The sequence below is a fragment of the Streptomyces sp. NPDC008092 genome, from assembly GCF_042957285.1.
Lineage (GTDB): Bacteria > Actinomycetota > Actinomycetes > Streptomycetales > Streptomycetaceae > Streptomyces.
In genome coordinates this window covers 915,876-962,246 of sequence record NZ_JBIBHY010000002.1, presented here as the reverse complement: position 1 = coordinate 962,246, position 46,371 = coordinate 915,876, and the positions used below count along the sequence as shown (strand labels likewise).

Sequence of the window (46,371 nt, the reverse complement as noted above, 5' to 3'; positions counted from 1 at the left end):
TGGTGCTGGTCATGAGGGGGTGGTTCTCCTGTCGTGCCCTCTCAGGCTAACCCGACAAAGCGGGATGTCTCACCCGAGGCTGACAGAGAGGGGGCGGCGAGACCACCGAGGTCGCCTACCGGATCGAGCCTCATGCGGCAGGAGCGCGCTTCACCTACGACCACACAGGCTTCACAGGAACCGGCGGGTTCTTCATGGCCCAGATCCTGGGCCGCGTCCGGCGCAAGATGCTGCGCGTCGGTTTGCCGGCGGTCCTCGACGACATCGACGAAGCAGGCAGGCTCCGCCCCGGCAGCCGCCTCGGGCACCAGGCCTGACCGCCAGCCTGTGCCGCCCCCTGACTCGACATCTCCCTCCTGTCTTCGCAGGTCAGACGAGCGTCGAGCGTTACTGGCTGGGAGACGTAAGGTCGGTCTCGTCAACGCAGGTCGTCAGCCGCGCACCGGCCGCGGGAGCCCAGAAGCAGGCTGCGAGGTAGCAGCCGACCCCCGAGCAGTACTGCGCAGGCACCGACGGTCAGCAGCCCGCCGACGAGGAAGGCGCCTCGCACCCCGGCGAGCGGTAGGACCAGTGCCCCGAGTGCGGCGCCGGCCGCAATGCCGGCGTTGTAGGCGCCGGAGTTGGCCGCGAGGGCGATATCCGTGCGGCCCGGCGCGCAGTGCAGCATCTCGTTCTGGGCGACCATGAACACCGGCCCGAGCGCGCCGCCCATCAGGATCAGGAACATCACCGCTGTCACCGGGTGAGCGCCGACCGAGTACAGGCCGAGCATGCCCACTGCCTGCGTGGTCACGGCCGTGAGCAGTGTCAGCTGCGGGAATCGGTCCAGCAACGCCCCTGTGATGGTCACCCCGGCCAGACAGGCGACGCCGAAGACCACGAGCAGGGCACTGACCGTGCTCGGCGAGAACCGGCTCACGTTGCCCAGGAACTTCACGATGTAGGTGTATCCCGCGAACGCCCCGGTGGCGGACAGGGTCCCGGCAGCCAGCACCGTCGCGAACCGCCGCACGTCGGGACTGGCCGCGTAGGCCGCGGGCTCTTCTTCCGGGCGCGAGGTCGGCAGCAGAGCGGCGATCGTCACCAGAGAGACGAGCCCCAGAGCCGCCGGCATGGCGACGGGTACCTGCCAGTCACTCTGTCGGCCCAGCCAGGTCCCGGCAGGAACGCCGAGTACGAGGGCGAGCGAACCGGCGACGGACAGGGCCGCGACCACACGTCCGCGGACCTCGTGTGTGAACAGGCCCACCGCGACTGGCCCCATCACGGCCCAGAACAGCGCCTGGGCGAGCGCGGTCAACAGCCGTGCCGCAAGGAGCAACCAGTAGGAGGTGGCCAGTGCCGCAACGACACTGGACAGGACCAGCGCGGTCAGTAGTCCTGTGAGCACGTGACGTCGAGGCATAGTCCTTGTGACGTGGGCAAGAGGCAGAGACGCCAGAGCCACTGTCACGCCGTAGCCGGTGACCAGGAGGCCGACCTCTGACACTGACACCCGAAGGCTTCCGGAGATGAGTTCCAGCAGGCCGACCGGCAGGTTCTCCGCCGTGTTGAACGTGAAGGCGGCCAGCATCAGGGCCAAGAGCACCGCCGACCTGTGCCATGGAGCCGGCTGCCGCGTGAACTCATGGACCCTGCCCGCCGTCGTCCGTTGCTCCTGTTCAGCGGCCACGTCCATGGAACTACCTCACCGGGCACGCCGCTCCCGCCGCAACCGAATTCATCTGCGACAGCGGCGCTCAAATGATCAAGTGCGGCTTTCAAAGAGGGTTTTGTCCGGCGAACTTGTTTGGTCCGAGGTTCAGGTGTCGCGTCGGTTCGCAGCAGGTCATGACCGAGCCTCGCTGGCACCGGGAAGAGCGCCCTCGACGACGCCCGTAACACCTGGCCCACCGCGACGCCGAGTGGACCGAAGCCGGTGTCCGGCCCCGGCTGCCGGCCCGCTGGTCCGGCGTGGACCATCTGGCGGGCCTGACCTCCAGGTGCCCCACGTCTGTCTACAGACGGTCGGCGGTTTCACCCCTCGTGGTGCGCGCTCTTGTCCTGGTTGTCGCCTGTCCGCGCCAGAGTGGCGCTTGCGACAACGTCGAAAAGGTGGCCGGCGCGGTGCGCGAGCGCGGGTTGATCACCGGCCCAGGCAAGCATGGCAATCAGCGCGAACAGGTCGTCGCCATCGATGTCGCTCCGCGCCACACCTGCGTTCTGAGCCCGGGTCAGCAGCCGGGCACCGGCCGCGCGCAGCGTGGCGCACGAAGCATGCAGTGCGGATTCGGCGTCGTCGATGGCGGCCGCCATGAGCACCGTCACCCCGCGGTACTCGGTTGTCCACGCAACGCAGTCGCGGACCCACGAGACGAGAGCGTCTCCGACCGCGTTCGACAGCTCCAGCTCACTCGCCCTGGCCGTCAGCTCGTCGAAACTCGTGTGGAGCAGAGCCTCCAGCAGCGCCTCGCGCGTCGGGAAGTGCCGCAGCAGCGTCGCGAGCCCGACATCGGCCCGGCGCGCGACGTCGCGCATCGACACGTCGATGCCGTGCTCGGCCACGGCGGTGCCCGCCACGGCGAGCAGGTGGTCGCGATTCCTCTTGGCGTCGGCCCGCATCGGTCCCCTCGTTTGACTAAACGGTTCACTGATCCATATATTCGGATCAGTGCTCCACTTATATGGATCGCTGATCCGGAAAAGCGTATCCCGCGATGCGGGCAGGAGGAGAACGATGCCGACCCAGACGATGAGGGCGATCCGGCTGCACGAGTTCGGCGGCCCCGAGGTGTTGCGTCACGAGGAGGTGGCGGTTCCCGAACCGGCGCCGGGCGAGGTACTCGTCCGCGTGCACGCGGTCGGTCTCAACCCGCCCGACTGGTACGTGCGCGAGGGCATGCCCGGCATCCCTCCCGAGTTCAGGCCCCCGTTCGACCTGCCCCTGATTCCGGGGACCGACATCTCCGGCGTCGTGGAAGCCACCGCCGCCGACGTCCATGGCTTCACGGCCGGGGACGAGGTGGTCGGCCTGCTGCGCTTCCCCGTCGTGATGCAGAGCGGTGCGTATGCCGAGTACGTCACCGCACCGGCGGCCGACCTCGCCCACAAGCCGACCACCGCCGACCATGCGCACGCCGCCGGACTGCCCATGTCGGGGCTGACGGCCTGGCAGTACCTGATCGAGGTCGGGCACGATCACCCCTCCCCGTTCCAGGAGGACAGGCACCGCCCCGCGGCACTGAACAGCAACACCACGGTGCTCGTCAACGGCGCCGCCGGCGGCGTAGGCCACCTCGCCGTGCAGCTGGCCAAGTGGAAGGGCGCCCACGTCATCGCCGTGGCCTCCGGCACCCACGAGACCTTCCTGCGTGAGCTCGGAGCCGACGAGTTCATCGACTACACCAAGGAACGCCCCGAGGACACCGTCCGGGACATCGACCTGGTCCTGGACGCCGTCGGAGGCCCCACCAGCCGACGATTCCTGCCCACCCTCAGGCGCGGCGGCGCCCTCTACCCGGTGTACTTCGGGGAGTTCGACGAGGAGGAGAACGCGAGACTGGGTGTCACCGTCACCGGCACGCAGGTACGCGCGAACGGCGCGCAACTCGCCGAGCTGGGGCGCCTGCTCGACGCGGGGACGGTCCGCGTCGCGATCGACAGCACGTTCGCGCTCGCCGACGCCCAGGCCGCTCACGAGCGCGCCGCTCAGGGGCACATCCGGGGCAAGATCGTGCTCACGGTTGCCTAGAGGGTGTTTTCCCATCCCAGGACACGACGATCCGCCGTCCGACCACGAACGGCAACGGCGCACGGCATCACCAGCTCACCGCAGAAGAGCCACACCCAATCGAGACCACCAGCGCGCTCGGCACATGGAACACGCGCTGCCACGCCGTCCCGTACCGCTCCCAGCGGCCCGGCCTCACCGATAGCGGCCGCGACTGGGCGAACAGCCCCTGCGCAGTGCGGGATCCTGGGATGAGCCTCAACTCGGTCCTCTCCAGGACCAGTTTCCATCGCTCGAACGGACCGGGAGCGCAGGGCTTCGGTCATCATGCGTCAGACGCGGAGACGCCGTCCCGACACCGCGTGCCCCGCCCTACGGTCCGTGTATCGGACGGGACGTGACAGCCGGTCCCGTCGCAACCGACACCTGCAGGGGAGGCGCCACTATGGCGACCGTGGAAGTATCGCTGAAGGAAATGATGGCCGGGGTGGAGGGGTCACTGGGAGCCGCAGTCGTCGACTACACCAGCGGTATGGCCCTCGGGACACTGGGCGGCGGCAAGGGCCTCGACATGACGATCGCCGCGGCCGGGAACACGGACGTCATCCGGGCCAAGGTACGCACGATGGACGAGTTGGGCCTCAAGAGCCGGATCGAGGACATCCTCATCACCCTCGACAGGCAATATCACCTCATCCGCCTGATCGCCGGCCGCAGCGGGAACGGCCTGTTCCTCTATCTGGTGCTCGACAAGGAGCGCTCGAACCTGGCCATGGCCCGTCACCAACTCAAGCGCGTAGAGCAGCAGTTGGAGGTCTAGAGCAGGTCCAGAGTGCGGGACTTCGTGCGCCCATGATGTGAAGACTTCTTCAAGTGACCACATCAGCATGATCCCAACTCATGTCTGCACACGACCCCGGATGGCAACGATCGGCCGTACAGGGCCAGTGCGGCGGTGTCGCAAGGCGCCGCCGCACCGCGGCGCCACCACCCGTCCCGGCAGAGAGCGAGCGGTCATGCAAGTCCCCCTCTACCAGGCCAAGGCGGACTTCTTCCGCATGCTCGGGCACCCGGTCCGGATCAGGGTCCTGGAACTGCTCCAGCACGGGCCCGTCCCGGTACGGGATCTGCTCGCCGACATCGAGATCGAGCCGTCCAGCCTCTCCCAGCAACTGGCCGTCCTGCGCCGGTCCGGCATCGTGGTCTCCACCCGGGAGGGCTCCACCGTCCGCTACGCACTGGCCGGCGGAGACGTCGCCGAACTCCTGCGCGCGGCCCGCCGTATCCTCACCGAACTCCTCGACGGACAGAACGTCCTCCTCGCCGAACTGCGCCAGGCCGACGCCTCCGCCCCGCCGATGTCCACGAGCAGCCGCGGCTGACCGGTGTTGCACACATGGCCGGCGGGCCGGCGGGACCCGGCCGCGCGCCGGCCGGTCCGCAGCCCTGCCTCGGCGGCCGCGCAAGCACCACCGTGGACGCGCCGGCACTGCTCACACGTTCGGAACCACCCGGTTGGAGCAGATTCACCGAAGAACGCGAGTCGTCCGCCGGTGCGCCTGCGGGGCCGAACGGCGCGAGTTCCGCCTCGGCGGACAGCCGGCAGTCGTCTGAATCCTGCAGTGCCCTCGTGAGACGGGTCGGCTGTGGCTCGCTCGGCCTATAATTGAAGAGTTCTTCAATTGGCTAGTTGCATTGACAGGCAGATGATCTACGGTGCGGAGGTCGGGGTGGACACAGTCGTTGAGGCGTTGCTGGCGCGGGTGCGGGCGGCACGGGCCGCTCTGGCGGCCGCCCGGGAGGCCGAGGACCCCTATGCCGTCGCGGTGGCGCAGGACGAGCTGGATGACGCGGTGAGGTTCGCCCGCCGGCACGGGCTCGACGTCGGGGCGACAGAACCGGACGAGGGGTGATCGGGATGCCGGTACCGCTGTACGAGGCGAAGGCGGAGTTCTTCCGGATGCTCGGGCATCCGGTGCGGATCAGGGTGCTGGAGCTGCTTCAGGACGGGCCGAAGCCGGTGCGCGACCTGCTGGCCGCCATCGAGATCGAGCCGTCGAACCTGTCACAGCAGCTGGCGGTGTTGCGCCGCTCCGGGATCGTCACCGCCACCCGTAACGGCTCCACCGTTGTGTACGAGCTGGCGGGCGGGGACGTGGCCGACCTGCTGGCCGCGGCACGCCGGATCCTGTCCGTGCTGCTGGCGGGCCAGCAGGAGCTGCTGGAAGAGCTGCGTTCGACGGACGCAGCCCGGTGAAGGGCGGGTACTCGTTCCGTCCGTGGCGCAGACACCAGCCCGCGGGGGCGACGGAGCACGGGCCGTCGCCGGTGCGATGGCACATCGTCTCGGTCCCGGTGGGGCCGGAGGCGGTGCGGGTGGCCCGTGAGGCGGTGGCCGGCCGATTCCGTGAGGTGGGTGTCGCGCCGGGCTCCGCGTTCGCCGACGCGGTGCTGCTGGTGGTCAGCGAGCTGGTCGTGAACGTGCTGCGCCACGCACCCGGGTCTCCGGTCGCGGACGTGGGGATAACGGTCGAGGCAGGGCATCTGGTCGTCAGCGTCGCTGACGCCGATCCGTGCCTGCCCGACCTCGAACCGTGTGCGATGGGTGCTGGACTGCAACTGGTGACCGAGCTCGCCGGCGAGTACGACGGCGACGTCAGCGCGGCCCCGGCCATCGACCATGACGGCAAGGTGCTCCTCGTCACGTTCCGTGTGCCGTCGCAGGTCAGGTGAACGTGGTTGTCGCAGGAGACGGAGAAGAGAACGTGAGTGATGCAGCCGAGGCGGCCGAGCAGCCGGCGGACACGACGCGCAAGAAGAAGGACAAGGACCGCGAGTGGCAGATCGAGCGCGGTGTCGCGATCCGGGCGGGCTTCTACATCTTCGGTACCCATCTGTTCGCCGGGTTCGTGTGGCTGCTCTTCTACCTCGGCGAACACGCCCCCAAGTAATCACGGCACCAGGGTGCCGGGCACCCCGAGACACGCCGCATCGTCCTCCGGCCTGGGACCGAACGGCCCTGTGCAACCGCTGGGGCATCGGTGAGGCTGTGGACCGGCCCGGCCGGTGGACGGCCGATTCCCTGCCGCGGGCGGCTGTCCCATATGCCTTCTCCTCGGCGGACCACCCTGGGCACGACTTGAAGATTTCTTCCATTGCCGTTGCTGTGAGCGATATGGATGAGGGAGAAGGGACTGCCGAGGTTGATTGCTGTTGTGGGGCATGAGGATCTCGCGCCCTGGACCCTGGCCCTGCTGGAGGAAGAGCTGTGCGCGCGACTGGCCCGGTGTGCCGAGGCCGGGCGGACGGGCCTGGTCCGGGTCGGGCAGGGCCTGCCGGTGGCGTTCGGACGAGCCGCGAAACAGGCCGGTCTGGCGCTGGTGACCGTGGTGCCCACGCTGCATCGGGTGCCCGCGCTGCTGCGGGAGCGGGACCGGCGGGCGGCCGGGGAGTTGCTGCTGCTGTCCGAGCAGGTACGGCTGCTTGAGTACGACCCGGCGGACCGAGACGCCTGTGTGCGTGCCGACGAGCGGCTGCTGCGGGCCTGCGCCCGGGTCCTGGCGATCTGGGACGGTAGCGCATCCAACGGCCATGACACCACCGCTCACCTGGTGGCCTATGCGCGCAGCCACGGCATCGACGTCGAGGTGCTGTGGCCCGACGGTGCCGAGCGGGTACGGGACAGAGCGGGAGACGATCCGTCATGACGGCCGGTGCACCGCCGAGCGCCCGCATGGTTGAGCCGGGCCGGGAGGAGGCACTGGAACTGCTGGCCGAGGCCCCGCTGGGACGCGGTGTTCCCCCACCGGGCTGCTGGCGGCGATCCGCCCGGTCGACCATCTCGTGGAGCCGCATGGCGACGTCGTCATCCGCACGCACACCGGCGCCGCCAGCCCCGTCACCGATCCGGCAGAGTCGGCCCGCTACCTGACGCCGCTCACGCCCTGGGGCGACGCGGGTTCCTGACCGGTCACAGGTCGTTACCCGCGTAGGACAGGTTGAAGCTCTTGTTGGTCAGCGGGAAGTCCGGGACGATCGTGTCGCTCAGGGCGACCGGCAGGGCGGGCCAGTTGAAGAAGGACGGGTCGACGGGCTTTACCCGGGTGAGAGTGCCGTCGGCGGTGAGTTCGACGCGGGTGGCGATGGTGCCGCGCCAGCCCTCGACCAGTCCCACGCCGGTTCCGGGGCCGGCGCCGGGCAGCGGGCGGGGTGCCAGCACGGCGGCGGGGGCGTGGAGTCCGTCGGTGAAGTGCTCGACCAGGGCGAGTGAGACCTCGATCTCCTGGGCGCGGACGAGGAAGCGGGCCAGGACGTCGCCGGTGACGTGGACGGGGACGTCGAGTTGTGGACCGTAGGGGGTGAAGGGGTGTGCCACGCGGGCGTCGTCGGCGATGCCGCTGGCGCGCGCGACGTAGCCGAGGCAGCCGATCTCACGGGCGGCGGGTGTGGGCAGGACAGCGGTGGCGGTGAAGCGGTCGCGGACCGTGGAGTGGCCGAGGGCGAGGTCGGTGATCTCGCGGATGTCCTCGCGGATCGTGTTCAGCCGGGCCGGATCGGGCAGGGTGCGCAGGACTGCGCCGCCCGGGAGGACGCCGCCGCGCAGCAGCCGGTGTCCGGTGACGTCCTTGTTGAGGCGCAGGAGGTGTTCGCGGATGCGCTGAGCCTGGGCGTTGAGGATGCCGTGCCCGACGTCGTTGCAGAGCATGCCGAGATCGGCGACGTGGTTGTGGATGCGCTCCAGTTCGAGCAGAAGGGCGCGGGCTCGCCGTGCTTGTTCCGGGACCTCGGCGCCAGTGGCCTCTTCGACGGCCAGGCAGTACGCGAGAGCATGGCCGACGGCCGTGTCGCCGCTGATGCGCTCGGCGAGCGGGAGGCCGGCGGCCGTCGAGCGGCCCTGGAAGAGTTTCTCGATGCCTTTGTGGACGAACCAGAGGCGGGCCTTGAGCTTGAGGATGGTTTCGCCGACCACGGAGAACCGGAAGTGGCCGGGTTCGATCAGTCCAGCGTGAACCGGGCCGACGGGGATCTCGTAGACGCCGTCGCCCTCGACTTCCAGGAACGGGTAGGGGCCTTCCTGTTCACCGAAGGCCGGCGGTGGTCCGGCGTCGGGGCGCATGGGATACCAGCCGCGCGGCCAGTGGAAGTGACGGACGAGGCGGCGGGGCAGGGGGTGGTCCTCGGGGACGATGCCGAACAGGTCACGCATCTCGCGTTCGAACCGGCCTGCGGGGAAGGAGAGAGGGGCGAGTGAGGGGACCTCGGGCCGGCCGGGGGCGAGGCGGACGTGGAGCTCGGTCCGTGTGTCGGGGAGGCCTGACGCGAACAGGTACACCACCCGCGGTCCGCCCTCGTCGTGGTGGGCGGCGACCAGGGCGAGCCGGTGGCCTGCGTCGAGCAGCTCTTGTGCGCGCCGCGGCAGGTCCGTGGCTTCGATCTCGTGGATGCTGCGCAACGCTTCAGCCTCCGATCGCCTGGGCGGCGGCGTGCAGCAGGTCGGTGAGCGGGCCGGTGGCCACACCCAGGGCGGCGCAGGCGGCCAGCCCCAGCGACAGGGGCCACACGGCGCCCGGACTTGGCTCGGCCGGAGTTCCCGGTCCGAGCAGCATGCGGGCGGTGCGGACCGTGAGCGCGGCGAAAGCGGCCAGGACGAGCAGCAGGGCCCCCGCGGTGACCCAGCCCAGGACCGGACCGGAGGCGAAACCGGCCCGGGCGATGCCGAGTTCGGAGGCGAACAGGCTGAAGGGCGGGAAGGCCATCAGTGCCACCACGGCGAGGCCGTAGGCTCCTGCGAGTGGCGGCGCCTGGGCGATGAGGCCGCGGACGCGTCCGATCCGTGCGGTGCCGGTCAGCTGGAGGATCTGGCCGGAGGCGCAGAAGGCGACGGACTTGGCGAGCCCGTGGCCGGCGATGTGGAGCAGTGCGGCGGCCAGTGCAAGGGGGCTGCCGATCGCCGTGGCCAGGGCGATCAGGCTCATGTGTTCCATGCTGGAGTAGGCCAGCATCCGCTTGTAGTCCTGCTGGGCGAGCAGCAGGCCGGCCGCGAGGCCGAGGGTGAGCAGCGCGATGGCGGCGAGCAGAACCCGGGTGAAGTCGGCGCCGAGAGCGGCATCCGCGATGACCCGGTAGCGCAGGATCGCGGTGAAAGCCACGGAGAGCAGGACCCCGGACATCAGCGCGGAGACCGGCGCGGGGGCCTGGCTGTGGGCGTCGGGCAGCCAGGCGTGCAGAGGGACCAGGCCGGCCTTGGCGCCGAAGCCGAGGATGATGAGGGTGATGCCGAGGCGGGCGACCGCCGGGTCGAGGCGGTCGGCGCGGGCGACGAGGGTGGGCCAGTCAAGTGCCCACGCCTCTGGGATGCCGGCCTGCCGGGCGGCGTAGTAGATCAGCACGGTGCCGAGGAAGGCGAGCGCGATGCCGGCCGAGCAGATCACGACGTACTTCCAGGCGGCCTCCACCGAGGTGCGGGTGCGGCGGTGTCCGACGAGGAAGGCGGTGACGATGGTGGTGGCCTCGACGGCGACCCAGAGCACGCCGAGGTTCGCGGTCACCACGGCCAGGCACATGGCTGCCAGGAATGCCTGGATCAGGGCGTGGTAGCGACGTACGGTCCGCCTGCTCGCCCGCCCGGCGTCCCGTTCGCCGCGCAGATAGGCGGGAGCGCTGCCACAGGCGATGACGGCGACGGTGCCGATGACCAGGAGCATCCAGGCGGTGAGCGCGTCACCGCGCAGTAGTCCGGAGTACGCGGTGCGCGGGCCGTCGGCGATGACATCGACCGCGAGCAGGCCGCCGCAGGTGAGGATCACGGCCGGTGAGACAAGAGCGACCCGGTCGCTCGGATACCGCTTGGGCCTCGCCGTAGTGGGCGGGGCTTCCGGCTGCACCAGAACGGAGCCCTGTGCCGATGCCCGCTTTCGGGCCTGGGTGAGCGCCGCGGCGAATGCTGCGGCGGGCGGGCGGGCGCGGGCTCCGCTCAGTGTGTATGCCCCGGCAACCAGCAGTGGCGCGGCGGCGGGTGCCGTGAGCAGCAGGGCGGATGCGGTGGGGCTCATCAGTCGTGCAGCTCCCGCAGGTCGTCGATGTCGGTGGTGCCGAATGCCTCGCGCATGCGGGTGGTGAGGATCTGCAGTACCAGGACGGCGAGCAGCACGTCGAAGGAGACGCCGAGTTCGACGATCAGTGGCACTCCGGAGGTGGCGAGGAAGGCGGTGGCGGTGATGCCGTTGTCCAGCAGCAGGAAGCCGACCACTTGGGCGAGGGCCCGTCTGCGGGTCACCAGGACGAAGAATCCGATCAGGACGGTGGCGAGGCCCACGGGGAGGGCCCGGGTGGCGGGGGTCGGGTTCAGCTCGGTCAGCGGGCGGGCCACTGCGTAGGCCAGCAGGGTGAGCAGGGCTGCGGTCAGCAGCGAGGCGGCGACGTTGACCAGGGGCTGTGTCTCCCTGCTCTCCGCCACTGTCGTGCCGTACCGCTGCCGTTCGGCGGTGAGCGCGGCCAGGGCACGGCGCATCAGATGGGGCAGGACACCCGCTCTGAGCAGGCCGATGCCGATGCCCACGCCGATGCAGTCCCAGCGTTGTTCGTGGGCGCCGAGGAGCATGGCGAGGGCGGCGAGGGCGATGCCCTGGAGGGCGAAGATCCGGACGATGACGGCCAGTTCGCGTACCCAGAGCACGAGCACAGCCGCCAGCAGGAAGAGGCCGCAGGCCAGGTCGAGGAGCTGGGTGTAGAGGCCGCCGTTCATGAGGCTCCGGTCAGGAAGTACGAGGCGGTCACCGCGAGGAGCGCCAGCAGGAAGGAGCCGGCGAGGAGTTCGGGCACGCGGAACAGCCGGACCTTGGCCCAGAAGACCTCGGCTGCCGCCAGTACCGCGCCCAGCAGGACGAGCTTCGCCGCGAGAAGCACCAGGGCCACGGTCAGAGCGGCCCAGGAGCCGGTGGTGGCGATGCCCCAGGGCACGAACAGGGAGGAGAGCAGGCCGAGGAGCAGGGTGAGGCGCATCTGGGCGCCGAGTTCGACCATTGCCAGGTCGGGGCCTGCGTATTCCAGCACCATCGCCTCGTGGATCATGGTCAGTTCGAGGTGGGTGGAGGGGTTGTCCACCGGGATCCGCCCGGTCTCCGCGAGTACCGCCACCGCGAGCGCAGCCACGGCCAGGAGTCCGGCCGGGGAGGCGAGACGGGCCGGTTCGTGGGCGGCGCCGCTGACGATGGCGGGGATGTTGGTGGTGCCGGCCGGTATCGACAGGGCGAACACCGACAGCAGGATGGTCGGTTCGACCAGGGCTGCGACCGTCATCTCGCGAGAGGAGCCCATGCCGCCGAACGCAGTGCCGGTGTCCAGGCCGGCCAGGGCCAGGGCCAGCGTGCCGAGCGCGATCAGCGACACCACCACGATGAGATCCGCATGCCCGCTGACGGGAGTGTCGGTGGACAGCAGCGGCACGAGGGCGGCAGTGACCACGGTGGTGGCGACAAGCAGGGCGGGGGCGGCCCGGAAGGCGGGTCCGGTACCGACCGGGGTGATCGGTTCCTTGCGCAGCAGTTTGCGCGCGTCCCGCCAGGGCTGGAGCACCCCGGCCCCGGCCCGTCCCTCCAGGCGGGCCCGTACCTGGCGCATCCACCCGGTCAGCAGCGGCGCTCCGGCGGTGACCGCCACGATCTGGCCGGCCACAGCCGTGTATCCGACAGCACTCATGGGTTCGCTCTCACCAGCCCACCGCCAGGATCAACAGAAGGACGACCAAGCCGGCGAAGCCGTAGCCGAGGTAGAGGTGAACGCTGCCGCCTGCCAGCCGCCGGGCCGCCTGCCCCGCGCCGGCCAGAGACCGCAGCACCGGCTCATACAACCGGTGCTCGATCCGGTCGGGCACCCGGTGCTGGAAACGCACCCGCTCGACCAGGTACGCGGACTCGCGCACCGGAGTGACATCCACGTCCTGCTCGGGTGCGAGGACGTCGTCGAAGACCCGCTGCAGCGGCTCGGCAAACGAGGTGGCGGTGTAGGCCATGCGCGGGGTCGGCGCCCCGCCCCCGCAGTCCCACAACCGCGCATTCACCCGGCGGCGACGACGTCCGTACAACAGGGGCAGCCCCACGGCCAGCAGAACAGCCACGGTAAGCGCGGCCACGACCCACAGCGGCGACAGCGTCGCGGAGACGTCCGCGAGCCGCACCTTGAGCCCGCCACCCGACACCGCGCCGCTGCCAGGAAGCCCGACCGCACCCACGGCTCTGTCGAGGCCATCACCCAGCAGTCCCGGCACCAGCGCCAGGGCCGCACACCCCGCCCCGAGCAAGGTCATCGCGGCGAGCATCGGCAGGGGCGCCTCCTTCGCTGACGCTGCCTGCGGACTGCGCGGCCGCGCGAAGAAACCCACCCCAAGCGCCTTCACGAACACGGCCGCGGCAATACCGGCCGACAGCGCGATCAGTGCCACCGACAGGGGCAGGACGACCGCCACCGCGACGCCCGGCACCGCCAGTCCGTGGATCAGGGACTGCAGCAGCAGCCACTCGCTGATGAACCCGTTGCCCGGCGGGAGCGCCACCGCACCCAGCGCGCCCAGCGCAAACAACCCGGCCGTGAAGGGCATCCGCGCGCGCAGCCCGCCCAGCCGGTCCAGGTCCCGCAGGCCGGTGGCCCGCGCTACCGCGCCTGCCGAGCAGAACAACAAGGCCTTGAACGCCGCATGGTTGACCACGTGCAGCAGCGCCGCGGCCAGTGCCAGCGCGGCCAGCGGCCGGTTGCCGTAGGCGGCGAACAGGCCCGAGGCACCCACCCCGATGAGGACCAGGCCCATGTTCTCCGAGGTCGAGTACGCCAGCAGCCGCTTGAGATCGGAGGCCATCGCCGCCTGCAGGATGCCGTACACCGCGCTGGTGCCGCCCACCGCGATCAGCCCCAGCCACCACCAGGCCGGACCGCCACCGAGCAGATCGAAGGCGGTACGAACCACGCCATAAATCCCGAGGTTGACCATGGCGGCGCTCATCAACGCCGAGACGGGACTGGGCGCTTCGGGATGCGCGCGCGGCAGCCAGGCATGCAGCGGCACCGCACCCGCCTTCGACACGAATGCCGGTACGACCAGCACGAACACCAGGCCGCGAACCACGGGCGACACAGTGTGCGCGCCCGCCCGCAGCGCGGCGAAGGTCTCCCCGCCCGCCTGCCCGGCGAACAGAGCGAACCCCGCCAGCAGCAGCACCAGGCCCAGGTGCGTCATCACCGCGTACCAGATGCCCGCTTGCCGTACTGAGGCCCGCTCCCGGTGCTCGGCCAGCACCAGCAGCAGCGACGCGAGCGCCATCACTTCCCACAGGGCCAGGAACGTGGACACGGATGCCGCAACGGGCACCAGCACGAGGGTGAGCGCGAACAGCGGCAGCACCGCCTGCGCGGTGCGTGAGCCGAGCCCATGGGCATCGCGCCCGGCCGTGTACCCGATCCCGTACACCGCGACCGCGGTCACGACGGCCCCTGCGACCGCCATGAAGAAACCCGCCAGCGCATCCACCGCCACCTGCGCACCGGCGAGCGGAATCACCCCGGCGAGACCCGCGCTCCAGCGGCTGCCTCCCAGCGCGGCCACCCCCGCCGTACCGCCGGCAAGCCCCACACCCGTCGCCAGCACGCCGACGACCGGAACGCGCAGCCGGTAGGGCAGCGCGCACCCGGCCAGCGCACCCGCGCCGGCCAGTGCGGTGGCCGTCGCCAGGGCGGCCGGGATCACGCTCACCGTCCCGTCACTCTCCTGAGCGCGGCGATGATCTCCGCCGGCTCCGGCGGGCACCCCGGGACCTGGAGATCCACCGGTACGACGTCGGACACGGCGCCCTCGACGCCGTAACCGCCCGCGAACTCGCCGCAGTTGACCGCGCAGTCCCCGACCGCCACCACGAGCCGCGGCTCGCCCATGGCCGCGACCGTACGCCGCAGCGGCTCCGCCATGTTCCGCGTCACCGGCCCGGTCACCAAGGCCACGTCCGCATGCCGGGGCGAGGCCACCAGCCGCGCACCGTACCGCTCGGCGTCATACACCGGGTTGAAGGCCGCCGCGATCTCGATCTCGCAGCCGTTGCAGGAACCCGCGTCCACACACCGCACCTGCACCGACCCGCCCAGCTCCCGAGCCTTCTCGGGCGCGTCGCCCTGCGGGCGCGGCGGCGCGGGTTCGGCCACCTTCCCGGTGGCACGGATCTTGCGCAGCAGGCCCATGAACCCTCCCTGAGACGGTGAGGACTTCTCCGCAGGAGACCAACCGGCCGACCCGCGACTTGAGTTACGGCACTTTTCTGACCCTTTGCCCCGATAGGCGATCTTTGTAAAGACGGCCGCCTCCCGGCACCACGGAGCGCTGTCGACTCTCCGGGGAGACGGCCGCCGTCCTGGGGCCGCCGCTACGACGGCGGCTTCGCCTCCCCCTGCACGGCCTGCAGGTCGGCGAGCAGTTCGGCCTGCCCGGCCAGCACCCCGGACAGGATGGCCCGTGCCACCCGCAGCAGCTCTGCGAGGTCGGGGCTGGCCAGCGAGTAGTACACGTTGGAGCCCTCCTTCCGGGTCCGCACGAGGTTCGCGCGCCGCAGCACCGCGAGCTGCTGGGACAGGTGTGCTGCTTCGATGCCCACCTCGGGGAGCATCTCGGCGACCGCGTGCTCGCGCTCGCTCAGCAGCTCCAGGACACGGATGCGGGCCGGGTGGCCGAGGGTTTTGAAGAACTCGGCCTTCAGCTGGTACAGCGGTGTACTCACCTGGCCCTCCCCTCCCCCGTGCAGCAGCACGGCACCGCCGGCCTGGCCTCGGCGCATCGCATCCACCCATTCGTCAAGAACATGCGGCCCATCCTCGCCTGCGGCACCGGCCGGGCCGAAACCGCACCGGAGGAAAGGACCGCCCAATCCGTCGGTGATGACCTCAGGAATTGCTAACATTAGCAATTCCTGAGGTCTTGCGAGGAGGGTTGCGTGAGGATCACCCCGCTGCGGGGCAGTGGCGTCGCCTGGTTCAAGTGCCCCGGCTGCCGTCTGAAGTGCCGGCCCACCGCCCTCGCGCCGGACGGCAGCTGTCCGCGCTGCGGCGAGTCCCGTCTGCTGAGATTGGCCTTCGGCGGCCGTGGCGATCAGCCGCCCCCGTATCCCCGCCAGGGATGAACCGTGCACGGCAGTGGTGTCTGCTTCGAGTGGGGCCCCACCGGCGCGCGGCGCCTGGCGCTGGAGGCTGCCTGTCTGGTCATCGTCGACGTGTTGTCCTTCATCCGGTCGCGGTGATCGCCGGCGGCGAGCTGCGGTGGCCAAATGGGAGCCTGCGGCCGGCCTTGGAAGACCTGCTGGGCGCCGGCGCCCTCATCTCCGAACTCTGTTCCCAGGGCGCCGGTCCGTTGTCCGCGGAGGCCGCGGCCGGTTCCCCCGGGTGGATGCCGTGCGCGGCGAGCGCGGCAGGCAGGTCGGCGTGGACCGGGATCAGCGTGCCGTCGCCGATGGGGACGAGGGAGCCGTCGGCGGGGATCGCGGCCGGCTCCAGGCCGCTTTCCGTCCGCGCGAGCAGGCGTGCCGCCTCAGTGATCGCCGGCTGTCCCTCGGCCGACCAGCCGCGCAGTGCGGTCAGGTCGACGACGGCCGGGCCGGCGCCGCGGGCCGGCGCCCAGCCCACGGCGCCGGCGAAGCGACGCGCGGCTTCCCGGTCCAGGTAACAGGCCACCGGCCACCGGCCACCGGCCACCGGCCACCGGCCACCGGCCACCGGCCACCGGCCACCGGCCACCGGCCACCGAGAGGATGCCCAGATCGTCCTCGACGGTGTAGCGCCACTCGATGGTCATGGTGATGCACTTCCTTGCGGAGGCGGCCTGGCCGGAGTCCGCGTCCGGTTCAGAGGGGGAGGGTGATCCATATGCTCTTGCCGCCGCCGTCGGCATCTGCGCGGACCACCGCGGTCCCGCCCAGGGCGAGCGTCAGTTCCATGACGGTGGCCAGGCCGCTCGTCCCGGTGCCGGTGACCGCCGCGTACAGCGGCGGCTGGTAGGGGTGGCGGTCGTGGACGGCGAAGGCCAGGCAGTCCCGCCCGGCCGCGTAGATCACGGTCACCGTCGGGGAGAGGACGGCGGCGTGCCGGACGCTGTTGGTGACCAGTTCGGCGAGGATCAGCAGCGCCGGATCCACCGTGGGGTGACGCAGCCCGATGCCCCACTCGACCAGGGCCTGCTCGGCAGTCTCGCGCGCCAACCGTACGGCGGACGGCTCGCTGGGCAGCGTGAGCACGTGCCGGTAGGGCAGTGTTTCCAGCTGAGTGGACATCATGCCTCCGCGCGGGCGAGGCGGAAACCGGCGACGGTCTTGGGGTGCAGGCGCAGCAGGGTGTCGTGCGGGCCGTGGCTCCAGCCCGTGAGGGTGCGCCGGTAGTGGCCGGCCTCGTCGGGGCCGGTGAGCACCTCTGCGGGGCCGGACACGGTGACGGTCCAGCCGGTGCCGGAAACGGCTCGGACGTCGTCGACGTGATACGTCGCCGTCGTAGGTACCGCCGGTGCCGGCACGGGCGTGCGGACGATGAGCCGGCCGTACTCCCACACATGGCGGGCAGGACGGATCACGGTCAGGTCCCGCTGCGCATACACGAGCCGGCCCAGTGTGCTGCCTTCCAGCAGCCACAGCGCCTCCGCGCCGGAGACCTCGACCAGACGAAGGGGGGTGTCGGGAGAGCTCATCGCAGGGCTTCCTCGCTGGAGGTTCGAGGCTTCTGGGCGGGAAGGCCCGACAGGACTCCGGCCGTTTCCAGGTGATCGCGGGCGGCCCGGACGGCCTCGGGAGTGGTGGCGTACTCCCGGCCCTCGTGGCACAGCAGGTCCAGCGCGCCCACGGAGTCCAGGACCTGGCGCTGGCCGAGGCGTATGCCGGAGGCCATGACGACGATGCCGCGCCGGTTGAGTTTCTCGACCGCGTCCTTGAGGACGAGGGCTCCGGTGGCGTCGATGGTGGTCACACGGGACATGCGCAGGATGACGACGCGGACGTCGGCGACCTCGGCCAGCTCCAGGAGGAAGCGGTGGGCGGCGGCGAAGAACAGCGGGCCGTCGATGCGGTAGGCGACGATGTGCTCGGCGAGCAGCGCGTGTTCCTCAGCGCTGTGGTCGCCCCGGTCGAGCGGGACCTGGTCCAGGCTTGCCTGCCTGGCGATGGCGCGCAGGGCGAGGGCGCCCGCGACGACCAGGCCGATGATCACCGCGTACACGAGGTCAAGGGCCAGGGTCGCCGCGGCGGTCAGGACGAGTATCAAGGCGTCGGAGCGGGTGGCCCTCGCCATCGCCTTGAGCGAGCCGACCTCGACCATGCGGACCGCGGTGGCCAGCAGCACTCCGGCGAGCGCGGCCAGCGGGATCCTGGAGACGAGGGGCGCGGCCGCGAAGACGATCACCGCGAGGACCGCGGCGTGGACAAGGGCGGCCAGCCGGGAACCCGCGCCGGTGCGGACGTTGACCGCGGTGCGCGCGATCGCACCGGTCGCAGGCACGCCGCCGAACAGCGGGGCGGCGATATTGGCCAGGCCCTGACCGAACAGCTCCCGGTCCGGGTCGTGTTTCTGGCCGACCGTCATGCTGTCGGCCACCGAGGCCGACAGCAGCGACTCCAGAGCGGCCAGCGCCGCGACCGCGACGGCGGGTGCGAGCAGGGAGCCGAGCGCGCCCGGGTCCACGAAGGCGAGGGACGGCGCGGGCAGACCGGACGGCAGGTCTCCGATCGGTTCCGCCGCGTCCAGGCCGGCGGCCTGGGCCACCACAGTGGCCGCGATCACCGCGAGAACGGAGAACGGGACGGCGGGCCGTCGGCGGGCCCCGACGATCATGACAGCGGCTACGGCCAGGGCGAAGGCCACGGCGGTCCAGTTCGGATCCTTCGCGAACTCCTCCAGGGCGCGCCAGGTCACCACGAGGACACGGTCCCCCGCCGGCTTGGGCACCCCCAGCGCGTTGGGGACCTGCTGCAGACCGATCACGCAGGCAATACCGAGGGTGAACCCCTCGACCACGGGCGCGGGCACGTACTGCATGTACTTGCCCGCCTTGAGCAGGGCGAGCGCGACGAGCATCACGCCGGCCATCAGCCCCACCGTGAATACCCCGGTCGGCCCGTGTGCGGCGACGATCGGCACGAGCACCACTGTCATCGCACCCGTCGGACCGGACACCTGCAGATTCGAGCCGCCGAACACCGCGGCGAGCGCACCGGCAACGACCGCGGTCGCCAGCCCCGCCTCGGCGCCGAGCCCGGAGGAGACGCCGAAACCGAGAGCGAGCGGCAGCGCGACGATCGCCACGGTCAGGCCCGCGAGCAGGTCCCGGCGCGGGTCGCGGCGCATCTCCGCCAGATCGCCACGACCAGGCAGCAGCGCGGCGATCCGGCCCCGGATCCGGGTGAGGGCGGACGTCATCGCGCGGCGACCTCGACTTCCCGCAACTCGGCCAGCAACTCGTTCTGCCCAGCCAGCATCTCGGTGAGGATCCGGCGTGCGGCCTTCAACAGGTCGGCGACATCCCCGCCGGCCAGCCCATAGACGACCGTCGAGCCCTCTCGCGTCGAGGTGACGATGCCTGAGCGGCGCAGCACAGCCAACTGCTGCGACAGACTGGAAGGTTCCACCTCGATCGCGGCCAGCAGGCTGCGCACCGGCATCGGTCCGCCCTGCAGCAGCTCCAGCACCCGTATCCGCACGGGATGCCCCAGCATCCGGAAGAACTCGGCCTTGGCCTGGTACAGCGGAACGGACACGACCCCTCGACTTCCCCGACAGAGCCCCGGCCGGGGCAAGCGAAGCCTGTGCCCACGGCTACCTGCAGACACAGCAAACACAGCATCTAGCCAATTGCGAAATTTTGCAATTCAGCATCCGGTCACTGCCCGGGCATCCGCCAGGGACGGCTCAGCCCTCCTTGACCACGCCCCGCTGCGGCTGCATGGCACCGAAGCTGTCGACTGAGCCGTCGAGGCCACACGTCGGCTGCGGTCGACCAACCGACTCTTGCGTGCCTTGGCGCCGGCCTTGATTCCCTACGGGCCACCCTCCATCGCCAGGCAGACCACGTACGAGCGGATGGGCAGCGCGGCCCTGCACGATCACCTAGGCGGTAGGGCCGACAACGCTCGGCGTCGGCCCGGGGACTGGCGTGACAGGTACGCCGTACCGCTGGCCCATGACCGCCTCACCGAGATCGTTGGCGTAGCAGCCGATCGTCGCACCGGGCGCCTGGGTCGTGGTGCGGCCGAAGGCGTCGCGGCATCGGATACTCCACTCCGGCCGGCAACCGGATGTGATCGCACTGGCCATCGTCGAGGGTGCCGCTGGTGCGCTCGGGCGGGTGATGCCCTCCGAGGTGCCGGAACGGATCACGGGCGATGCGGGTAGCCGGCCTGGCGCACACGTGCCTCCGGGATGCCGTGGCCGGTTTTCCGCCGTCTCATGCGCCTGCGGGTCCGTGGTGGCGGTCGGGCGGCTGCCAGCCGTTCGTGAGGATGTCGAAGACCTCCTCGACAGCTGCTCTGCGGTCCTTCTGCCGTTGGGCCAGGCCGGGGATCTCCAGGACGAAGCGGGCCAGCGTGGCGCAGGCGAGGTCGTCGTGATCCACGCCGTACTCGTCGGCGATGGCCACGCCGAGGGTGTCGGCGTGCCGGGTCCACATGCGTTCGGCGTAGGCGCGCAGCGCCGGGGTGGTGTTGACCAGGCGGGTGAACTCCGCGCTCTGCGGGTGTGCGGCGATCGGCAGCCAGGTGGCGAGTACGTGCTCGCGCAGGGCGTCGAGAACGCTCCGGCCTGCGGGCCGTTCGCGCACGGCCGCGGCCAGGCGCGCGTCGGTGCTCTCTTCCTGGTCGAACACGAGGGCTTCTTTGCCGGTGAAGTGCTTGAAGACCGTGGCGGTCGACACGTCCGCGGTCTCGGCGATCTCTTTGATGCTCACGTGGTCGTAGCCGCGCTCCAGGAAGAGGCGGAGTGCGGCGTCGGCGATCGCCTGCCGGGTGGCGGCCTTCTTGCGCTCGCGGCGGCTGACAACGGGCTCGGTCATGCCGCGAGTCTATCCGAAAGTGCCACCCGGATAAGAGTTGTCACGTTCTACTTTTCTATCTACTCTACTTTTCGAGGCCGCAGAGCAGACGCGGCCCTGCATCCCCGTCCCACAGCGAAGGACGAACCCATGACTTCTCCGAACCCCGCGCACGCCCGGATCAGCATCATCGGAGCCGGACCCGGCGGGCTCACCTGCGCCCGCATCCTTCAGCAGCGCGGAATCACGGTCACCGTCTACGACCGCGATGCCGGCCCCGACGCACGCGACCAGGGCGGCACCCTGGACCTGCACGCCGACAACGGCCAGATCGCCCTGCGCGAAGCCGGCCTGCTCGACGAGTTCTTCAGGCTGTCCCGCCCCGAAGGGCAGGAGATGCGCCAGATGGACCCGACGGGCACCATCACCTCCCACCAGATCCCCGAGCCCGACGAACTGTTCAAGCCGGAGATCGACCGCGGCCGGCTGCGCGACCTGCTGCTGGGCTCCCTCCAGCCCGGCACGGTGCAATGGGGCCACGGCCTCGACCGCGTCGGCGGACCCGCACAGGGGCCGCGCCTGCTGCACTTCGCCGACGGCACCACCTCAGAGACCGATCTGGTCATCGGGGCCGACGGCGCCTTCTCCCGGGTACGCCCGGCCGTCTCGCCGGCCGTCCCCGGATACAGCGGGATCAGCTTCCTGGAGGCGTGGTTCTCCGACGTCGAAGCCCGTCACCCCGACATCGCCGAACTGGTCGGCCAGGGCGGCGCCCACGCAGCCGACGGCGAGCGCGGCATGTTCGCCCAGCGCAACGGCGACGACCACATCCGCGTCTACCTGATCCAGCGGGTCCCGGCCGACTGGATCACCGCGAGCGGCCTGACGCCGAAGGACACCGACGCCATCCGCGCCCGGCTCCTGGAACGCTACGCCCGCTGGTCACCCCGCATGAAGCAGCTGATCACCGACAACGACGGCCCCTACGTGGACCGCCCGATCTTCGCCCTGCCCGTGCCGCACACCTGGCAGCACCATCCGACCGTGACCCTGCTCGGCGACGCCGCCCACCTCATGCCGCCGCTGGGCGTCGGCGTCAACCTCGCCATGCTCGACGCGAGCGACCTCGCCCTGTCCCTGGCCAACGCGGCGACCGTCGACGACGCCCTCCACGCCTACGAGAAGACCATGCTTCCCCGCTCGGTCGAGAACGCCCAGGCCCTCGAAGGCGGCGCCGAGCACCTGCTGGCCACCGAGTTCCCCGACTTCGGCGACGACGAACCCCAGCACTGAACGCCCGCCACCGGCGACTCACGGACACCCCGGCCAACGCGTCCGCAGCCGGATCCGGGAGAACCGCGGAGATCACCGTCCGCTGTCACGAAAAGCACACGCAGAAGTCGCGGGAGGCCGGGCTCGGCGCGATCGCCGAGCTTCCCAACGCCCACCCAAAGCTGCGCATCTGACGTGCGGTCATCACGGTGCACACCGCGAACCCCGCCTCCGGACGTAGCGGAGACGGGGCGAGTAACGAGCCGCATGCTGGACAGACCCGGTGGCCGCAGTACGAGTTGGTCTACTGAACGAGTTCCCAGTCCTGGGAGCCGTCCGTGGCCGCAGTCTGCAAAGTGAGCTGCCCTCCCGCGGATGCTCCGGTCAGGTACAGACTCGTGTTCTTGACCGACTGCAGCTTGTAGAGGCCGTCGCTGGTCTTCACGAGGTTCCAGCTGCCGGTGGAACTGTTGTCGACCCACTGGCCGATCTTCTGTCCGGCCGTCGCGTTGCCGGTCCAGATCGCCGCCGCGCGGCCACCCGACTTGTTGAGCAGGGTGGTTCCGCCGCCGGGCTCGGTCACCACGTGCCAGAACTGGGTGTCGGGGTTGGCCGCGGAGCCCGGGTCCTCCAGGCGGACGTCGGGTATGTCACCGTTGCCGAGGTTGGCGTCATTGGTCTTGTTGCCGGTGCCGATGACCTGGTCGGTCTTGCGGTTGAACAGCTGGTAGTAGGTGCCGGCCGAGTTGCCGAGGTCCGTCTCGGCGTACGCGATCGTCGAGGTCCCCTGGTTGTTGAGGATCACGAGACGGCCCGTGCCGTCGACGTACTGGAGGTTGCGGCTGTAGCCGGCCTTCGAGGTGGTCTGGTACTCCTTCCAGGTGCCGTCGCTGCGTCCGGTCTGGTTGACCCAGACACTCGCGCTGCCGGCCGCGTTGTAGACCAGGCGTCCGCCGGGCAGCCGGACGAGGACCGGGCTGCCGCCCGTCGCCAGAGTGCGGGAACCGGCGTCGACCGGGAGGGAGTTGACGCCGGTCCCGGTTGCCGAGCCCTTGAAGAACTCCAGCGGGTTGCCGGCGGTCTGGTACCGGGTGTTGGCGCCGCCGCCCCAGTACTCGTAGGTGATCATCCACTTGCCGTCGGTGGTGCGGGCCACGTTCGTCATGCCGGGCCGGCCGCCGCCGATCTCCGACTTGCCGCCTCCCATGTCCTGGGTCAGCCCTGCGATGTCGACGACCGGATCGCTCCACTGCGCCGCGTGGCCGTCCCAGGTCCTGTGCACAAGGACCTGGCCCTGCGAGTCAGTGGCGGTGTCGTTGGCGGGGTCGAGGGTCGGCACACCGGTTGCCGGGTCGAAGCCGGTGTAGTCGTTCTCGTCCGAGTAGTAGCAGACGAGTTTGCCCTTGTAGACCATCAGGTACGGCTCCCAGAGAGGGTCCACCTGGTGGTTGGTGTTCGCCGAGGAGAAGTTCTGGCCGGTGGCGCCCGCGCTGCCGCCCTGCCAGCCGCCGGTGGCGACGACGTTCTCGACCTTCCAGGTGGCGCCGTTGTCCAAGCTGGAATACAGGGCGATCGCCACGTCCTTGCGGTCGCCGTCGTTGGTGGGCGTCCAGTTCGGGTCGGCCGCCTTGTGCTCCTTGTAGTAGTAGTCGTCGCCCGACACGACGCTCGCCAGGAGCAGGGTGCCCTGCTTCAGGTCTCCGACATCCTGCGGCAGGACGTAGAGGTACGGGTTGGTCCAGTTGCTGGTGTACTTCGCGTACTTCGGGTCGCTGGACAGATAGGCCGGTGCCTTCACCTCGGACAGCGACTGCCACGTCGTACCGTCGTCGTCGCTCTTGTAGACGGGGAGCGTCTGCCCGTCGGCGCTGCCCGAGGCCGGAACCGTGGACCTCTCGAACGACGCGACCAGCCGGCCGTTCGGCAGCTCCGCCGACTTCGGGTAGATCGCGCAGTTCCCCCGGCCCTTGAGGCACGCCTCGCTGCCGAGCTGGTAGACGGTCCCGCCCGTCGGGGCGTATGCCTGGGCGCCGCCGGACGCGGGGATCGCCAGCAGCGCGGCGGCCGCGACGGCGGCTCCCAGCACCTTTCTCACTCTTTTCCTGTGCACAGCCTCTCCTTTGAGGTTGGTGGTCCTCGGGGTGACACCGACGGGCCTTCGTCCTAGACCCTCGGTCCGCCGGAATTCGTAGCGACGAGCACCTTCACGTCCCAGGCGTCCAGATCGAGCGCGCTGCCCGCGAGGACGAAGGTGCCGTCGAGAACATCGGTCAGCTCGACGGGAGCCGCGACCCGCACCGGCTCCCAGCCCCAGTTGTGGATCACGTGCACCCTGCGGCCGTCCGGGGCCGTGCCCGTGGTCGCTGTGACGGACGCCGGCAGGTCCTGCCATCCGCTGCGGGCGGCGGGCGCCAGCCACTCGGTGAGGGCCCGGGCGAGACCGCGCCCAGGGGCGGTGCCGACGCAGGTGATCTGTCCCCCGCCGTGACGGCGGGTGGTGATCGCCGGCCACCTGCCGAAGTGGGGGTGGTCGTAGTGCGCGAGGGCCTCGGCGTCGTGCGCGGTCAGGCTGTCCACCCAGTGCGTGGCCGTCGCGTCCGCGGGGAGGTCGAGCGGGCCGCCGGGGGTGGCGGTGACCGTGACCGGGGCGGTCAGGTTGCTGAACTCGTCGTACGTGACGCCCGCCGCGTCGGCGAGGCCGCCGGGGGCCGGTTCCAGCCGGGCCCGTGCCTCGTGGTCGGCGTAGGCCGTCCGCGGGCCGAGGACGAGATGGCCGCCGGCGTGGGCGTAGGCGGCCAGCCAGTCCACGGTGGTGTCGTGGGCGAGGTACAGGGCGGGCACCACCAGGACCGGGTGACGCCGGGCCGCTTCGGCGGGTGCCATGCCCTCCCGGTCGCCGTCCGGGTCGTGGAGCTGCCGGACGTGGACGATGCGGACCTGCCGGCCGGCGTCGAAGGCGCCTCGGTAGAAGGGGTCGAAGATGCGGTGGTAGGAGGCCGGGTCCGGTTCGCCGCCGGCGGTCGCCAGCGGCGGGTACTTCTGCATCAGCCACTTGCTCGGCGTCGAGTAGACCATCGTGATGTCGGCGTCCGGCTCCAGGCCTGCGACGAGCGGGCCCGCCTTCTCGAACTCCGCGCCGAGCCTGGCGAGTTCGGCATACGTCCGCCCGGGGCGGCCGCTGTGCGGGAGGACCCCGCCCCAGTAGGTCTCGGCGCCGAAGCGCAGGGTCTGCCACTGCCAGTACTCGATCATCCGGGCGCCGCGCGCCACGTGGGCCCAGGCGGCCTGGCGCCATTGGCCGTCGAATCCGGGGCGGTTGTCCCAGGGGTAGCCGATGGAGTTCGCGTTGGTCTCGGTGACCAGGAACGGCTCCTGGCGTGAGGAGAACATCCAGTCCGCGGTCTGGTACATCGACCAGACCCCGGTGGTCTTCCAGCTCTGCTGGTGTTCGTCTGGTGTGGGGTCGGGGAGCAGCAGGCCGTCCTGCATGTCGTAGTACGGGTTGCCTGAGGCGATGTCCAGGCGGTCCGACAGCTCGTCGTCCTCCACGCCGCCTCTCGTGTAGGAGATGCAGGTGGTGACGAACTGCTCCGGCCGGGCGTACTCGCGAACGATGTCGGCCTGCCAGCCGATGAACTCGGTGACCTGGCGGGCCTGGAACTCCCGCCAGGCGACGTCGTACTGGGGCTGCACGTTGCCGTCCGGGGTCCACAGGTCGGCCCAGGTGGACAGGCGGTGCGACCAGTAGACGAGGCCCCACTCGCGGTTGAGGGTCTCGACGTCCCGGTACTTCTGACGCAGATGGTCGACGAACCGCTCGAACACGCCCCGGTTGTGCAGCAGATGCAGTCCCGGTTCGTTGTCCACCTGCCATCCGATGACCGCGGGGTGGTCGTAGTACCGTTCGGCGATCTTCCGGATCACGCGCTCGGCGTGGAACTTGAACGCCGGGTGGGTGATGTCCACCTCCTGGCGGGCGCCCCAGCCGATCCGCTCGCCCGTGCGCAGCTCGCCGGTGATCTCCGGGTACTGCCGGGCCAGCCACGGCGGCACGGCGTACGTCGGGGTGCCGAGGATCACGGAGATGCCGCGCTCGTGGGCGCCGTCGAGGACGGGTCGCAGCCAGTCGAGGTCGAACCGTCCGTTCTCCGGCTCCCAGGTCGACCAGACCGACTCCCCGACGCGGATGACGGTGAAGTGCGCGTCGGCCATCAGGTCGAGGTCGGTCTTGAGCTGTTCTTCGGGCTGCGTGCCGCCGTAGGCCGGCGTGTACTCGTGGTAGTAGGCAGCGCCGAACAGGACACGGGCGGGCAGGACCGCCATGGGGGGACCTCCAAGAGGGGGATGGGAGAAGGGAGCAGGGTGTGGTCGGCGGCGCTTACTGTTTGACGCCGCCGGCGGCCAGGCCGCTCTGCCAGTACCGCTGGAGCATCAGGAAGGCCGCGACGAGGGGGATGACCGAGATGAGCGAGCCGGTCACGACGAGCGCGAGCATGTCGCTGCTGGCTCCGGCCCCGCCGTTCTGGGCCTGGGCCGCCCAGGAGGAGAGCCCGACCGTGACGGGGTACAGCTTCGGGTCGTTGAGCATGATCAGCGGCAGGAAGTAGTTGTTCCAGGTCGCCACGAGCGTGAAGAGGACGACCGTCACCAGCCCCGGTGCCAGCAGCCGCAGGGCGATCCGGACGAAGATCCGCAGCTCTCCGGCACCGTCGATCCGGGCGGCCTCCAGAAGGCTGTCGGGGACGGCGTCCGCCGCGTAGACGCGCATCAGGTAGAGGCCGAACGGGCTGACGAGCGAGGGCAGGACGATCGCCCAGGGGGTGTTGACCAGTCCCACCTTCGCGAAGAGCAGGTAGGTCGGGATCGCCAGTGCCGTGCTCGGGATCATGATGGCGCCGAGGACCAGGTTGAAGGCCGTGCTGTTGCCCCGGAACCGGTACTTGGCGAAGCCGTACCCGGCCGCGGTGGCCAGGAGTGCGGCGCCGAGCGCGCTGCCGACCGAGTACAGGACCGTGTTGAGCAGCCAGTGCAGGAAGACGCCGTCGTCGTAGGTCAGGGTCTGCCTGATGTTCGCCGCCAGGCGCGGGCTGTGCGAGAACCACAGGCCGAAGCTGTTGAACAGGTCCTGGGTGCTCTTGGTCGAGGCGACGGCGAGCCAGAACAGCGGCAGGAGGAAGTAGGCGAGTACGGCCAGCATGACGATCGTCAGCGGGGTGCTGCGGCGTCGGACCGGGGAGCGGCGCCCGCGGGGGACCTTGGCCGCCCGACGGGACGCGGTGGTCCCGGAGGCTGCGGTGGCCGGGCCCGCGGCGGACCGGGGCGCGGACTGGGAGGCGACGGTCACGAAGTCCTCCTGCGGTTCGCGGTGATCAGCACGGCGTAGGAGAAGACCACGATGACCAGGCCCAGCAGGAAGGAGACCGCGGCCGCGTAGTTCACCTGCTGTCCGGTGAAGGCGAGGGTGTAGGCGTAGAGGTTCGCGGTGTACGAGCTGTCGATCACGTCGGGCGCGATGGTCTGCAGCAGTTTCGGTTCGTTGAACAGCTGGAAGCTGCCGATCACCGAGAACAGCAGGGTCAGCAGGAGCGCCGGCCGCAGCGCGGGCAGCTTGACCGACCAGGCGACGCGCCAGGCGCCGGCGCCGTCCACGGCGGCCGCCTCGTACAGCTCACCCGGTATGGTCCGCAGCGCGGCATAGAGAATGATCATGTTGTAGCCGACGAACTCCCAGGTCACCACGTTCGCCAGGCTGCCCAGCATCCAGGTGTCGCTGAGGAAGTGCGGGATCGGCACATCGAGCTTGCGGCCCAGTTGGGCGAAGGGGCCGAAGTCGGGGCCGTAGAGGTAGCCCCACATGAGGGTCGCGACGACGCCGGGTACCGCGTACGGGACGAAGATGCCGAGCCTGATGACCTTGGCGAGCCGCAGCAGGCCGCTGTCGAGTGCGAGCGCGAAGAGCAGCGCCAGCAGCAGCATCACGGGGACCTGGATCGCGAAGAACGCCGCGACCCGCAGGAGCCCTTCCCTCAGCTGCGGGTCCTTCAGGGCGGTCACGTAGTTGTCCAGCCCGACGAACGTCGTCCCGCCGATGAGGCGTTCCTGGAACAGGCTGAGATAGGCGGCATAGCCGAGCGGGGTCAGGAACAGCAGCACGAACAGCACCATGAACGGTGCGATGAACAACGGGCCTGCCGCACCGTGGCGCAGGCCACCGAGCCGGCGGCGCTGCGGCCCTGCTCGGCGCGGGTCCTCGGTGGAGGCCGCGGTCATGGCGGTCATCAACGGGCCTTTCTGGATGTCGGGAGGGCCGGCCGCGGGTCCCGGGGCCCGGGCGGCGAGCACCGGGGCCGGGCCCGGGACCCGCCGGCGGTCACGCGGACTTGACGGTGAAGCCCTGGCCCTTGGCGTAGGTGGTGAGCCGCTGCTGCCAGGCGTCGAGGGCGGCCCCGCTGTCGGTCTTGCCGGCGAGGGACTTTCCGACGGTCTCGGTCCAGTCGGTGGCGGCCTGGTCGAGGAAGGGGGGCCACTGGAAGTCGTCGCTGACCGTGTCGCCGATGCCGGCGAAGACCTGGTTCACCTTCTGGCCGCCGTAGAAGGACGGCGTGGCGCCGGCGAAGGACGGGTCGGCGAGCAGGGCCTTGGTCGCCGGGAAGAACGACTGCTCGGTCGCGAACATCTTCGCGCTCGCGGGGTCGCTGTTGAGGAACTGGGCGAACTGCGCTGCGGCGACGGGGTTCTTGGTCGAGCGGATGACCGCGCTGGTCGATCCGCCCCAGTTCCCGGACGCGGGGCTCGACGTGTCCCACTGCGGCAGCGGGGCGGCCCGCCACCTGCCCGCCGTGGCCTTGGCGGAGCCGGAGAGGAACGCCGGACCCCAGGCGGCGGTGATCCAGGTGGCGTACCTGCCCTTGTTGAGGCCGGCGTACCAGGCGTCGGTGAAGTCCGGGTCGGTGCTGATGACGCCCTCCTTCGCGAGGCCGCCCCAGTAGGTGCCGAGCTTCTTGGAGAGCGCGTCGTTCACGTCGATGGTGATGTCGCTCTTGCCGGAGAGGGCGTAGGGGTGGGCGCCCGCCTGCCAGAGCAGGCCGTGCCAGGCCGCGGCCTCGTTCGCCGCGAGGTTGGTCAGGTAGACACTCGGGTCGGCCTTGTGCAGCTTGCGTGCGGCGGCGGCGAACTCGTCCCAGGTCGTCGGCGGCTTGATGCCGTGCTTGTGGAAGATGTCCTGCCGGTACAGCATGCCCAGCGGGCCGGTGTCCTGCGGGATCGCCCAGATCTCACCGTTGGGGCCGCCGCCCTGTGCCCAGGTCCAGTCCACGAACGCGCTCTTCAGGCCGGTGGCGCCGTAGGGGCTCAGGTCCAGCAGGCTGTCCGTGATGGTGAACGTGGGGATCGCCTGGTACTCCACCTGAGCCAGGTCCGGGGCGCCCTTGCCGGCCTTGATCGCCGTACGCAGCTTGGTGTAATGGGCCACGCCCTGACCGGCGTTGACGACCTTGACCTTGATGGCCGGGTACTTCTTCTCGAAGAGGGCGACCTCCTTGTCGATGTTCGGGACCCAGGTCCAGAAGGTGAGTTCGGTCGGCGTCTTCATCGCCTTGTCGATGTCGGCCTGGGACAGCGGCCTGGCGGTGCTGCCGCCGCTGCCCCCGCTGCCGCTGCCACCGCTGCAGGCGGACAGCGCGACGCCGAAGGTGGCCGCCCCCACGGCGGCGAGGAATCCGCGACGGCTCGGGGAGGAGGGCGTGACGAAGGATCTGGGCATGGTGGACTCCCGCCGGTTGGGCGAAGGTGAGGGCATGCCTGCGGCGGCATGCCGGGCAAGGGAACGCGGGGAGGTGACGACCGGGACTTCGAGGTCGGTGCGGGGAAGGCCACGTCGTCATCAACTGCTCCCGGCTCGCGGTGCGGATGGCGGACCACGAGGGGGAGGGCGGTCGGAGCAGGCGCCGGTACGGCGGCCCGCTCGGCGAGAAGGAGAACGTACGGTGCCCGAGTCCCTGCGGGCTGCTGAGCCGGCATGGCAGGGAGGGGCGAACCGGGCAGCGGCCTGTGCGGCGGCTGCGCAGGTGTGACAGGTGCGGCCCGGAATCCCTGCTCTGGGCCTACTGAGGCTGAAGTCGATCAGGAACGGTCGGATGGACCTCCACTCGGGGGCGTGGCCTTCGCGGCACGACGGGGGCGGGTGGCGGAGCGCCGTGCCCCGCCCGAATCGGTCCGGGCCGGAGCGGGTGCGGTCGAGGCGCGAAGGACAAGCTCGACGGGCGGGTCGCTGGCCGGGGGCAGGTCGGCGCCGGGCTTCTCGATGGCCTGGACGAGAAGTCTCAGCCCCTCCTGGGCCACGGCGTCGAACGGCTGACGCACGGTGGTCAGCGGAGGGGTCACGAACGCGGCCACCGGAATGTCGTCGAATCCGACGACGCTGACGTCGTCCGGCACGGTGCGGCCGGCCTCCGCCAGTGCGCGCATGAGGCCGATGGCCATGTCGTCGTTGGCGGCGAACACCGCGGTCACCTCGGGATCCGCGGCGAGTACCCGGCCCGCCGCGTAGCCCGATGCCGCGGACCAGTCGCCCTCGACGAGCGACGGCTCGTCGCGGCCTCGTGCGTCCAGTGCCTCACGCCATCCCCGCAGGCGGTCGCGGGCGGCATACCAGCGCTGCGGACCCGCGAGGTGGTGGACGGTTTGGTGTCCGAGGTCGAGGAGATGCTCGGTGGCCGCCCGTGCCAGCAGTTCGGCGCCGACGCCGGCGACCACGGTGCCCGGGGCCGCCGTGGCCACGGGCGCCCCCAGGACCAGCACCGGTACGCGCACGTCGGTGGGGACCGCTCCCCCGTCCGCCTCCTCGTCGATCGGCTCGGAGATGACGATGCCGTCCACGCCCTGTTCGAGGAGCGAGTCGACGGCTCCGGCGACGCCCGCTGGATCGCCTTCCAGGGTGTTGACCACACGGAGTGCGTATCCGGTGTCCCGGGCGGCCCGCTCGATACCGATGAGTAGTGACGCGGGTCCGTACAGTGCCGTCCCGAGCGTCACCACGCCGATGGATCGGGTCCGGCCGGAGGCCAGTGCCCGGGCCGCGTGGTTCAGCCGGTAGCCGAGTTCGTCGGCCGCGTCGAGAACGCGCCTGCGCACCTCTGCCGAGACGTACGCCTCGTCGTTGAAGACCCGCGACACCGTCTTCTGCGACACGCCGGCCAGCCGGGCCACGTCCACGCTCCGCGGCGCGCCGGAAACGCCGGCCCGACCTGCTGATGGCGTCATGGTGTCTCCCGATGGCCGCGTTCCGTGCCGGTTGCCCCGACGTTCTGACTGCGCTGCCATGTCTACGCAGTCAGAAGATGTCCGTCAAGACTGCGGGAACATATTCGTCACATGAAGATCCCGGGTCCGCCTTCGGTCGGGGACGCTTCATCAACCTCGTGTACTGCGCAAACGGACTCCGTCGGTGACGGTGCTCGGCACCGGACCCTCCTTCAACGCCCCCGCGGACACCCGAGGCGAGCCCGTCTCCGCGACCCGCCTGCCGCGCACGGCCGAGGCGGACGAACGGGCCGGCACGGTCATGGGCGGGGCGGGACTGCGGTTCGGGGACATCGTCGCCGAACCGCACAGTTCCGGTTTCGCGCTGCCCAACCTCAGGTCGTTTCACGGGGTGACGATGGTGGAGTCCGGCTCCGGAGCGTCGAGACGGCTCAGTGGCTCCGTGAACGCGCTGCCCACGCCGGTGATCTCGGCCTCCGGGTCGGCCGCGGCCGGCCTGGTGGCGGTGCCGGTGGCAGCAGGAGGCGGGAAGCTCGGCGCCGGGCCTGTTTTCGCGGACCCCCTCGGGCCGCGAGGCGCACCGTCTGGCGGCCCGAGGGGCGCGCTCACACGGTGGTTGCGATCCAGCCGACCGTCTCGGCCGTGTGCGTGCCGTCCGCAGTGACCTTGCCCGCGGCATGGATCTCGTTGATGCGGATCTTGAAGCCGACGGTGGTGACGTCGGCGATGCGCAGGCCCGGAGTGTCAGGGCCGTTGAACGTCTGCACGAAGGGGATCACGATCACCGATGCCCCGTCGGGGAATGCCGCGGGGAAGGTGACCTGGGTGAACGTCGAGGTGTCCCCGCCCGTGATGGCCACGGGATTCGAGGAGCTCAGCTGGAGTTTGCCGGTCTGTAACATGCTCACGGATGCCTGCCTCTCAGCGACCAGCCGCACGCGACCCCGAACCGGCCGCGCGGCACTGGCAGTTCGGCCACCTCTTTCGGGTGACCAGAGGCGAATTTCCCGTATAAATGGCCGTTTAACAGCGGATTCACCTTTCCGGTTTCAATCTGACGAAAAGGAATCATCCGTCATCACCAGGGTGCTATAACCGCAGGTCAGCGCGGACGGAGCGCTCCGATCCCGCACAGCGCGGTTCACCGCGAAGGCCGTCAGCGGCCACCCGCCGCGTGGCCCGGGGAAGCAGGCTCGAGCAAGGGCGTGGCGATGAGCGCTCGCGCACGGGCCGCCATCGGATCTTTGGCCATCCGCAGTCCCGTCGACCTGGACCTGGTCGTCGAGTACGGGTGTCCGTCATGGGCGTCGCCAAGGGCGTCCGGAAGAACGTCGTCTCGGCGGTGGAACGTGTCACCGGCCTTGAGGTCGTCGAGGTGAACATCACGGTCAACGGCGTCCGTCTGCCCGACGACGAGGAGTCCGCGGCCCCTGCCGAGGCGCGGGTGGAGTAGCGCGTCCGGGCATGGGCAGAAGCGGATCCGAGTGGAAGGTGGACGAGTACATGAACACGCCGTTCGTCGAGATGATCGCGGGTACGGCCCTGGCGTTCGCCGGCTGGTTCGGTGGACTCGGCGCCTCCCTGCCCGTGGCCGCGCTGGGCTCGCCGGGCTGGGTGCTGGGCCGGCGGGCCGAGGACGGCCGGAGCGACAGGGCGGTGGGCCGGACGCGCCTTCGACGACCGGCAACAGGCGCACACCGCCGCCACGGCCGCCGCCCGCGCAGCCCTGGCCGTCTGTCTCCTACGCCGCGACCCGCGGTTGCGGATCGCCGTCGTCCCGGAGCCGCTCCGGCGACCGCCCGCCCCGACGGCGGACACGGTCACGCCCGAAGCCGTACCCGTAAGACGACGGCCGGAGGCGGAGCTGCGGATGTGGCTGGCACCCGGCGCGCCCCGAACGCCGTGCTGCCTGCCCTCCACGCGATGATGACGGAAACCGCCGACACGGCGGAGCCGTACACGACACACACAAGGGTCCGTCTGAGTGCCGTCTCGCATCGCAAGCCCCATGTCCGCTGAGCCGTACGCCGGCCGGGCCCGCCGCACAGCCGTGTTCCGGCCGCCCGCCGCCTGGTGGCCCGCGCTGCGCCGCACGCCGGTGTCGCTGTGGAACGACGACATCACGGACTACGCGGCGGCGCTCACGTACTACGCGATCCTGACCGTGCTCCCCGCCCTGCTGGCGACAGTGCTCGCGTTCGGCCTGATCAGCCCGGGCACGGCCGAGCAGTTCATCAGCCATGTCACCGCCTATGCCCCGGCCGAATCCGGTGCCGAGCTGCACGCCGCCCTCGCCCACGCGCTCGACACGGACGGGACGGTCTGGCCGCTGCTCGTGACCGGCACGGCCAGCGCCCTGTGGTCGGCCTCCAGTTACCTCGCCGTGTTCCGCCGCGCCCTGCACCGCATGCACCGCCTTGAGGACCAGCGTTCGACCTGGCGCAAGGCACCCCGCATCGTGCTCACCGCGCTCGTACTGCTCGGTCTCCTCCTCGTCGGCTCGCTCGCCCTGCTGCTGACCGGCCCGCTCGCGGAGGCCGTCGGCCGCTCCTTCGGGCTGGACACCACCGTCGCCTGGGCCTGGAGTCTGCTGCGCTGGCCCGTGCTGCTGTGCCTGGTCGCGCTGCTGGTCGTGGTCGTCTTCCACACCGGTCCGGCCGTCGCGCGGCGGCGCCGGCACAGCCTGCCCGGCGGCGTACTGGCCGCCACGCTGTGGCTGGCCGTCTCCGCCGGCTTCTCGACGTACGCCTCCACACTCGGCGCCTACAGCAGGCTGTACGGCTCGCTCTCGGGCATCGTCGTCTTCCTCGTCTGGCTGTGGCTGTCGAACCTGGCGCTGCTCACCGGAGCGCAGTTCGCTGCCGAACTCGCCGTTCCGGCCCGTACGGCGAGCCGACCGCGCAGGCCGTAGCGGACCCGGGCCGGTCAGCCGCGCTGTCCGGACCGGGTTCCTCGCGGCGGGCGGGGGAAGAAGCCGCTGGTGCGGGCCCGGTATCCGGCGTACCCGGGGCGGTCGGCCGTGTGCTGTTCCAGCAACCGTTTTCCACTGCGCTCGGTCAGCAGCACGGCCATCACCGCCGGCGACACCACGGCTGCCGCCGGGGAGTCGCAGGCGAGCACGAACGGGCCCCACCACAGGCAGAAGTCCCCGAAGCAGTTGGGGTGCTGGGTCCCGGCCCACAGCCCCCGGTCCATGGTCCTTGCCCGGTTGGCGGGGTCGGCCCGGAAGCGGGCCAACTGGGCGCCGCCCACCGCCTCGAAGCCGATCCCGACCGCCCACAGCGCGGTACCGGCCCAGGCGAAGGCGCAGGGCCAGCCCGGTACGTACTGTGCGGCCTGCATGGGCAGGAAACCGATGCCCCACACCACGTCCACGATCCCGTGGACGCCCGCGCGTACCGCGACAGCGAAGGTGACGAGCATGAGCGCGAGGGCCGCGGCGGCGGCCCGGGCGAGGTTGAGGGCGAATGCGCTCTACGGGAACCCGCTCACGGCCGGTCCAGCCCCTGGTGGCAGGCGGGCGTGGCCACCGACAGGCCGCTGTCGCCCCCGGTGCCGGGCCGTGCGCCCAGGATCTGGTCCACGCCGATCCGGCCCTCCTCGAACGCCGGCGCCCCGCCCACCAGGGTGACCACGAACGACTCGGTGGCGTCGAGGCGCTGCAGCCGGTTCTTGTCGTAGCTGACCCGCACCTGGCCGGAGTCGGCCCCGCACGACGGCGTCAGGTAGTTCCAGGAGGCGGGAGCGCCCGGGGCGCGGGGCAGCAGCAAGGGTGGTGTTGCTGAAGTAGCGGAACGCGCCCAGCCGCTCCGGCTCCCGCTCGGTCGGATCGACGAGCAGGCGCAGCGCCTGGTCCGGGTGGCCGGCGACGACCACGGCGTCGTACGGCTCGGTGGTGCCGTCCCCGGCGGTGACGTCCACGCCGTCGGCGTGGCGCCGCACGGACCGTACGGGCGTGCCGGTACGGACAGCACCGATCTGCCTGGCGATCCGGTCGACGTAGGTGCGCGAACCGCCGCTGACCGTACGCCACACCGGTGAGCCGCCCACCGACGGCATCCCGTGCTGCTCCAGGAAGCGGAACAGGTAGGCGGCCGGGTAGCGTTGGGCCGTGACGGTGTCACAGGACCACACGGCCGACACCAACGGCGTCGCGAAGTGGCTCCGGAGGTAAGCGGAGAAGCCCTCCCGGTCCAGGAACTCCCCCAGTGTCGTTGCCTGTTCGCCCTCACGTGGCAGCAGGCGGCGGGCTGCGCGGTGGAATGTGTCGAGGGTGCCGGGCCCACAAGTCAACTCTGTGAACCCGGCCGCCCCGATGTGGTGAACCCTCCGCCCGGCTTCCCGGTCCGGTCGGTGATCGCTTCCTAGGGTCCGCCCCATGAGCATCCCCACCGAACCCATCGGCAGCCTCCCCCGCCCGCACGCACTCCTCTCGGGGTACGCCGAGCACGCGGCGGGTCGCATCACCACGGCCGACCTGGCGAAACTCCAGGAGCAGGCCGTCGCGGACACGTTGTCCCGGCTGGAGCAGCTCGGCTGCCCGGTCCTGGTGGACGGCGACCAGAGCAAGTCAAGCGCCCATGGCTACCCGCTCACCGGCCTGACCGGCCTCGCCCCGGACGGCGCCGTCATCCCCTACGCCGACGGCCACACCCGCCGGCTGCCCCGGCTGACCTTGGGCCCCTTCCGCTACCAGGTCCGCGCCGACACCTATCTCCGCACTGCGCGGGCCCAAGCCGGCCTACCCGTCAAGCAGACGGTCGTCGCCCCGTCCGCGCTCAGCCTGCTCTACCCGGCCGAGGGCATCGACGGCTACCCCCGCAAGGCGTTCCTCGACGACCTCGCCGACCAGGCGGAGTCCGAGATCCGGGGATGTCTGGAGGCGGGCGCGCACCTGGTACAACTCGACTTCAGCGAAGCCCGGCTGGCGCTGAAACTGGATCCCTCGGGTGGCCTTCTGGACGACCTGATCGGCCTGAACAACCTGGTGCTGAGCCGTTTCGGCGAGGCGGAGCGGGAGCGGCTCGGTGTGCACACCTGCCCCGGCGCGGACCAGGACTCCACCCACAGCCTCGACGTCGACTACGCCGAACTCCTCCCCAGGTTCTTCCAGCTCAACGCCGGTGCCTTCTACTTGCAGCTGGCGAGTGAGCCGGACCCCGACCGCATCCTGGCGGTGATCGCCGACCACCTGCCCTCCCATGCCCGGGTGTTCATCGGCGTCATCGACCCGATCGACCCCGCCGTCGAGAGCCCTGAGCAGGTCCGCGACCGCGTCCTGACAGCCGCCCGTCACCTCCCCGCCGACCGGCTGGGCACCTGTGACGACGCCGGCTTCGCCCCGTTCGCGGACGACACCTCCACCTCCCGCGAGACCGCCTTCGCCAAGATCGGAGCCCGGGTGCAGGGCACGGCCCTGGCCGCCGAGGAACTCGGCATGTGACACGGCCCAAGGCCCCGGCCGGCCACCGCCCGGCCGGGGCAGCGCGGCACACGCCGCAGGCCGGCGGGATGAAACCCGGAGGACACCCGCGGACACCCGCATCCCGGAACGTTCGCTCCCCGTGGCCGCCTTCCTCTGAAGGCGCCGACTGCCTCGCCGGTCGCAGGCCGTCCCCCCGCCTTGTCGCGCATCTCGCCCTGCCGTCCTCAACCGGGACGCCCGGCGCCCGGGGCGGGCCCTCAGATCCACCCGCGCCGTGCCGCCTGCGCTCCGCCTCGAACCAGCTGCTCGCGGCGAGCCGTTCGGCGAGCAGCACGAGGGTGGGTGGCATGCGGCAGTTGGTGCGGTGGATGACGTTGTCGTCAGGTTGTTCACGCGTGGTCGAGGAACTCCGTGACGTCGCCGGCGAACTCCTCGTGGTGCTGGAAGGGGAAGCCGTGCGCCGCGTCCGGGTCGATCTTGATTCGGGCGTCGGGGATGAGTCCGGCGAGCAGGTGGGCGTAGCGCGGGAGGGTCATCGGGTCGCTGTCGCCGTTGGCGACGAACACCGGTGCCTGGATGGCCGTGACCCGCTCCAGGAGCGAGACGTTGGGGATGCCCCGGGCGGTGACGGCGTCGTACTGCGCCTTGCGGGTCTGTCAGGTGGTGGGTGCGTCGAACTCGGTCCGGGAGAACATCCGCCCGAAGGCCTTCTCGCCGGACGAGCGGCTCTCCGGCGACCGGGTGTAGAAGACGTCGAGCACCTTGGCCGGATCGACCTCCGGCTCGCCGACCGAGTCGATGACCCACTGCGCCCAGCCGTGCATGCCGGGCGCGCCCCGGGGCGCTGCCGAGACGAGCACGAGACGCCGTACCAAGGCGGGCCGGACCAGTGCGATCTCCTGGGCCACGAAGGAGCCCGGGGAGAAGCCGAGGATGTCGGTCCGTGCCAGGTCCAGGGCGTCGAGGAAGGCGATGGCGTCCCGCGCCAGCTGCGCGACCGTGCCGGGCGTGCCGCCGGTGGATCCTCCGACGCCGGTAATGTAAAGCGGTCGCTATACTTGGCGCTCATGGAGACTGAGACAACGACCACCGGGGCCGCCAGCGGCGGTGGACGCGGCGCGCGGGAGCGCATTCTGCGGGCGGCGGGAGAGCTCTTCTACGCGCGCGGCATCCACGCCACCGGCGTGGCGGCGCTGATCGAGGCCGCGCATGTGTCGCCGCGGACGTTCTACGTGCACTTTCCGACCAAGAACGCGCTGGTCGAGGAGTACCTGCGTCGGTTCGAGACGGAAACGCCGCTGCTCGCCGAGACGGAGCTGGAGCGCGGCGATCTGGCACCGGTCCAGCGGCTGCTGGCGATCTTCGCTCCGATCGACGGGGGGCCGGCTTCGGTCATCCGCGGCTGCCCCTTCCACAACGCCGTCGTCGAGGGTGCCGGGGAACTGCCCGAGATCGCCCACCTCGCGCAGCAGCACAAGCAGGCCTTCCGGGACCGCCTGGTGGCCACCGCCGCCGAGGCGGGAGCCGGCGACCCCGAGTCCCTGGGCCGGCAACTGGCCGTGCTCTACGAAGGCGCCAACGCGCTCGCGGCCTCCACTGACGACGCGGGGGCCTTCACGGACGCCCGGCAGGCCGCCGAGACGCTGCTGGACATGGCGCTGAAAGGCACATCGTGACCAGGGCGCGCGTCGCCGCGTCGGGGCACCTCGCGCCGGAACGGACCGGCACCGGGCCCACCACCGGCCGGGGCCGGCTCGGGTCGGGTAAGCGGGCCGACGGACCGCCACGGAACGTCAACTCCCGGTGTGGGACGACAGATGAGTAGGCTCGCCTTGAGTCTTGCCTTGTGTGACATGCCCGTCGGCTTCCGCGCCGCCCGTAGCCTCGTCCGTCGAGGGATCTTCCTGACCCGAGGAGTGGTGTGAGTGCGGCACGGGCCCTTGCGTGGTCGTAGCGAACCAATGGCGCGCGCCCTGTCCGTGGTACGCAGCGCGCAGAGGCACGGATCCGGCGGGGTGATCCTGGTCGGCGGGCCGGCCGGTATCGGCAAGTCGGCGCTGCTCGCGGAGGTGTGCCGGCAGGCCGGGAGGATCGGCGTGCGGCCCGTCGTCGGCCAGTGCGACCCGATCGAACAGGTCAGCCCGGGCGCGCCCGTCATCGCCGCGCTGCGGGCCGGCCGCGAGCCGCTGGTGGCCATGGGGCAGTACCGGCAGATTCTGCAGGCAACGCACGAGCCGCTGCTGCTGGCCGAGCACATCGCCGCCGAACTGGAGGCCGCCGCGGCGGACGGGCCGGTCCTCTTCGCGGTCGACGACCTGCAGTGGGCCGACCGGGTCAGTCGCTTCCTGATCCGGATGCTGGTTCCGCGCCTGCTCGGACTGCCCGTGGTCTGGCTGTTGGCCGGTCGGGAGAACGTCGCGGACCTGCTCGGTCCGGACCACGGCCCCGGCCACGGCCACGGCCATGTCGAGGACATCACCCTCGTCCCCCTGAGCGCCACCGACCTGGCGGCTGTTGCCCGGGACCGGCTCGGTCACGTCCCCGACGAGCGCACCCGCCGGTTCCTGGAGGCGTCCGCCGGGAACCCGCTGCTGGCCCTCGAACTCCTGGACGGGCTGGCCCGCGCGGCGGCGCGCGGTGACCGCGACACGGCGCCGGCGCAGTTCAGCGCGGCCATCGCGCAGCGGATGAGGGATCTGCCGGAGGCCGCACGTGACCTGGTCGCCCTGGTCGCGGTCGCCGGCCGGGACCTGCCGGTGCCCGAGGCGCTGCGGCTGCTGCCCGGCGCGCGCGGGCCGGAGTCCGGCGGCGCGCTGGCCCAGGCCTTCGACTCCGGCCTGATCGAACTGCACGAGGAGGCACTGACGCCACGCCACGACCTGGTGCGCGAGGCGCTCTGCGCCGACCTGCCGGCCCCGACAGTGCGGGCCCTGCACCGTCGCTTCGCCCAGCTGCACCTGGACGAAGGGCACGCGCTGACCGCCGCGCCGCACGCCCGCGCCGCAGCCACCGCCGGTGACGTCCCCAGTGCGCTGATCCTGATCACCGCGGCCGAGCAGCTGGTGCTGCCCAGCCCGGAGGACGCCGGCGATCTGGCCGCACTCGCCTTCCGCACCGTGCGCCCGGACCAGACCGAATGGCTGGACGTCGGCCGCCGGTGCCTGGCCGTGCTGTGCCGCACGCAGCGGGCCGGAGACGCCCTTGCCGTGGCGGACCAGATCCTGGCCCGGGTCGAGGACGGCGACCTGGTCGGTGCGGTCGAGGGCGAGGCCGCCTGGGCACTGTGGCTCAGCGGTCAGCTCGGCCAGTTGCTGTCCCGCGTCGAGCCGCTGCTCAGCGCCGGCCGGCTGGACCGGGCGGTCGCGGCCCGGCTGACGTCGGCGCGGGCTCTGGCCAACACCCGGCTGCTCGGCGGCCACGACGCCGCGGCCGGGGCCGCCCGCGCCCTTGATCTCGCCCGGACCTGCGGAGATCCTGACGCGCTCGCCCTGGCCCTGCACGCCTGTGGCGAGGCCGCCCGCAACGAAGGCCGGCATCGCGACGCCCTCCACGCCTTCCGGGAGCTGCGCCTGCTCGCCGGGCCGCACCAGCTGGCCGAGGAGATCACCACCCTGCAGTTCCTCGATCGCTACCAGCACGCGCAGATCCTGCTCGACGAGGTGTGGGCGGAACACGGCGATACGACCGGCGCGATCCTGCCCGCTCTGCACTGTGCCCGGCTGTGGCAGGACTTCAACCTCGGCCGCTCGGGCGAGGCCGTCGCGGACGCGCGCACGCTGCTGGAGCTGGGTCGGCAGCTGAACAACCACGTCTATGCGCTGGACGCGGTGATCGTGCAGGCCTCCGTGGCGCTGCTGCGCGGCCAGACACAGGACGCCGTGGCCCTGGTGGACTCCGCCGAGCAGCTCATCGACGCCGACGCGGATGTGCGTCGCCCGGGCCTGACCGTGCTCGCGGGATGGGTCGCGGCCGGCCAGGGCGACCTGAGCCTGGCTCTGGACCTGCTGCGGCCGGTTGCCGAGGGTGCGAGCAGTTCCTGCAACTACTGGCCGCTGTGGCCGTGCTGGATGGGTTTGTTCTTCGAGATCGGCATCGCCGGGCACGACGACGCCTTCACCGACGTGGTCGTCCGGGTGGCCGAGCTGGCCGCGGAGCGCAATCCCGGGGTGGCCAGCTTCGAGGGCGTGGCGCTGAGCTTGCGCGGACGCAGCAAGGGCGACCTGCCGATGATCGCGCGCAGCGCCGAGATCCTCGCGCGCAGCCCCCGCCCCATCCTGTCCGGCTTCGGCGCCGAGAGCTACGGCCGGGCTCTGCTGGCGGACGGGCAGAAGGCCGCGGCCCTGCAGCAACTCGACCGGGCCTGGGACGACTACCACCGTATGGACGCCCGCGTCTACCAGGCGGAAGTCGAGCGCACCATGCGCCAGGCGGGCGCCCGCCGCGCGAAGTGGGCGGTGGCCCGTACCCGCCCGGACAGCGGCTGCGTCTCCCTGACGGAGGCCGAACGGCGCGTGGCACTGCTGATCGCCGACGGGCACTCCAACCGGTCAGCCGCCTCCGAACTCGGGGTGTCCGTCAACACCATCGGCACCCACCTGCGCTCCGTGTTCGCCAAGCTCGACGTCCAGTCCCGGGTCCAGCTGGCCAACACCTTGCGCGGTGCGGAACCGGCGCCGACGAGCGACCGGTCCGGCCCAGCGGGGTGAGGCGGCCGGGTGACCGCCCCCCTCTGCCACCCCGCGGGATGCACCGGCCCGTCGTCAGGTGACGGAGATGTCGGTGAGATCGATGGTGATGAGGACCGGTTCGGACGCGGCGCGACCGTCTTCCTGGACGGGTACGACGAACCTGTGGGTCGGGAAGACCAGGCCGGACGCGCGCACATGGTGTTCGGAGAAGTGCGCGGCCGGTGTGCCGCCGAGTACGTCGGGCGCGTAGTCATGGCGGCGCAGCAGGCCGGCGGTGTCGTAGTAGAAGACCTGTTCAGTGGAGTGCGTGGCCAGCGTCTCGGGGAATGTGACGTGCAGCCGTCGCCAGTCCTCGTCGGCCTCGCGCCAGGGTTCCAGCTCCTCCACCACGACACCGGGACGGGTCAGCAGATAGGGGGCCGTAAGGTAGTTCCACAGGGCGTAGCCCGCGAAGTACAGCGCGTGGAGCCGGTCCCACGGGGTGTCCGGTCCCTGGCCGGCGAAGGCGGCGCGCGGGGCGTTCCGCTCGGCGACGACCTCGCCGTCCGGCCGTTCGACCGCCACCCGGTCCGGCGTGAACAGCCCCCGCAGTCCGGGGCCGGTGAAGTCGCCGAACACCAGACGCTGCTGCTGTACGTCGACGGTCGCGTCGGTCGTGGCCAGGATCCCCTCCTGACCCCGAAGGCTCCACAGGTGCCCGCCGATGGAGCCTTCGGCGTGGACGGTCCGTGCGTCCTGCCATCGCCGGAGGCCGCCGTGGGCGTCGAGAACAAGATCGAGCAGGGCAGTCATGAGAGCCTTCCTGCCCGGGACATGTGGCTCCGGGCCGGGACGGGATCAGAGACAGGGATGCGCTGTCCGACGGCGGTGGTCACGCGCGGACTGCGGTGAGCGACAGTTCCCACAGGCGTTCGGCGGCGTCGGGGTCGAGGGCGTACGGGGCCACGCCTCCGGAGGAGGATCCCACGGCCTGGAGGGTCAGTTTCTCCGCCTCGTTGTTGTCCTCGAAGTAGCGGCCGCCGACGCCTTCCAGCTGGGGTGAGGTCGCGACCAGCACGCTCGTCGCGGCGCCCTGGGGGATGGTCTTGAACCGGAACGGGGCGCCCTGGATCGAGCCGAGTTCTCCGGCCGCCTCGGCGGTCCGCAGCTGTGCGAATTGTTCCGGGTCCATGTAGCGCGACAGGTTCGTCCCCAGGATCACGCCGGGGTGGACGGCGTTGGCGGTGATCCCGTCGGCCGCCCAGCGCTTGGTCGCCTCGACGGCGAAGAGGACGTTGGCGGTCTTGGACTGCCCGTAGGCGAGCCACGGGTCGTAGGCGCGGTTTTCGAAGTTGATGTCGTCGAACTCCACGGGCGAGGCGTGGTGGCCGCGGGAGCTCAGCGACACGATGCGCGCGTTGCCTGCGGCCGCGAGTGCGTCGTGGAGGCCGAGCGCGAGCGCGAAGTGGCCCAGGTGGTTGGAGGCGAACTGCATTTCCCAGCCCGCCGGGGTGCGCTCCAGGGTGGGCAGTGCCATCACGCCGGCGTTGTTGACCAGGATGTGCAGCGGCCCGGACCAGGCGCTCGTGAAGGCGGCGATCGACGCCTGGTCGGCGAGGTCCAGGCGGCCGACGTCGACGGCGTCGTTCCCCGTGGCCTTGCGGATGTCGGTCGCGGCCTGCTCGCCGGCTTCCGTGTTGCGGACGGCGAGGGTGACGGAGGCGCCGGCGCCGGCGAGGGCACGGGCGGTCTCGGCGCCGAGACCCGAGGCGCCGCCGGTGACGACCGCGCGCCTGCCGGTGAGGTCGATGCCCTCGATGACCTCGGCGGCCGTGGATTCTTCTCCGAAGGGGGTGTGGATGCGCTGGGTGGTGGTCATGAACTCAAGTCCTAGTCGTTGATCGGTTGCATTTCCCTCACCTGAACAGGTGACGGAGAAGCCGGTCCGGCGTTCGCGCCGCGCACGGCGTCGGTCACGAGGCAGGAGGGGTGGTCTCGCCGATGCCGGGGAACGGGTCGTAGGGCACCGTTGCCATCCGGCCTTCGGGACGTTGTCGCGGGTGCGGCTGTGCAGTCTTCGCGGTCTTCTCGGCGTTCTCGGCAGTCTCGGTGATCCCGGTGAGGTCGGCGAGGTCGGCGAGGTGGCGCCATCGGGTGAGCGGCGGGGTCTCGTCCTCCTCGCCGGTGACGAGTTGCAGGGCCAGGTGGTCGGCGCCGGCGGTGTGGAACTCGGCCAGGCGATCGCGGATCGCATCGTCGGTTCCCCAGGCCACCAGGGTGTCGAGCAGACGGTCGCTGCCGCCACCGGTGAAGTCTTCGTGGGTGAAGCCGAGGCGTTCGAAGTTCGAGGTGTAGTTGGGCAGCCGGAGGTACAGGTCGAGGTGGTCGCGGGCGATGGCACGCGCCCGGACGGGCTCGCTCTCCAGGACCACGGTGACCACGGGAGCCAGGAGCGGTCCGTCGCCCAGGATCTCCCTGGCCTGCTTGACGTATTCGGGAGTGACCAGGGCGGGGTGGGCGCCGGCGCTCCGGTCGCGGGCGAGACGCAGCATCCTCGGTCCGAGTGCCGCCAGGATCCGGCGGTCGGCCGGGACGGGGGCGGAGGCGTGGTCGAGGGCGTCGAGGTAGCCGACCATTGTCGAGTAGGGCCGCCGGTAGTTCCGGGCCAGCAGCGCGTGGCTTGCGCCCAGGCCCAGAAGGAACCGGCCGGGGTGGGCTGCCTCCAGCTCGGCTCGCTGCCGGGCCACGGTGTCGGGGTCCTCGTTCCAGATGTTGAGGATGCCGGTGGCCAGGGCGATGCGTTCGGTGGCTCCGGCGAGCGCGGCGGCGTGGTGCACGCTGCTGTTGCCGCCGAGCCAGATCGCGCCGAAGCCGAGCTCTTCCAGCTCGGTTGCCGCGTGGAGCCGTTGCTCCTGAAGTGCCGGGTTCTCGGAGCGCAGTTCGTGGCTGAAGATTCCGAAGCGGCCAGGGGACTGCTGTGGTGTGGTGCGAGGTGCGGAGTGCATCGTGTGTTCCTCACCGGGATAGACGTGCTGTGTGTGCTGCGGGTGTGTGCGTGTGGGTCTTCCCTGGTCCGGCGGGGTGTCAGGCACGCGCTCGACGCGGTCGGCCGACGTGCGATCGCCTCGTCTGTCGATCACGACGTGTGTGTCGATCACGCCGTGTGTGCGGCTCGGCCCAGTGCCTGGTATTCGGCGTCGCCGAGGGTGATCGTGGCGGCCTGGGTGTTCTCCTCGACGTGGGACACGCGGGAGGTGCCGGGGATGGGCAGCATGACGGGGGAACGGCGCAGCAGCCAGGCCAGGGCGAGCTGGGAGGGGCTCGCGCCGTATGTTCTCGCCGACGTGTCCAGCGGGCCCCCGTCGCGCGCCAGCTGCCCGGTGGCCATGGGGTACCACGGGATGAAGCCCAGGTTCTCCCGTTCGGCGTAGTCCAATACGTCCTCTGCGCCGCGGTTGGCGAGGTTGTACAGGTTCTGCACGGAGACGATGTCCGCGATCGTGCGGGCTTCCTGGATCTGGGGGACCGTCACCTCGGACAGTCCGATGTGGCGGATCTTGCCTTCCTGCTGGAGCAGCCTCAGCTCGCCGACCTGGTCGGCCAGCGGCACCTTGGGGTCGATGCGGTGTAGCTGGTAGAGGTCGATGCGCTCCACGCCCAGGTGGCGCAGGCTCAGTTCGGTCTGCTGGCGCAGGTATTCGGGGCGGCCCAGGGCGCGCCAGTCGTTCGGGCCCGAGCGGGACAGTCCGCCCTTGGTGGCGATCACCAGATCCGCCGGGTAGGGATGCAGCGCCTTGTGGATGAGCTGCTCGCTGACGAACGGGCCGTAGGAGTCCGCGGTGTCGATGAGGTTCACGCCCAGTTCGACGGCTCGGCGCAGTACGCGCACGGCTTCCTCGGGATCCTTCGGCGGCCCCCAGACGCCTGGTCCGGTCAGCTGCATCGCTCCGTACCCGAGCCGGTTGACGGGCAGGTCACCGCCGATTCGGAAGACTCCGGAGGCGTCGGCGGGGCGTCGGCTTTCCTGTGTCATGGCGTGTCTCTCGCTTTCGGGTTGTCGTCCGGGGAGGTGGGGGTGGGAGATGGAGGTCGTACCGTCGCCGGGGCTCGCCGGCGGGCGGCGCGTCATCCGCGACGGGTGTGCGTGCGGTACTGCGCCAGCAGCCCGAGCGCGGCGGCCGCGATGATGACGACGCCGTAGCCGAGGACGGTGTGCAGCAGTCCGAGCGGGGCGATCAGGAGGCCCGCGATGATCGCCGGCACTCCGAAGCTCAGGTAGGCGACCAGGTAGACGGCCGCGAAGAGGCCGGCCCTCTGGTGGGGCTGGGCGAGGGGCGTGATGGTGCGCAGGGCCCCGGAGAAGGAGGCGCCGACACCCACACCGCCGATCAGGCCCCCCAGCCACAGCAGCGGGAGTGTCGCGGTGGCCACTCCGGTCATGTTCACCGCGGTGCCCAGCAGCACGCCCGCACCGCCGACGAAGATCGTGCGGCGCGGTGTGAGACGGCCGAGGGCGAGGCCGGCCACGGCGGCGGCCGCGGGCTGGACGAAGACGGTGGCGCCGCTCAGCAGACCGCTGTGCAGGCCCAGCAGGTCGCGGAGGATGGTGGGTACGAGGCCCATGAACAGTCCGGCCAGCATCCACGCGGCCAGGTGGACGGGGACGCTCGCCACGAACTCACGCCGTGCGGCCTCGGGGATGGAGACCCGCGGTATCAGGGAGCGCAGCGCCCCGGGCCGGGGAGCGACCGTCTCGGCCGAGAGCGCGGCGAAACCCGTACCGACGGCCATGATGACGGCGAGGGCCGTGAACACGAGGGCACTCGCGTGGGTGCTGAACTGGACCGCTGCGCCGGTCAGCAGGGCGCCCAGGCCCAGCCCGCCGGCCGGGGCGATGCTGGTGATGATCGTCCCCAGTTTCCTGCGGTGCTCCGGGGCGTGTTCCACGACCGAGGCCGAGAAGGCGCTGGTGGCCGCACCGGTGGCGATGCCCTGGATGGTGCGGGCC

45 protein-coding genes and 2 pseudogenes (1 of these 47 cut by a window edge) are annotated in these 46,371 nt (G+C 71.0%); 16 read left to right on the top strand and 31 right to left on the bottom strand.

Annotated elements, in window-relative coordinates:
• Nucleotides 1-194 precede the first annotated feature (194 nt).
• On the top strand, nt 195-317 hold the full coding sequence (locus tag ACFZB3_RS09145) for a hypothetical protein (protein WP_391372016.1): 123 nt from the start codon (nt 195-197) through the stop codon (nt 315-317).
• 101 nt (nt 318-418) lie between these two features.
• Here the strand turns inward: ACFZB3_RS09145 and ACFZB3_RS09140 are convergent, their stop codons facing one another.
• Together ACFZB3_RS09140 and ACFZB3_RS09135 are read right to left on the bottom strand one after the other, a co-directional pair.
• A complete protein-coding gene (locus ACFZB3_RS09140; protein WP_391372104.1) occupies nt 419-1,573 on the bottom strand; it encodes an MFS transporter in 1,155 nt (384 codons plus the stop codon).
• 443 nt (nt 1,574-2,016) lie between these two features.
• Nucleotides 2,017-2,601, bottom strand: coding sequence for a TetR family transcriptional regulator (locus ACFZB3_RS09135; protein ID WP_391372013.1), 585 nt, complete (start codon nt 2,599-2,601; stop codon nt 2,017-2,019).
• Nucleotides 2,602-2,716: 115 nt separating this feature from the next.
• Between ACFZB3_RS09135 and ACFZB3_RS09130 the strand changes: the two genes are divergently transcribed.
• The 9 genes from ACFZB3_RS09130 (at nt 2,717) to ACFZB3_RS09090 (ending at nt 7,675) form a co-directional block, all read left to right on the top strand.
• Nucleotides 2,717-3,730, top strand: coding sequence for a zinc-binding dehydrogenase (locus ACFZB3_RS09130; protein ID WP_391372010.1), 1,014 nt, complete (start codon nt 2,717-2,719; stop codon nt 3,728-3,730).
• 424 nt (nt 3,731-4,154) lie between these two features.
• Nucleotides 4,155-4,529, top strand: a complete 375-nt coding sequence (locus tag ACFZB3_RS09125) for a hypothetical protein (RefSeq protein ID WP_391372007.1) — start codon at nt 4,155-4,157, stop codon at nt 4,527-4,529.
• Nucleotides 4,530-4,725: 196 nt separating this feature from the next.
• Nucleotides 4,726-5,091, top strand: coding sequence for a helix-turn-helix transcriptional regulator (locus ACFZB3_RS09120; protein WP_093497714.1), 366 nt, complete (start codon nt 4,726-4,728; stop codon nt 5,089-5,091).
• 348 nt (nt 5,092-5,439) lie between these two features.
• Nucleotides 5,440-5,622 carry a hypothetical protein gene (locus tag ACFZB3_RS09115; RefSeq protein ID WP_391372003.1) on the top strand — a complete coding sequence of 61 codons (183 nt, stop codon included), beginning with the start codon at nt 5,440-5,442 and terminating at the stop codon, nt 5,620-5,622.
• Between the two features lie 5 nt (nt 5,623-5,627).
• Nucleotides 5,628-5,966: a metalloregulator ArsR/SmtB family transcription factor gene (locus ACFZB3_RS09110; RefSeq protein WP_391372000.1), complete on the top strand. Its 339-nt coding sequence runs from the start codon at nt 5,628-5,630 to the stop codon at nt 5,964-5,966.
• Nucleotides 5,967-6,037: 71 nt separating this feature from the next.
• A complete protein-coding gene (locus ACFZB3_RS09105; protein ID WP_391371997.1) occupies nt 6,038-6,442 on the top strand; it encodes an ATP-binding protein in 405 nt (134 codons plus the stop codon).
• Between the two features lie 32 nt (nt 6,443-6,474).
• On the top strand, nt 6,475-6,660 hold the full coding sequence (locus tag ACFZB3_RS09100) for a DUF6126 family protein (protein ID WP_391371994.1): 186 nt from the start codon (nt 6,475-6,477) through the stop codon (nt 6,658-6,660).
• 252 nt (nt 6,661-6,912) lie between these two features.
• Nucleotides 6,913-7,416, top strand: a complete 504-nt coding sequence (locus ACFZB3_RS09095; RefSeq protein WP_391371991.1) for a DUF834 domain-containing protein — start codon at nt 6,913-6,915, stop codon at nt 7,414-7,416.
• A 136-nt stretch (nt 7,417-7,552) separates the two neighbouring features.
• A complete protein-coding gene (locus ACFZB3_RS09090) occupies nt 7,553-7,675 on the top strand; it encodes a hypothetical protein (RefSeq protein ID WP_391371989.1) in 123 nt (40 codons plus the stop codon).
• Nucleotides 7,676-7,679: 4 nt separating this feature from the next.
• On the opposite strand, the gene ACFZB3_RS09085 is transcribed toward ACFZB3_RS09090, so the two are convergent.
• The 13 genes from ACFZB3_RS09085 to ACFZB3_RS09025 all read right to left on the bottom strand — a co-directional run bounded on the left by ACFZB3_RS09085 (nt 7,680) and on the right by ACFZB3_RS09025 (nt 20,759).
• Nucleotides 7,680-9,161: an NADH-quinone oxidoreductase subunit C gene (locus tag ACFZB3_RS09085; RefSeq protein WP_391371986.1), complete on the bottom strand. Its 1,482-nt coding sequence runs from the start codon at nt 9,159-9,161 to the stop codon at nt 7,680-7,682.
• Between the two features lie 4 nt (nt 9,162-9,165).
• Nucleotides 9,166-10,761 (bottom strand): proton-conducting transporter membrane subunit, encoded by a 1,596-nt coding sequence (locus tag ACFZB3_RS09080; RefSeq protein ID WP_391371983.1) that lies wholly within the window; start codon nt 10,759-10,761, stop codon nt 9,166-9,168.
• Nucleotides 10,761-11,453 (bottom strand): hypothetical protein, encoded by a 693-nt coding sequence (locus tag ACFZB3_RS09075; protein WP_391371980.1) that lies wholly within the window; start codon nt 11,451-11,453, stop codon nt 10,761-10,763. The genes ACFZB3_RS09080 and ACFZB3_RS09075 overlap by 1 nt, the downstream gene beginning before the upstream one ends.
• The gene (locus ACFZB3_RS09070) at nt 11,450-12,406 is read right to left on the bottom strand and encodes an NADH-quinone oxidoreductase subunit H (RefSeq protein ID WP_391371977.1); all 957 of its coding nucleotides are present in this window, start codon (nt 12,404-12,406) and stop codon (nt 11,450-11,452) included. Before ACFZB3_RS09070 ends, ACFZB3_RS09075 begins: the two co-directional genes overlap by 4 nt.
• A gap of 10 nt (nt 12,407-12,416) precedes the next feature.
• Nucleotides 12,417-14,450: a proton-conducting transporter membrane subunit gene (locus ACFZB3_RS09065; RefSeq protein ID WP_391371974.1), complete on the bottom strand. Its 2,034-nt coding sequence runs from the start codon at nt 14,448-14,450 to the stop codon at nt 12,417-12,419.
• Nucleotides 14,447-14,929 carry an NADH-quinone oxidoreductase subunit B family protein gene (locus ACFZB3_RS09060; RefSeq protein WP_391371971.1) on the bottom strand — a complete coding sequence of 161 codons (483 nt, stop codon included), beginning with the start codon at nt 14,927-14,929 and terminating at the stop codon, nt 14,447-14,449. The genes ACFZB3_RS09065 and ACFZB3_RS09060 overlap by 4 nt, the downstream gene beginning before the upstream one ends.
• Before the next feature lie 182 nt (nt 14,930-15,111).
• Nucleotides 15,112-15,462: a metalloregulator ArsR/SmtB family transcription factor gene (locus ACFZB3_RS09055; protein WP_391371968.1), complete on the bottom strand. Its 351-nt coding sequence runs from the start codon at nt 15,460-15,462 to the stop codon at nt 15,112-15,114.
• A 499-nt stretch (nt 15,463-15,961) separates the two neighbouring features.
• A complete protein-coding gene (locus ACFZB3_RS09050) occupies nt 15,962-16,408 on the bottom strand; it encodes an anti-sigma factor antagonist (protein ID WP_391371965.1) in 447 nt (148 codons plus the stop codon).
• A 170-nt stretch (nt 16,409-16,578) separates the two neighbouring features.
• The gene (locus tag ACFZB3_RS09045; RefSeq protein ID WP_391372101.1) at nt 16,579-17,004 is read right to left on the bottom strand and encodes an ATP-binding protein; all 426 of its coding nucleotides are present in this window, start codon (nt 17,002-17,004) and stop codon (nt 16,579-16,581) included.
• Nucleotides 17,004-17,411: a pyridoxamine 5'-phosphate oxidase family protein gene (locus tag ACFZB3_RS09040; RefSeq protein WP_391371962.1), complete on the bottom strand. Its 408-nt coding sequence runs from the start codon at nt 17,409-17,411 to the stop codon at nt 17,004-17,006. Before ACFZB3_RS09040 ends, ACFZB3_RS09045 begins: the two co-directional genes overlap by 1 nt.
• Nucleotides 17,408-19,132, bottom strand: coding sequence for a SulP family inorganic anion transporter (locus tag ACFZB3_RS09035; RefSeq protein ID WP_391371960.1), 1,725 nt, complete (start codon nt 19,130-19,132; stop codon nt 17,408-17,410). Before ACFZB3_RS09035 ends, ACFZB3_RS09040 begins: the two co-directional genes overlap by 4 nt.
• Nucleotides 19,129-19,470 carry a metalloregulator ArsR/SmtB family transcription factor gene (locus ACFZB3_RS09030; protein ID WP_391371957.1) on the bottom strand — a complete coding sequence of 114 codons (342 nt, stop codon included), beginning with the start codon at nt 19,468-19,470 and terminating at the stop codon, nt 19,129-19,131. The genes ACFZB3_RS09035 and ACFZB3_RS09030 overlap by 4 nt, the downstream gene beginning before the upstream one ends.
• Before the next feature lie 686 nt (nt 19,471-20,156).
• Nucleotides 20,157-20,759 carry a TetR family transcriptional regulator gene (locus ACFZB3_RS09025; protein WP_391371954.1) on the bottom strand — a complete coding sequence of 201 codons (603 nt, stop codon included), beginning with the start codon at nt 20,757-20,759 and terminating at the stop codon, nt 20,157-20,159.
• Nucleotides 20,760-20,888: 129 nt separating this feature from the next.
• On the opposite strand from ACFZB3_RS09025, the gene ACFZB3_RS09020 reads away from it, so the two are divergent.
• Nucleotides 20,889-22,031, top strand: a complete 1,143-nt coding sequence (locus tag ACFZB3_RS09020) for an FAD-dependent monooxygenase (protein ID WP_391371951.1) — start codon at nt 20,889-20,891, stop codon at nt 22,029-22,031.
• 283 nt (nt 22,032-22,314) lie between these two features.
• Here the strand turns inward: ACFZB3_RS09020 and ACFZB3_RS09015 are convergent, their stop codons facing one another.
• From ACFZB3_RS09015 to ACFZB3_RS08985, 7 genes are all read right to left on the bottom strand, one after another.
• On the bottom strand, nt 22,315-24,096 hold the full coding sequence (locus tag ACFZB3_RS09015) for an RICIN domain-containing protein (RefSeq protein ID WP_391372098.1): 1,782 nt from the start codon (nt 24,094-24,096) through the stop codon (nt 22,315-22,317).
• A gap of 77 nt (nt 24,097-24,173) precedes the next feature.
• On the bottom strand, nt 24,174-26,333 hold the full coding sequence (locus ACFZB3_RS09010; protein WP_391371949.1) for a beta-galactosidase: 2,160 nt from the start codon (nt 26,331-26,333) through the stop codon (nt 24,174-24,176).
• 55 nt (nt 26,334-26,388) lie between these two features.
• The gene (locus ACFZB3_RS09005; RefSeq protein ID WP_391371946.1) at nt 26,389-27,354 is read right to left on the bottom strand and encodes an ABC transporter permease subunit; all 966 of its coding nucleotides are present in this window, start codon (nt 27,352-27,354) and stop codon (nt 26,389-26,391) included.
• Complete coding sequence (locus ACFZB3_RS09000) at nt 27,351-28,289, bottom strand: ABC transporter permease subunit (RefSeq protein ID WP_391371943.1); 939 nt, start codon at nt 28,287-28,289, stop codon at nt 27,351-27,353. The genes ACFZB3_RS09005 and ACFZB3_RS09000 overlap by 4 nt, the downstream gene beginning before the upstream one ends.
• A gap of 91 nt (nt 28,290-28,380) precedes the next feature.
• Nucleotides 28,381-29,772: an extracellular solute-binding protein gene (locus ACFZB3_RS08995; protein WP_391371940.1), complete on the bottom strand. Its 1,392-nt coding sequence runs from the start codon at nt 29,770-29,772 to the stop codon at nt 28,381-28,383.
• 359 nt (nt 29,773-30,131) lie between these two features.
• Complete coding sequence (locus ACFZB3_RS08990; RefSeq protein ID WP_391371937.1) at nt 30,132-31,271, bottom strand: substrate-binding domain-containing protein; 1,140 nt, start codon at nt 31,269-31,271, stop codon at nt 30,132-30,134.
• A gap of 605 nt (nt 31,272-31,876) precedes the next feature.
• On the bottom strand, nt 31,877-32,173 hold the full coding sequence (locus ACFZB3_RS08985; RefSeq protein ID WP_391372095.1) for a hypothetical protein: 297 nt from the start codon (nt 32,171-32,173) through the stop codon (nt 31,877-31,879).
• A 398-nt stretch (nt 32,174-32,571) separates the two neighbouring features.
• Between ACFZB3_RS08985 and ACFZB3_RS08980 the strand changes: the two genes are divergently transcribed.
• Both ACFZB3_RS08980 and ACFZB3_RS08975 read left to right on the top strand, forming a co-directional pair.
• Nucleotides 32,572-32,724: an Asp23/Gls24 family envelope stress response protein gene (locus tag ACFZB3_RS08980; protein WP_391371934.1), complete on the top strand. Its 153-nt coding sequence runs from the start codon at nt 32,572-32,574 to the stop codon at nt 32,722-32,724.
• Nucleotides 32,725-33,279: 555 nt separating this feature from the next.
• Nucleotides 33,280-34,182: a YhjD/YihY/BrkB family envelope integrity protein gene (locus ACFZB3_RS08975; RefSeq protein WP_391371931.1), complete on the top strand. Its 903-nt coding sequence runs from the start codon at nt 33,280-33,282 to the stop codon at nt 34,180-34,182.
• 14 nt (nt 34,183-34,196) lie between these two features.
• Here ACFZB3_RS08975 and ACFZB3_RS08970 read toward each other — a convergent pair whose 3' ends face one another.
• Entirely contained in the window at nt 34,197-34,694 is a 498-nt protein-coding gene (locus ACFZB3_RS08970) for a DUF1295 domain-containing protein (protein ID WP_391371928.1), read from the bottom strand.
• A 65-nt stretch (nt 34,695-34,759) separates the two neighbouring features.
• Nucleotides 34,760-35,534 (bottom strand): annotated as a pseudogene (locus tag ACFZB3_RS08965) (FAD-dependent oxidoreductase); the annotation flags it as partial.
• 115 nt (nt 35,535-35,649) lie between these two features.
• Between ACFZB3_RS08965 and ACFZB3_RS08960 the strand changes: the two are divergent.
• Nucleotides 35,650-36,714 (top strand): cobalamin-independent methionine synthase II family protein, encoded by a 1,065-nt coding sequence (locus ACFZB3_RS08960; protein WP_391371925.1) that lies wholly within the window; start codon nt 35,650-35,652, stop codon nt 36,712-36,714.
• Between the two features lie 371 nt (nt 36,715-37,085).
• Here the strand turns inward: ACFZB3_RS08960 and ACFZB3_RS08955 are convergent, their stop codons facing one another.
• Entirely contained in the window at nt 37,086-37,262 is a 177-nt protein-coding gene (locus ACFZB3_RS08955; RefSeq protein WP_391371922.1) for an alpha/beta fold hydrolase, read from the bottom strand.
• A gap of 90 nt (nt 37,263-37,352) precedes the next feature.
• Nucleotides 37,353-37,736, bottom strand: a complete 384-nt coding sequence (locus ACFZB3_RS08950) for an alpha/beta fold hydrolase (RefSeq protein WP_391372092.1) — start codon at nt 37,734-37,736, stop codon at nt 37,353-37,355.
• Between the two features lie 27 nt (nt 37,737-37,763).
• On the opposite strand from ACFZB3_RS08950, the gene ACFZB3_RS08945 reads away from it, so the two are divergent.
• Both ACFZB3_RS08945 and ACFZB3_RS08940 read left to right on the top strand, forming a co-directional pair.
• Nucleotides 37,764-38,372 carry a TetR family transcriptional regulator gene (locus ACFZB3_RS08945; protein WP_391371920.1) on the top strand — a complete coding sequence of 203 codons (609 nt, stop codon included), beginning with the start codon at nt 37,764-37,766 and terminating at the stop codon, nt 38,370-38,372.
• Nucleotides 38,373-38,621: 249 nt separating this feature from the next.
• On the top strand, nt 38,622-41,402 hold the full coding sequence (locus tag ACFZB3_RS08940; protein WP_391371917.1) for an AAA family ATPase: 2,781 nt from the start codon (nt 38,622-38,624) through the stop codon (nt 41,400-41,402).
• Nucleotides 41,403-41,456: 54 nt separating this feature from the next.
• Here ACFZB3_RS08940 and ACFZB3_RS08935 read toward each other — a convergent pair whose 3' ends face one another.
• From ACFZB3_RS08935 to ACFZB3_RS08915, 5 genes and pseudogenes are all read right to left on the bottom strand, one after another.
• Complete coding sequence (locus tag ACFZB3_RS08935; RefSeq protein ID WP_391371914.1) at nt 41,457-42,176, bottom strand: hypothetical protein; 720 nt, start codon at nt 42,174-42,176, stop codon at nt 41,457-41,459.
• Between the two features lie 79 nt (nt 42,177-42,255).
• On the bottom strand, nt 42,256-43,242 hold the full coding sequence (locus ACFZB3_RS08930) for an SDR family NAD(P)-dependent oxidoreductase (RefSeq protein WP_391371911.1): 987 nt from the start codon (nt 43,240-43,242) through the stop codon (nt 42,256-42,258).
• A 238-nt stretch (nt 43,243-43,480) separates the two neighbouring features.
• Nucleotides 43,481-44,368, bottom strand: a pseudogene (locus tag ACFZB3_RS08925) (LLM class F420-dependent oxidoreductase); the annotation flags it as partial.
• 149 nt (nt 44,369-44,517) lie between these two features.
• Complete coding sequence (locus ACFZB3_RS08920) at nt 44,518-45,396, bottom strand: aldo/keto reductase (RefSeq protein ID WP_391371909.1); 879 nt, start codon at nt 45,394-45,396, stop codon at nt 44,518-44,520.
• A gap of 92 nt (nt 45,397-45,488) precedes the next feature.
• Nucleotides 45,489-46,371 carry the 3' portion of an MFS transporter gene (locus ACFZB3_RS08915; RefSeq protein WP_391371906.1) on the bottom strand. 371 nt of this gene lie beyond the right edge of the window, so only the last 883 of its 1,254 coding nucleotides appear in the window; its start codon lies beyond the right edge, outside the window — the gene reads right to left on this strand; it ends in the stop codon at nt 45,489-45,491.

What these genes read in the sequence shown, in the direction of transcription:
- ACFZB3_RS09020 (WP_391371951.1), top strand. Translation starts at nt 20,889, where the DNA reads ATGACTTCTCCGAACCCCGCGCACGCCCGGATCAGCATCATCGGAGCC.
- ACFZB3_RS08960 (WP_391371925.1), top strand. Translation starts at nt 35,650, where the DNA reads ATGAGCATCCCCACCGAACCCATCGGCAGCCTCCCCCGCCCGCACGCA.
- ACFZB3_RS08985 (WP_391372095.1), bottom strand. Translation starts at nt 32,173, where the DNA reads ATGTTACAGACCGGCAAACTCCAGCTGAGCTCCTCGAATCCCGTGGCC.
- ACFZB3_RS09040 (WP_391371962.1), bottom strand. Translation starts at nt 17,411, where the DNA reads ATGAGCTCTCCCGACACCCCCCTTCGTCTGGTCGAGGTCTCCGGCGCG.
- ACFZB3_RS08970 (WP_391371928.1), bottom strand. Translation starts at nt 34,694, where the DNA reads ATGCTCGTCACCTTCGCTGTCGCGGTACGCGCGGGCGTCCACGGGATC.
- ACFZB3_RS09075 (WP_391371980.1), bottom strand. Translation starts at nt 11,453, where the DNA reads ATGAACGGCGGCCTCTACACCCAGCTCCTCGACCTGGCCTGCGGCCTC.
- ACFZB3_RS09000 (WP_391371943.1), bottom strand. Translation starts at nt 28,289, where the DNA reads ATGACCGCCATGACCGCGGCCTCCACCGAGGACCCGCGCCGAGCAGGG.
- ACFZB3_RS08945 (WP_391371920.1), top strand. Translation starts at nt 37,764, where the DNA reads ATGGAGACTGAGACAACGACCACCGGGGCCGCCAGCGGCGGTGGACGC.
- ACFZB3_RS09145 (WP_391372016.1), top strand. Translation starts at nt 195, where the DNA reads ATGGCCCAGATCCTGGGCCGCGTCCGGCGCAAGATGCTGCGCGTCGGT.
- ACFZB3_RS09110 (WP_391372000.1), top strand. Translation starts at nt 5,628, where the DNA reads ATGCCGGTACCGCTGTACGAGGCGAAGGCGGAGTTCTTCCGGATGCTC.
- ACFZB3_RS08980 (WP_391371934.1), top strand. Translation starts at nt 32,572, where the DNA reads ATGGGCGTCGCCAAGGGCGTCCGGAAGAACGTCGTCTCGGCGGTGGAA.
- ACFZB3_RS08975 (WP_391371931.1), top strand. Translation starts at nt 33,280, where the DNA reads ATGTCCGCTGAGCCGTACGCCGGCCGGGCCCGCCGCACAGCCGTGTTC.
- ACFZB3_RS09130 (WP_391372010.1), top strand. Translation starts at nt 2,717, where the DNA reads ATGCCGACCCAGACGATGAGGGCGATCCGGCTGCACGAGTTCGGCGGC.
- ACFZB3_RS09070 (WP_391371977.1), bottom strand. Translation starts at nt 12,406, where the DNA reads ATGAGTGCTGTCGGATACACGGCTGTGGCCGGCCAGATCGTGGCGGTC.
- ACFZB3_RS09010 (WP_391371949.1), bottom strand. Translation starts at nt 26,333, where the DNA reads ATGGCGGTCCTGCCCGCCCGTGTCCTGTTCGGCGCTGCCTACTACCAC.
- ACFZB3_RS09035 (WP_391371960.1), bottom strand. Translation starts at nt 19,132, where the DNA reads ATGACGTCCGCCCTCACCCGGATCCGGGGCCGGATCGCCGCGCTGCTG.
- ACFZB3_RS09045 (WP_391372101.1), bottom strand. Translation starts at nt 17,004, where the DNA reads ATGTCCACTCAGCTGGAAACACTGCCCTACCGGCACGTGCTCACGCTG.
- ACFZB3_RS08920 (WP_391371909.1), bottom strand. Translation starts at nt 45,396, where the DNA reads ATGACACAGGAAAGCCGACGCCCCGCCGACGCCTCCGGAGTCTTCCGA.
- ACFZB3_RS09135 (WP_391372013.1), bottom strand. Translation starts at nt 2,601, where the DNA reads ATGCGGGCCGACGCCAAGAGGAATCGCGACCACCTGCTCGCCGTGGCG.
- ACFZB3_RS08935 (WP_391371914.1), bottom strand. Translation starts at nt 42,176, where the DNA reads ATGACTGCCCTGCTCGATCTTGTTCTCGACGCCCACGGCGGCCTCCGG.
- ACFZB3_RS09120 (WP_093497714.1), top strand. Translation starts at nt 4,726, where the DNA reads ATGCAAGTCCCCCTCTACCAGGCCAAGGCGGACTTCTTCCGCATGCTC.
- ACFZB3_RS09025 (WP_391371954.1), bottom strand. Translation starts at nt 20,759, where the DNA reads ATGACCGAGCCCGTTGTCAGCCGCCGCGAGCGCAAGAAGGCCGCCACC.
- ACFZB3_RS09080 (WP_391371983.1), bottom strand. Translation starts at nt 10,761, where the DNA reads ATGAGCCCCACCGCATCCGCCCTGCTGCTCACGGCACCCGCCGCCGCG.
- ACFZB3_RS08990 (WP_391371937.1), bottom strand. Translation starts at nt 31,271, where the DNA reads ATGACGCCATCAGCAGGTCGGGCCGGCGTTTCCGGCGCGCCGCGGAGC.
- ACFZB3_RS08930 (WP_391371911.1), bottom strand. Translation starts at nt 43,242, where the DNA reads ATGACCACCACCCAGCGCATCCACACCCCCTTCGGAGAAGAATCCACG.
- ACFZB3_RS09125 (WP_391372007.1), top strand. Translation starts at nt 4,155, where the DNA reads ATGGCGACCGTGGAAGTATCGCTGAAGGAAATGATGGCCGGGGTGGAG.
- ACFZB3_RS08995 (WP_391371940.1), bottom strand. Translation starts at nt 29,772, where the DNA reads ATGCCCAGATCCTTCGTCACGCCCTCCTCCCCGAGCCGTCGCGGATTC.
- ACFZB3_RS09140 (WP_391372104.1), bottom strand. Translation starts at nt 1,573, where the DNA reads ATGCTGGCCGCCTTCACGTTCAACACGGCGGAGAACCTGCCGGTCGGC.
- ACFZB3_RS09060 (WP_391371971.1), bottom strand. Translation starts at nt 14,929, where the DNA reads ATGGGCCTGCTGCGCAAGATCCGTGCCACCGGGAAGGTGGCCGAACCC.